The organism is Natronocella acetinitrilica, assembly GCF_024170285.1.
GTDB lineage: Bacteria > Pseudomonadota > Gammaproteobacteria > Nitrococcales > Aquisalimonadaceae > Natronocella > Natronocella acetinitrilica.
Window position 1 is genome coordinate 1 of the sequence record NZ_JALJXV010000014.1, and the last position, 48,937, is coordinate 48,937.

Annotated in this window: 39 protein-coding genes and 3 tRNA genes; 21 read left to right on the plus strand and 21 right to left on the minus strand. The window is 58.6% G+C overall.

Annotated elements, in window-relative coordinates:
• From J2T57_RS21225 to J2T57_RS21240, 4 genes are all read right to left on the minus strand, one after another.
• A partial coding sequence (locus tag J2T57_RS21225) for a GTP-binding protein (protein ID WP_253485263.1) occupies positions 1 to 422 on the minus strand: 422 nt, incomplete at its 3' end.
• Positions 423 to 505: 83 nt separating this feature from the next.
• A tRNA-Thr gene (locus J2T57_RS21230) sits at positions 506 to 580 on the minus strand.
• 47 nt (positions 581 to 627) lie between these two features.
• Positions 628 to 701: transfer RNA gene (locus J2T57_RS21235), tRNA-Gly, on the minus strand.
• Between the two features lie 45 nt (positions 702 to 746).
• Positions 747 to 831 (minus strand) — tRNA-Tyr (locus tag J2T57_RS21240).
• Between the two features lie 180 nt (positions 832 to 1,011).
• On the opposite strand from J2T57_RS21240, the gene J2T57_RS21245 reads away from it, so the two are divergent.
• From J2T57_RS21245 to J2T57_RS21290, 10 genes are all read left to right on the plus strand, one after another.
• On the plus strand, positions 1,012 to 1,917 hold the full coding sequence (locus tag J2T57_RS21245) for a VanZ family protein (protein WP_253485265.1): 906 nt from the start codon (positions 1,012 to 1,014) through the stop codon (positions 1,915 to 1,917).
• Between the two features lie 325 nt (positions 1,918 to 2,242).
• Complete coding sequence (locus J2T57_RS21250; protein ID WP_253485266.1) at positions 2,243 to 2,812, plus strand: fibronectin type III domain-containing protein; 570 nt, start codon at positions 2,243 to 2,245, stop codon at positions 2,810 to 2,812.
• Between the two features lie 558 nt (positions 2,813 to 3,370).
• Entirely contained in the window at positions 3,371 to 3,751 is a 381-nt protein-coding gene (locus J2T57_RS21255; RefSeq protein WP_253485269.1) for a fibronectin type III domain-containing protein, read from the plus strand.
• A gap of 154 nt (positions 3,752 to 3,905) precedes the next feature.
• Positions 3,906 to 4,523, plus strand: a complete 618-nt coding sequence (locus J2T57_RS21260; protein WP_253485271.1) for an XrtA/PEP-CTERM system exopolysaccharide export protein — start codon at positions 3,906 to 3,908, stop codon at positions 4,521 to 4,523.
• Between the two features lie 71 nt (positions 4,524 to 4,594).
• On the plus strand, positions 4,595 to 6,163 hold the full coding sequence (locus tag J2T57_RS21265) for an XrtA system polysaccharide chain length determinant (RefSeq protein ID WP_253485273.1): 1,569 nt from the start codon (positions 4,595 to 4,597) through the stop codon (positions 6,161 to 6,163).
• Positions 6,160 to 7,062, plus strand: coding sequence for an AAA family ATPase (locus J2T57_RS21270; protein ID WP_253485282.1), 903 nt, complete (start codon positions 6,160 to 6,162; stop codon positions 7,060 to 7,062). Before J2T57_RS21265 ends, J2T57_RS21270 begins: the two co-directional genes overlap by 4 nt.
• 40 nt (positions 7,063 to 7,102) lie before the next feature.
• Positions 7,103 to 8,617 carry a TIGR03016 family PEP-CTERM system-associated outer membrane protein gene (locus J2T57_RS21275; RefSeq protein ID WP_253485284.1) on the plus strand — a complete coding sequence of 505 codons (1,515 nt, stop codon included), beginning with the start codon at positions 7,103 to 7,105 and terminating at the stop codon, positions 8,615 to 8,617.
• Complete coding sequence (xrt, locus tag J2T57_RS21280) at positions 8,618 to 10,120, plus strand: exosortase (RefSeq protein WP_253485291.1); 1,503 nt, start codon at positions 8,618 to 8,620, stop codon at positions 10,118 to 10,120.
• Between the two features lie 21 nt (positions 10,121 to 10,141).
• Positions 10,142 to 11,065: a glycosyltransferase family 2 protein gene (locus J2T57_RS21285; RefSeq protein ID WP_253485298.1), complete on the plus strand. Its 924-nt coding sequence runs from the start codon at positions 10,142 to 10,144 to the stop codon at positions 11,063 to 11,065.
• A gap of 156 nt (positions 11,066 to 11,221) precedes the next feature.
• The gene (locus J2T57_RS21290; protein WP_253485300.1) at positions 11,222 to 12,052 is read left to right on the plus strand and encodes an ATP-grasp fold amidoligase family protein; all 831 of its coding nucleotides are present in this window, start codon (positions 11,222 to 11,224) and stop codon (positions 12,050 to 12,052) included.
• A gap of 14 nt (positions 12,053 to 12,066) precedes the next feature.
• Here the strand turns inward: J2T57_RS21290 and J2T57_RS21295 are convergent, their stop codons facing one another.
• A complete protein-coding gene (locus tag J2T57_RS21295; RefSeq protein ID WP_253485308.1) occupies positions 12,067 to 12,990 on the minus strand; it encodes a glycosyltransferase family 2 protein in 924 nt (307 codons plus the stop codon).
• A gap of 186 nt (positions 12,991 to 13,176) precedes the next feature.
• Here J2T57_RS21295 and J2T57_RS21300 point away from each other — a divergent pair, with 186 nt between their 5' ends.
• Positions 13,177 to 14,358: an acyltransferase family protein gene (locus J2T57_RS21300; RefSeq protein ID WP_253485310.1), complete on the plus strand. Its 1,182-nt coding sequence runs from the start codon at positions 13,177 to 13,179 to the stop codon at positions 14,356 to 14,358.
• Here J2T57_RS21300 and J2T57_RS21305 read toward each other — a convergent pair.
• The gene (locus J2T57_RS21305; protein ID WP_253485312.1) at positions 14,342 to 15,775 is read right to left on the minus strand and encodes a hypothetical protein; all 1,434 of its coding nucleotides are present in this window, start codon (positions 15,773 to 15,775) and stop codon (positions 14,342 to 14,344) included. The genes J2T57_RS21300 and J2T57_RS21305 overlap by 17 nt on opposite strands.
• 205 nt (positions 15,776 to 15,980) lie before the next feature.
• On the opposite strand from J2T57_RS21305, the gene J2T57_RS21310 reads away from it, so the two are divergent.
• Both J2T57_RS21310 and J2T57_RS21315 read left to right on the plus strand, forming a co-directional pair.
• Positions 15,981 to 17,783 carry an ABC transporter ATP-binding protein gene (locus tag J2T57_RS21310; protein WP_253485314.1) on the plus strand — a complete coding sequence of 601 codons (1,803 nt, stop codon included), beginning with the start codon at positions 15,981 to 15,983 and terminating at the stop codon, positions 17,781 to 17,783.
• A gap of 7 nt (positions 17,784 to 17,790) precedes the next feature.
• Positions 17,791 to 18,984: a glycosyltransferase family 4 protein gene (locus J2T57_RS21315; RefSeq protein ID WP_253485316.1), complete on the plus strand. Its 1,194-nt coding sequence runs from the start codon at positions 17,791 to 17,793 to the stop codon at positions 18,982 to 18,984.
• Positions 18,985 to 19,011: 27 nt separating this feature from the next.
• Here the strand turns inward: J2T57_RS21315 and J2T57_RS21320 are convergent, their stop codons facing one another.
• The 8 genes from J2T57_RS21320 to J2T57_RS21355 are packed head-to-tail and all read right to left on the minus strand — an operon-like array spanning position 19,012 to position 29,494.
• Complete coding sequence (locus J2T57_RS21320) at positions 19,012 to 19,899, minus strand: glycosyltransferase (RefSeq protein ID WP_253485324.1); 888 nt, start codon at positions 19,897 to 19,899, stop codon at positions 19,012 to 19,014.
• Positions 19,896 to 22,067, minus strand: coding sequence for a GNAT family N-acetyltransferase (locus J2T57_RS22520; RefSeq protein WP_253485326.1), 2,172 nt, complete (start codon positions 22,065 to 22,067; stop codon positions 19,896 to 19,898). The genes J2T57_RS21320 and J2T57_RS22520 overlap by 4 nt, the downstream gene beginning before the upstream one ends.
• A complete protein-coding gene (gene asnB / locus J2T57_RS21330; protein ID WP_253485328.1) occupies positions 22,064 to 24,007 on the minus strand; it encodes an asparagine synthase (glutamine-hydrolyzing) in 1,944 nt (647 codons plus the stop codon). The genes J2T57_RS22520 and asnB overlap by 4 nt, the downstream gene beginning before the upstream one ends.
• Before the next feature lie 9 nt (positions 24,008 to 24,016).
• Complete coding sequence (locus J2T57_RS21335; RefSeq protein ID WP_253485330.1) at positions 24,017 to 25,138, minus strand: glycosyltransferase family 4 protein; 1,122 nt, start codon at positions 25,136 to 25,138, stop codon at positions 24,017 to 24,019.
• Entirely contained in the window at positions 25,135 to 26,514 is a 1,380-nt protein-coding gene (locus J2T57_RS22525) for an O-antigen ligase family protein (RefSeq protein ID WP_253485332.1), read from the minus strand. The genes J2T57_RS21335 and J2T57_RS22525 overlap by 4 nt, the downstream gene beginning before the upstream one ends.
• The gene (locus J2T57_RS21345) at positions 26,511 to 27,497 is read right to left on the minus strand and encodes a polysaccharide deacetylase family protein (protein ID WP_253485335.1); all 987 of its coding nucleotides are present in this window, start codon (positions 27,495 to 27,497) and stop codon (positions 26,511 to 26,513) included. Before J2T57_RS21345 ends, J2T57_RS22525 begins: the two co-directional genes overlap by 4 nt.
• A gap of 6 nt (positions 27,498 to 27,503) precedes the next feature.
• Positions 27,504 to 28,628 carry a glycosyltransferase gene (locus J2T57_RS21350; RefSeq protein ID WP_253485336.1) on the minus strand — a complete coding sequence of 375 codons (1,125 nt, stop codon included), beginning with the start codon at positions 28,626 to 28,628 and terminating at the stop codon, positions 27,504 to 27,506.
• Positions 28,629 to 28,630: 2 nt separating this feature from the next.
• A complete protein-coding gene (locus J2T57_RS21355) occupies positions 28,631 to 29,494 on the minus strand; it encodes a glycosyltransferase (RefSeq protein ID WP_253485337.1) in 864 nt (287 codons plus the stop codon).
• A gap of 150 nt (positions 29,495 to 29,644) precedes the next feature.
• On the opposite strand from J2T57_RS21355, the gene J2T57_RS21360 reads away from it, so the two are divergent.
• Complete coding sequence (locus tag J2T57_RS21360) at positions 29,645 to 30,592, plus strand: glycosyltransferase family A protein (RefSeq protein WP_253485387.1); 948 nt, start codon at positions 29,645 to 29,647, stop codon at positions 30,590 to 30,592.
• A 389-nt stretch (positions 30,593 to 30,981) separates the two neighbouring features.
• The gene (locus J2T57_RS21365; RefSeq protein WP_253485338.1) at positions 30,982 to 31,866 is read left to right on the plus strand and encodes a polysaccharide lyase; all 885 of its coding nucleotides are present in this window, start codon (positions 30,982 to 30,984) and stop codon (positions 31,864 to 31,866) included.
• Between the two features lie 127 nt (positions 31,867 to 31,993).
• Here J2T57_RS21365 and J2T57_RS21370 read toward each other — a convergent pair whose 3' ends face one another.
• The 6 genes from J2T57_RS21370 to J2T57_RS21395 form a co-directional block, all read right to left on the minus strand.
• Positions 31,994 to 32,614 (minus strand): glycosyltransferase, encoded by a 621-nt coding sequence (locus J2T57_RS21370; RefSeq protein ID WP_253485347.1) that lies wholly within the window; start codon positions 32,612 to 32,614, stop codon positions 31,994 to 31,996.
• Positions 32,615 to 33,031: 417 nt separating this feature from the next.
• A complete protein-coding gene (locus J2T57_RS21375; protein ID WP_253485349.1) occupies positions 33,032 to 34,372 on the minus strand; it encodes a phenylacetate--CoA ligase family protein in 1,341 nt (446 codons plus the stop codon).
• Positions 34,369 to 35,547 carry a glycosyltransferase gene (locus tag J2T57_RS21380; protein ID WP_253485358.1) on the minus strand — a complete coding sequence of 393 codons (1,179 nt, stop codon included), beginning with the start codon at positions 35,545 to 35,547 and terminating at the stop codon, positions 34,369 to 34,371. The genes J2T57_RS21375 and J2T57_RS21380 overlap by 4 nt, the downstream gene beginning before the upstream one ends.
• Positions 35,548 to 35,579: 32 nt before the next feature.
• Positions 35,580 to 36,365, minus strand: coding sequence for a class I SAM-dependent methyltransferase (locus J2T57_RS21385; RefSeq protein WP_253485359.1), 786 nt, complete (start codon positions 36,363 to 36,365; stop codon positions 35,580 to 35,582).
• Positions 36,366 to 36,437: 72 nt separating this feature from the next.
• Positions 36,438 to 37,592 (minus strand): glycosyltransferase family 2 protein, encoded by a 1,155-nt coding sequence (locus J2T57_RS21390; protein ID WP_253485361.1) that lies wholly within the window; start codon positions 37,590 to 37,592, stop codon positions 36,438 to 36,440.
• A 214-nt stretch (positions 37,593 to 37,806) separates the two neighbouring features.
• Entirely contained in the window at positions 37,807 to 38,448 is a 642-nt protein-coding gene (locus J2T57_RS21395) for an Npun_F0296 family exosortase-dependent surface protein (RefSeq protein ID WP_253485363.1), read from the minus strand.
• A gap of 255 nt (positions 38,449 to 38,703) precedes the next feature.
• Here J2T57_RS21395 and prsK point away from each other — a divergent pair, with 255 nt between their 5' ends.
• The 6 genes from prsK to J2T57_RS21425 all read left to right on the plus strand — a co-directional run bounded on the left by prsK (position 38,704) and on the right by J2T57_RS21425 (position 47,733).
• A complete protein-coding gene (prsK, locus tag J2T57_RS21400; RefSeq protein WP_253485365.1) occupies positions 38,704 to 40,821 on the plus strand; it encodes an XrtA/PEP-CTERM system histidine kinase PrsK in 2,118 nt (705 codons plus the stop codon).
• Positions 40,822 to 40,838: 17 nt separating this feature from the next.
• Positions 40,839 to 42,188, plus strand: a complete 1,350-nt coding sequence (gene prsR, locus J2T57_RS21405) for a PEP-CTERM-box response regulator transcription factor (protein ID WP_253485368.1) — start codon at positions 40,839 to 40,841, stop codon at positions 42,186 to 42,188.
• Between the two features lie 64 nt (positions 42,189 to 42,252).
• Positions 42,253 to 45,024 carry an XrtA/PEP-CTERM system TPR-repeat protein PrsT gene (gene prsT, locus J2T57_RS21410; RefSeq protein ID WP_253485370.1) on the plus strand — a complete coding sequence of 924 codons (2,772 nt, stop codon included), beginning with the start codon at positions 42,253 to 42,255 and terminating at the stop codon, positions 45,022 to 45,024.
• 183 nt (positions 45,025 to 45,207) lie between these two features.
• Complete coding sequence (locus J2T57_RS21415; RefSeq protein WP_253485372.1) at positions 45,208 to 45,963, plus strand: PEP-CTERM sorting domain-containing protein; 756 nt, start codon at positions 45,208 to 45,210, stop codon at positions 45,961 to 45,963.
• Between the two features lie 280 nt (positions 45,964 to 46,243).
• On the plus strand, positions 46,244 to 46,957 hold the full coding sequence (locus tag J2T57_RS21420; RefSeq protein ID WP_253485374.1) for a PEP-CTERM sorting domain-containing protein: 714 nt from the start codon (positions 46,244 to 46,246) through the stop codon (positions 46,955 to 46,957).
• 215 nt (positions 46,958 to 47,172) lie between these two features.
• On the plus strand, positions 47,173 to 47,733 hold the full coding sequence (locus J2T57_RS21425) for a PEP-CTERM sorting domain-containing protein (RefSeq protein ID WP_253485383.1): 561 nt from the start codon (positions 47,173 to 47,175) through the stop codon (positions 47,731 to 47,733).
• Positions 47,734 to 47,982: 249 nt separating this feature from the next.
• Here the strand turns inward: J2T57_RS21425 and J2T57_RS21430 are convergent, their stop codons facing one another.
• The gene (locus J2T57_RS21430) at positions 47,983 to 48,612 is read right to left on the minus strand and encodes an Npun_F0296 family exosortase-dependent surface protein (RefSeq protein ID WP_253485385.1); all 630 of its coding nucleotides are present in this window, start codon (positions 48,610 to 48,612) and stop codon (positions 47,983 to 47,985) included.
• Positions 48,613 to 48,937: the final 325 nt, after the last annotated feature.

Sequence of the window (48,937 nt, forward strand, 5' to 3'; positions counted from 1 at the left end):
ACCATGTCCGCCTTGTTCAGGTAGACAACGATGTACGGCACACCAACCTGACGGGCCAGCAGGATGTGCTCGCGGGTCTGCGGCATGGGGCCGTCAGCGGCAGAGCACACCAGGATCGCGCCGTCCATCTGCGCCGCACCCGTGATCATGTTTTTCACGTAGTCGGCGTGGCCGGGGCAGTCCACATGGGCGTAGTGGCGGTTCTCGCTCTCGTACTCCACGTGCGCCGTGGCAATCGTGATGCCACGTGCCCGCTCTTCCGGCGCGTTGTCGATCTGATCGTACGCGCGGAAATCACCACCGTACTGCTCACCCATGACTTTCGTCAGCGCCGCAGTCAGTGTCGTCTTGCCATGGTCAACGTGACCAATGGTGCCCACGTTGCAGTGCGGCTTGCTACGCTGAAACTTCGCCTTGGACATGGAGCCGTCTCCCGTCTCTATCCATTAACCCCAGGGCCGGACCATTACTGATGACAGCCCCAACCCCGCGACACTTACTAATATGGAGCCCGCGCCCGGATTTGAACCGGGGACCTCATCCTTACCAAGGATGCGCTCTACCCCTGAGCTACGCGGGCCTTCAAAACACACTAACAGGGCGCGCCTGCCGGCCACGCCCTGGAACTGGAGCGGGTGATGGGAATCGAACCCACATCATCAGCTTGGAAGGCTGAGGTTCTACCATTGAACTACACCCGCCTGACCATCCCGCAGGTGCGGGCGAGCTAGCCGCTCACTGTTATCTGGTGGAGGGGGGAGGATTCGAACCTCCGAAGGCTTTGCCAGCAGATTTACAGTCTGCCCCCTTTGGCCGCTCGGGAACCCCTCCAAATTCAGAGCGCGATACTTTGCTGAAACGGGCTGCGGATGTCAACCGGAAATGGCGACAGACCGTGCCCCACAAGGCGAAACCGGCGTTGCGGCAGAGCCAGTATCTCCCAAACGCACACGGCTCATATAAACTGCCCCAACGTTCAATGGCCACGCAGCCGGGGAAAGCGCCCATCCGATGAGACTGATTCTCGTACTCGGCACAGCCACCCTGCTGTCAATCTTCCCGTTCTTCTTCGTCAGCCTGGAGGGCTATCGAAGGCATGTCCCGGATGAAATCTATGCCTTCGGCCATGTGGGCTTCTTCGGGCTGCTGACCCTGTTATTGATGATCGCACCACAACTGCGACGCATCAGGTATCCCGTACGCGCCGCCGCCGTGCTGCTGTTTATCCTGTTTATCGGCGGCTGCATCGAACTGATACAGGGCCAGATAGGCCGCTCCGCCGGCCTGCGCGACCTGTGGCAGAACATGCTTGGCGCCGCCGCGGCCGTGGCGCTCACGGCACCAACGCGCCTGCTGCGACTGGTGTTGATTGGCGTCGCTGGCGCGGCCCTGGTGGCGGAACTCTTCAACCCCACGCTCACCCTTGTGGATCGGGGCATCGCCCGCAGCCAGTTCCCCGTAATCAGCGATTTCAGCACACCACTTGAGGCGCGGCGCTGGTCATCCGGCACGCTGGACACGAGCATCACGCGGACGGGCGGGCGTTCACTGCGTGTAACCCTGCAGAGCGGCCGGCTCTACACCGGCACGACACTGCGCAGGTCGTTCGGCGACTGGTCAGATTACGAGACCGCAGAACTTGCCATCTACGTCCCCGACAATGCCGCCATCACCGTGACCATCTCGATCCGCGACCGGGAACACTTCGCCCGGGGCGGCGCCTATGCAGACCGCTTCAACCGCAACGTGACCCTGCAACAGGGCTGGAATGACATCCGCATCCCCATCGACGACATCCGCAACGCTCCCCGAAACCGCACCCTGGATGTCTCCGACCTGACCGAACTGGCCATCTTCGCCTCCCGGCCGGAGCAAACCCGCGAGATCCACCTGGACGCCCTGCGACTGACCCGCTGAATGGCACCCCCAGGCCCGCCCGGCAGGCCTGCATACGGGGCGGGCCTGCGCTTACTTCCAAAAAATAAAAACCGTTTTCATTTTTTTCGAGAACACGCCCCGCCAAGGAAAATAAAATATTTTTCATAAATTACATGAGCCTATAAAGCCATGTAATGGTGACATCGCACTTGTCGTCAAATTGATACGATTTCGGATTATTCGACGTGTGAACCAGTTCACACCACAAATGCCAAGCACGCCACAGCCCGTTTCCCCGCCCCTCCATACGCTAACCCCACAACAAGCAAAACCCTTTAACCCCATTTTCAGAAACGGGGTCATCATGCAAACCACCAAAACGGATCACTCGAAGCACCCCCTGAACCGCTCCTTTCTTCTCGCATTCACCATGGCCGCAACCATCGGCCTGAGCGCCTGCGTGTCGGACAGCGGCGGCTCCCCTCGTTCCAGCAGCGATGACACTTCCGAGGCAACGCGAAACAACCCCAACCGGGGGCCTGGCAACAACAGCGGCGGCGGCGGCGGAAACCCGCACAACCAGCCCTCCGACGAGAGCCCGAGCACTGACAGCGGGACGAGCGAGGAAATTGCAGCACCTGAGGAAACCGAAGAGGCAGATCCGGCGGTCGAAACCCTGACGCTATCCTGGACAGCGCCGGCCACCCGGGAAAATGGCGACGCTATCGCGCTGAGTCAAATCGACCGCTACGCGCTCTACATTGGCACCAGTAGCGGATCGTACGGCGACCCCATCGAAATCGCGGACACGGGCAGCAACAGCTACGCTCTGGATTTCCTTGACGCCGGTACCTACTACGTGGCCATGAAAGTGGCGGACACCGACGGGCTGTGGAGCAGGCATTCCGAGGAAGTGCAGATCGTTATTCAATAACGTAATTCAGGCACCTAGAGTGCCGTCCCCGAATGGGGACAGTCTGCAACATTCGATACAACAATGGGTTACGCGAAAATCTCCGACAGTGTGACGCAGTTCGTCGCCTGTCGGAGACATTCTTTTGCTCCCATGCCGGTCAGACGTCGATCAAATCCCCGCGAAACCCAGTTATGTGCGCCACCCCACATAGCTGGCACGTTGTTTGCCTACGCATGAGCAGCGCTGACGCGCGAGACCGTAATCAAGAGGATGACACAGGGAAGAGCAACGCCTCGCAGTTGCGGACACATCAATCGTCATGACAAGCAGGGCACCTTTAATGACATCGCAAGCGACGGTTACCGCTGCCTCGACATCCTCACCACCGTACTGGCCGATTCCTGGCGAACCGCACAAGCCTCCCGAAGCGTGAACAGCGTCACAAACGCTGCGCCGTGCGAGTAATAGCCTTAGTTCCTCGCACATCCGAACACCCGATCCGAATCAAGCATTCGTGAGGACACGCTTGTGCCAAAGAACATCCATTCCCAATGGCGGCACTCCGCCAGAACCCTGATGATCACAGCGCTGGCCGCTACCATGCTCGCCCTTGGCGGCTGCATATCCGGCGGTGGCGGAGGCTCTTCCGGGAGCAGATCGAGTGACAACAACACGGTCGACTTCGGCGGGAACGAATCCGTCACACTGTCCTGGTCCGCACCCAGCGCTCGCGAAAATGGCGACCCAATAAGCCTCTCAGAGATCGAGGCCTACGAACTGTACGTTGGCCAACAGAGCGGAAACTATTCCGACGTGATCCGCATCGGCGACAATGGCAACAATAGCTACACCCTGAGAAACCTGGCAGTCGGCACTTATTATGTGGCCATGCGTACCGCCGACATCAACGGGCTGTGGAGCCGCTTGTCCACGGAAATCGAGCTGAACATTCAGTAACATTGACCGGGCACACCCCATAGCCCCAAACTGTGAACTTCGACACGGCGGAACCCACGGTTGTGCCGTGTAGTCGAAGGAACAACAGCACTAGCCTCGACCGCGTAATAACAGAACGGTCAACGTCTGCGAGGCGGGGCATGGAGAGCAAAACATGGGGTGGGCAGCTTTTTCCAGACTGGCTCTAGTGGGGCTTGTGGCCTTGGCCGTGAGCGCCTGCGGGGGCTTTCGTTCCAGCGATATCCCGAGCCCCGGCCCGGTGGAAACACCGGACTACGTGATCGGCGCCGGCGATCAGCTGCAGATCTACGTTCGCAATAACCCGGATCTCTCGGTCAGCCTGCCCGTGCGGCCGGACGGCAAGATCTCCGTCCCCATGGTGCAAGACGTCCAGGCCGCGGGCAAAACGCCAACCCGCCTCGGCCGAGACCTCGAAACCGAACTCGCCCAGTTCATTCGTGAGCCCACGGTGACCGTCATGGTGATGGGTTTCGTGGGTGAGTATGCCGATCAGGTACGCGTTATCGGCCAGGCCGCGCAACCGCAATCACTGGCGTACAGAAATGGCATGACCGTGCTCGACGCGCTCATCCAGGTGGGCGGTCTCACGCCGTTCGCAGCCGGCAACCGGGCGACCCTGGTGCGTCAGCGCAACGGTGACAGCAGCAGCTACCGGCTGCGGCTGAATGATCTCCTGAACGATGGCGACGTACGCCACAATCACGCGTTACGACCCGGCGATATCATCATCATTCCAGAGGCGTATTTCTGAGCGCCCCAATACGCCGGGCTGGGCACCGAACGGCTACGCAGTCTGTCGCGAGCTGAGGGACGGGACTTCCCATGCACGAGTTATACACATTCATTCTGGGCGAGCTGCGCGGGACCTGGCGGTTTCGCTGGTTTGCGCTGATCGTCGCCTGGCTGGTGGCGATGGCCGGCGCCTTCGTGGTGCTCACCATGCCCGACGAATACCGCGTCAGCGCGCGGGTCAACGTGGATACCGAATCACTGCTGGGGCCGCTGCTCGGCGGGCTCGCCGTGGCACCGGACATGAACCAGCGCGTCAGCATGCTCACCAACACGATACTGAACCGCGAGAATCTTGAGCGCATCGCCCGTGAGGCAGACCTCATGGTCCGCGCCCGCACCCCGGCCGACGAAGAGCGCATCATCGAAAACCTCGGGCGCAGCATCCGCATCTCCGGCGGCGGCCGGGGCAGCACCATCTACCGCATCTCCTATGCCTCGGATAATCCGCAGGTGGCCTACCGCGTGGTGCAGACCGTGGTCGAACTCTTCAGCGAAGAAGCTCTGGGCATGACCCGCGCTGACTCCGCCTCCGCCACCGGCTTCCTCGAGCGGCAGGTAGAGGAGTACGAAAACCGGCTGCGCTCGGCAGAACAGCGCCTCGCCCAGTTCAAGCGCGACAATGTTGGCCTGCTGCCCGAGCAGGGCGGGCGGGACTTCTACGGCCGCCTGCGCGCCACTGAAGACGAAATCCAGCGGCTGCAGAACGCCCAGCGCCAGGCCGAGCGACGGGTGGGTTCCCTGCGTGAGGAAATCGCCGCCATCGAAAGCGGGCAGCGTGTTGAAACCTCAAGCAACCCACAACTCATCGCCGTGCAGGAACAACTGCGGGAGGCCCGCAGCCGGCTCGACGAGCTGCTGCTGCGTTTCACCGAATCCCACCCCGATGTACGCGCCCTGCAGGCGCAGATCGAACGGCACGAGGAACGCCGGGCCGAACTGGAAGACGCACCCGCCATTACCGAGACCGCGGACCTGAGCGCCAACCCCCTGTATCAGGAGTTGCGCATCCGTCTCAACGAATGGTCTGCGGAAATCGGCGCGATCGAAGAGCAGATCAGCGACCAGGAAGACCGCCGCGAGCAACTGCTGGCCCAGGTGGACGAAATCACCGACGTCGAAACCCGTCTGCAGGACCTCAACCGAAACTACGACACCACCCGCGAGCGCTACCAGGCACTGGTGGCGCGGCTCAGCACCGCGCAACTCTCCGGCGAGGTGGATGCCTCTGGCGGGCAGCTTTCCCTGCGCCTCATCGACCCACCGGTGCGCCCGCTGGAGCCGGACGGCCCGCCGCGGGACTTCTACCTGCTGGCGCTGATCCCCGTTGCTTTCGCCGTGGGTGGCGGTTTCGGTTTCTTCCTGCACCAGATCCGGCCCGTGTTCCAGAGCCGTACCTCCCTGGCGGAACTCACCGGCAGACCGGTGCTGGGCTCCGTCAGCCTGGTGATGACCCGCAATCAGCGGCGGCGCAAGGTGGTCGCATTCCTGATATTTGCCCTGGCGGCCATGATGCTGGCGGGAGCCATTGTTGCCGCTTCGCTCTATGCGGAGCTGGGGGCGGAATACATCCGCCTGATCATGCGGAGGCTGCCGATTTGAGCGTCATCGAGAAAGCAATCAATCGCCTGCGGGAAAGCGGCGACGGCACCACCGGCCGCAAAGACAAGCCCGCAGAGACCAGGCACCCCGAGCCGCCCCGCGAGCCAGAGCCAGCCGTCGAGGCGGCATCCGTGGGTGCCGTTCCGGCCCCGGTGGCCGACCGGGAGCCGGTGCGCGTCGATTACGCTCGGCTACGCGCTCAGGGCATCTACCCACCCATCGATGCTGAACGGGCAATCAAGGATCAATACCGCCGTATCAAGCGGCCGCTGATCGCTGGCGCCATCGGCAAGGGCACCGCCGCCATTCCCAACGGCAATCTCATCATGGTCACCAGCGCCCAACCGGGCGAAGGCAAGACCTTCACCTCAATCAATCTGGCACTCAGCATCGCGCAGGATCCCGACTTCTCCGTCACCCTGGTGGATGGCGATGTCTCCCGCGCCCATACGAGCAAGATATTCGGCATTCGCGATGAACCGGGCCTGCTCGACCTGCTGGCCGACGAGAGCCTGTCCGCCAGCGAGGTCATCCTGCCCACCACGGTGGACTCGCTCACCGTGCTGCCCGCCGGTCGTGCGCACTCGCTCAGCGAAGAGCTGCTGTCCAGCGCCCGCATGGAGCGCGTTGTTTCCGCCCTTGCGGATCGCAGCACCCGGCACATCATTCTGTTCGATTCGCCACCCCTGCTGGTCAGCGCCGAGGCCATCACGTTGTCGGCCAACGTCGGGCAGATCCTCGTGGTAGTGAAATCGGCCGCTACACCTCGCCATTACGTGGTTGCCGCCGTCGAGCTGCTGGACCCGAACAAGGCCGTCAGCCTGGTGCTCAATCAAAGCCTTGGCGGGCTCGGGGGAGACGACTACGGGAGCTATTATGGCGAGTCCACTCCGGGGTAGGGCATGGCGCCTCACCGCGGGGCTTGGGGCTTTACTCGTCATGTCGCTAGCGCCGGCAGCGCAGGCGCAGGCCCAGCAGACCGGGGCTGAAGCACCCAGCGGCCCGCCCGTGCGCCCCACCCTGAGCGGCTGCCGTGTCGCCCTGCCCGGCGGCGCGGACATGGACAGTGGCCTCGCCGGCCAGTACCTGGAAGACAGCCAGGGGGCACCGTTTCTTGTGGCCCCCAGCCTGACGTTGCGCCAGACCTATACCGATAACGTCACCCTTGCGCCGGACAGCGACAAGGAATCCGATTTTGTCACCCAGTTGATCCCGTCCCTCAGCCTGTGCCGGGTGGGCCCCCGGCTGCGCACCCAGGTGGACTACCAGGCCACCGCCAACTACTACTGGAATGATCAGGACCGCAACGACATCTACCACACGCTGAACGCCGACAGCACCGCAACCCTGGTGCGCAACCGGCTATTCGTCGACCTGGGCGCGCTCTACGAGCAGCAGACCATTTCAAACCGCGGCGCTTTCGCCGACGACCTGGCGCTGGATACCGGTAATCGCAGCGACGCCATCACCTTGCGGGCCAGTCCCTACCTGGTGCAGGACCTCGGCCCCCTGGGCAATTCCGTCACCCGGGTGGGCGTGCGCCGCACTGTCTATGATGAGGACATCCCCAATATCACGCGGCAAAGCGGCAGCTTTCAGCTCGTGAGCCCGGAGGCCGCCGACCCCGTATCCTGGCTGGCCAGCGTGCAAAGCGAGCGCGTCGAACGTAGCAACATAGACCGAAGCCAGTATTTCGACAACGCCTTTCTGGAACTCGGCTATCGCCTCACCGGCCGGCTGCAACTCATCGGCCGCGGCGGCGCCGAGACGGAATCCCGCGCCGACGGCACGCAGGACCGCTTCGGCGCGGAATACTGGGAGGCAGGCTTTCGCTGGACCGACGTGCGCACCAGCATCGAGGCCCGCTACGGCCGGCGCTTCTTCGGCGACACCTACTTCGCCGCCATCACCCGCCGCGGCAGTCGGCTGACCAGCAGCCTGAGCTATCGCGAAACCCAGCAGATCTCCGACCGCTTCGTGGTGCTGTCACCGGAAGACCTGGGGCTGCCCAGCCAGATCGTGGACCCGGACACCGGCGAGGTCTTCGACCTCCCCGGCTTCATCGTCGAAGACAACGAAGTGTTCGTGAGCAAGCGCGCCACCGCCAACACCACCTACCGCACCGGGCGCTCCACCATCCGCCTCACCGCCTTTCACGACCGGCGTGAGTTCCAGGTAGCGGAAGACGAAGAGGAGCGCTACGGCGCCGACGCCTACTGGCGCTGGCAATGGCTGCCGCGCACCGCCGTCATCCCCCGTGTGAGCTGGGAGCGCATCGATTTTCGCGACGATCGCAGCGACACCATACGTGGCGCGCGAATCAGCCTCGCCCACCTGATCGGCCGCAAAACTCAGGCCGGCGCCACTATCCGCCGCCAGGAGCGCACATCGAACGAAAGCGGCAATGACTACACCGAAAACGCCATCATTCTCGAAGCAACGAGGATGTTCTGAATGAGCGCCGTGGCAAGCACAGTGCAGCGGAACCTGCTGAGACCAGACCTAACGGTCCTGATTGGCGGTTTCCTGCTTGTGCTCGCACTGCACTGGGCCCCGCTGGAGCGGCTCTTCCAGCGCTGGCTGCGCTTTGACGAGGCCTACTCCCACGGCCTGTTCGTGTTCGGCGCCAGTCTGTTCCTGCTCTACCGCGTGCTAAAGCACCGCCAGTTCGGTCTGCAGCCCAGCGTGCTGGGCATCGCACTTGCAGCCTTTACTGCGTTGGCGATTAGCCTGGCGGACGTGGTGAACATCCAGATCCTGCAGCAAATGGGCGCCGTCTTCCTGTGGTGGGCGATTGCCGTGGCAATGCTCGGCTGGCGCGCGGGCTGGAACCTCGCCATTCCCATCGGCTTCCTCTACTACGCCGTGCCCATGTGGGACTACCTCACCAAGCCCCTGGTGGGGGCCGCCGTGGTGGTCAACGACATTTTGCTCGGCTTCATGGGCATCCACTTCCGGGTGGAAGGTGTCTACATCTACCTCCTGGACGTAGGCGCGTTTGAAGTGGCGGATGGATGCTCCGGCCTCCGCTACCTGGTTGTGGCCCTGACGCTGTCAACACTGTTCAGCGCGCTGAACTTCAGCCGCGCCCGGGAGTGGATCATCCTGCACCTGGTGGCTATAGCCATGGCGCTGCTGGTGAACTGGGTGCGGATTTTCTGGATCATCCTTGCCGGCTACCAGACGGATATGCAAACCAGCCTGATTGACGATCATGAAATGTTTGGCTGGATATTGTTCGCGGTGTGCCTGGTGCCGTTCTTCTTCATCGCCAACCGCCTCGCCAACGGTAGCCCGGAGCCGAGCTTGGGGGTACCCGCCCCCCAGCCCGCGCACGCCATGGCCAAAAAGAGCATTACCGCCACCGCCTTGCTGGCCGGCCTGGTTGCCCTGCCGGTGTGGTTGATCGGCGGCGCCAGCGCCGCGGCGGAGCAACGCACCCTCGTCGCCCCAGAACGGCTGGGCGACTACGTGCTGGCCCCCCACATTGAAGACACCCTCTGGAACCCCATCATGCAGCGCACCGACCAAGTGCTGCGTGCGAGCTACGTCCACCCGGACAGCTCTGACCAACGAATGCACCTCGGTATCTGGTACTACAACCCGCAGCGCCAGAACCATGAGCTGGTGCAGTTTGGGAACCGGCCGATCAACACCGACGACTGGCGCGTGGTGGATCAAGAAACAGATCGAAACGGCTGGCGATACGTCGTCGTGCACCACCGCTACATACAAGAACATCGCATAGTGGCCCTCGGCTATCTGGTTAACGGGGATTGGACGCAGGGGGGCTTGCAAGTGAAGCTGCAGATGTTACGCACAGCCTTCAGCCGACACAATTTCGGGGCACTGGTCTCACTGTCGATGGTGTGTGACACAGATGCGTGCCGGGCAGAGCGAGAACTCCTCGTCGCCGAACTAAGGCATATTCAGGAACAACCATTTGCCGGCAAGTGAATCAGCAGTAAAGGGCTTAAAATGCAGGATGTAGTTCTTGCCACCTACAACGGTGAACGGACGTTACCCCTGACGCTTGAAAGGATGGCTTCCCTCGAGGGCCCTAAAGGCGGTTGGCGACTCATTGTTGTTGACAACAACAGCCGGGATAACACGAAAGATATCGTTAACAGGCACCAAGCCCGACTAAACATTCTTTACCTTTTTTGCCCAACCCAGGGAAAAAACAACGCCTTGAATATGGCGCTCGAACATGTGCAGTCTGATTTGATCATATTCACAGACGACGACGTACTCCCCGCTCCACGCTGGCTTCACCATTACCAGAAGAATGCGTCCGCCCACGAACAATATGACGTGTTTGGTGGTCCGATCCTCCCGTTCTGGATGTCTGCACCCGACATTGATTACGAAAGGGCCATACCCATTGGGCCGGCCTACGCACTCACCCCCCCTGACCTCGCTACAGGGCCAGTGCAACCAGACAAAATCTGGGGGGCAAACATGGCCGTGCGTCGGCATCTGTTCGACCATGGACTACGCTTCAATCCGAATGTGGGGCCAGCACCTGGGCAATACATGATGGGTAGCGAGACTGAACTCCTCCGCCGCCTCGCGGCAACAGGAACACGAGCCTGGTTCGATACCGAGGCTCATCTTCAGCACATCATTCGCCCCGAGCAAATGACGCGGCGCTGGCTGATTGGCAGAGCACTCCGCTTTGGGCGCTCACTTGAAGCCATAAAGCGGCAACGGGGTGAGCCTCCCGCCTCCCGCAAACTGCCCCGATGGATGTTGCGCAAGATTATTACAGAGCGACTTCTTTCCGACGGGAACTTCCTGCTGCGCAACAAGGAGCGGGCGTTAAGCCATGCTTGGCAGCACGGCTTGCTCCTTGGCCAAGCAAAAGAGCGCATGCGCGATATCGCCCCAATAAAAAGATAAGGGAACAATTGTGGCCCGCTTTATAAAAGTAAAGAAATCAGCATATTACCGGATCGCAAAACTTGGAGATCGAATCGCCCGATTAACGCGCACGCGGGTGATTCGCAGTACAGGCGCCGGACGAATGTTGTATGACAGCATGGCACCTCCGTCAGTTTGCTCCAGCCAACCACATTCACGGAGTGGATACAGCGACAAAAGATTCTGCATCGAGACAAACTTCACACCCTGTGCGCCGATAAGATACGTGTACGGGACCATATTCGCGCCGTGCTCGGCGAAGATATCGGCCCTAAAATCCTCTGGTCCGGCGAGCGGCTCCCAACCGATGACGCGTTTTTCTCATCCCTCCCGACCAGTTTCGTGATTAAGGCGAACCACGGATCAGGAACAAACTATGTGGTAAAGAACAAGGAAGACGTCGAATGGGACAAGATCGTCGATTTAGCGAACAGCTGGCTCAAGCGCGATTATTCAGCGCTATCAGCCGAGTGGCAATATCGCTGGATCCCGCGAAGACTCATGATCGAAGAACATATCGATCCCGACGCACAGCAAACTCCAGCAAACTATAAGTTCTACTGTTTCAATGGCGAGGTGCAACTCCTCCTTATTGTGGAAGAGTCGGGAGATGAAAGAGTAGTCTGTTACTTCGACCGGGAATGCAATCCGTTAAAAATAAGCAAGAGCAACGCGACCGTCTCTGCGATGCCGACCGGAATCCGGACGCCAGACAAAATCACCTTTCACAAGATGAGAAGTATCGCCGACAAACTTTCTCAAGGCTTTCAATTCTGTCGAGTCGACTTGTACCACACCGACCGCCCCTATTTTGGTGAAATGACTTTTTCTCCCAACGCCGGCGTTGAGCGATACAGTCCGTCGTACGTAGACGGCATACTTTATCGGTTGCTTGAGAAGCCGTGCCACACTCAAGCAGTTGCAGAGTTACAAGCCCTACGTCACGCATCACCCCAGAGAACTTAAGGCGAATCGGCCGCTTATGCCGCGCGCTTACCAATATTGCGCCGAATCGTCCGATCCGCCATGCGGCTGACAACAGCGCCTGTCCTCCACAGGCCAACATGGCGAGAACACCACGCCAGCTCGCGCAAAAGGGAGAATAAGCCATGCTCGCGGGCGTGACGCAACCCTGTCGAAATCTCCCCCAGGAGGCCATCCAGTGCGTACGGAGTTAGATCCACTCCGTTGACACCCTGTTCGATCCAGCGAAGGACTGACGCTCGCGCCCGTATATGATCTCTTAGCTGCGGCCTGCGATCCTGCTTTGTGAGGCTACCCGGCGTATCGTGGCAAATCACCCGTGGGACAGGGTCGTACGCTATTTTTTTCGCACGCGCCACGAGGCGCCAGAAGAACTCATAGTCTTCACAGGTGCGCAGACGTTCATCGAACCAGACATCCATTTCCTCCAGGCAGCGTCGTCTCACCAGCACTGTGGATGTCTTGATTCGCATCGACTTGAGCAACCATCCGACATCTGCCCCTTCCACATCGGTCATCGTGCGTCGCTGGGCAAGGTCTTCACTGCCGTCCGGCCTGAGCACCAGGCGATCTCCATGTACGAAATCAAGCTCGGGGCGCTCTTCAATTAATCGACGAACGTGCAACAACCTATCCGGCGCCCACTCGTCATCCGAATCAAGCAACGCAACCCAGTCTCCACGCGCTTCCCGTAAGCCGCTGTTTCTGGCGCTCGAAACGCCCTGATTGGACTGGTTGAGCACCTTCACCCGGGGGTCACTGGAAGCGTAGTCCTGAGCTATAGCCAAGGAGCCATCTGACGAGCCGTCATCAACAACGAGAAGCTCAATGTCGCCAGCCGGCTGCGTCAATACCGATCGTATCGCACGAGGAAGGAGCCGCTCCCTGTTGTAGACGGGAATGATGACACTGACATTCATGTGCTTTATCAACCGCGCTGCTTGATCAAGGTCGCATCGAAAACCATGTTGCTCCGGCGCGCTACTGATGAGTAACTATACTCGCCAAAGATGAAGGTATGTTGTCAGGTAGGGCGCCTCGACCCGCAGGCGTGGCGCCGATGGCACTCGATTCGCCCGGCATTATGATTATGGGTGACCTCAGAGATGGCGGCTGGCGCAGAGAACGGGCACATCTCCCAGCGCGTAACCCAACTGGACGCGCTCCGCGCCTGCTTGATGCTGCTCGGCATCATAATACATGCAAGCTTTGTCTTCATTTCCGAACAGCGCTGGCTCGTCGCATCTGACGACGTCAGTTATTTCTTCGACTACCTCACTCTTTCCATCCACTCCTTTCGAATGCCCGCATTCTTTCTTATTAGCGGCTTCCTGTACGCGCTGGTTTTATGCCGATCCCGCATCCTGCCCTTTTTCGCTTCTCGATCAACGCGAGTGCTTATCCCGCTCTTCGCTGCCGGCGTTCTGCTGAATGGCGCCCAATTATACCTCTTTCAGATAATAGGTACCGAGGCCGGTCTTGCCACAATCAACGGGCAAGCGTGTGAATCAGTTGCAGACGTACTCAGAGGAGCTTGCTGGGAAATACATCTCTGGTTTCTTATCGTTTTATTTTACTTCTTTATATTATGCTTTCCCATTGCAATCATATTAACGCGCGTCACAAAAATTACGATACCGACGCCATCATCGTGGCTATGGCCGGCAACAGTTGTCTTCTTCATTGCTATCGTGCAAGCAGTATACTCTGCGGCATACAGGGGCTACTTCGGCTTTGTCGACTATCTTCCCTTTCTATCAGATCCTAAATTCTATTATTACCTGCCCTACTTTGTTTTCGGCGTACTGCTCAGCCGCGCCAAGATTCAGCCGCATGCCTGGACGGGACTTGGGCTGCCCGCCATCGCACTACTTCTGGCAAGCTGGATATACTTCCTCTATTCTTTTTCCCCGGCTGACACGTCCATTTCTCAGCATGTGCGCGGTGGCCGCCATCAGCTCTGGACATCAACCGCCGTTGCATTTCAGACGACATCGGCACTTATTGTGCTTTTTTTACGGCTTCCGGCTTTCAAACCAGAAATATCACGTTATTTGAGTGATTGCTCTTACACAATATATCTGTTCCATCACATTCTGGTGTTTCTGCTTGCGGTGCTCCTGATAAACACCGGGTTGCCGATCGCCATACAGTTTATTGCGCTGGTGATCGCTGTAGTGCTGCTTTCTTGGGCTATTCACCACTATGTGGTATCGCGGAGCCGTTTGGGCACCATCATATTCAATGGACGACTGGATAACACGGCACGCCCTAGGCGAAGCGCCTGACCACACGCCGCAAGGCGCGACTGGCACGGCGAATATGACGCAAAGCAGCAATTGAGCCGGCCACATAGAGGGAGGCCCGCTTCGAGATACCGGCATACCACGGATTCACGATCACCTTCTCCACACGCCGACCCCGCTTTAGCGCGATCATTTCGCGCAACCCCAACTGCGGGGCCAACTCCAGACACCTGAAGCAATCACCGGCGCCAACCTCATACGGAAACTGACCCCAGTAGTTTGCTTCGGCTTCGGTGGGGTCATACCAGAACTGCCTGAATGCCTCCATTATTCCGCTGCACGGTGCTTTCGCGTTGCGAATATTCCAACTAGTCAAAGAAAGTGTCTGAGCAAATGTCATCAAGGGCCTTCGCATGTAATCGGAGGTCCACATTTCACTTCGTTCCGGCACGGGTTCCTGAAAGACGGGAACCACCTCTCCGTCATTGTCGGCGTAGCCGATAACTGTTCCGTAATCGGTGACGGTGAAGATTTCCAGCATATGGTTCATCCCGTCCATATCGCGAAAGCCAGTGCCGGTACAGTGGTCACTAAGATAGGAGTGAATCGGCGGAAAACCTTGCTCGTCCAAATGGGGCCGCCACATGCGCCGAACCAGAAAGCCCTCTGTCCCCTCTGCCGTGAGCTCCTGGCGCAGCCGGTGCACGGTACGCACCTGGCTTCCTGTTCCCGCCGTGTCGACCAAGCCAACCTTTACGTCGTCAAACACACCGGCCGACGCGAGATAACGGGCGACGCGCTCTCGCCGCTGACGAGAGCGCTCCTTAATAAGCTGCCCAACACCAGCGTGGGACAGACTCGCCAGCAGATCCACCAATGCGGAAAACTCGTCGTCGGTTATTCGTGTGTTCCAACGGTCACGGCCCAGGCCGATACCTTCAAGGTGGTCCTGCACTTCGGACGCCTGTAGGCAGACTCTCTCGAGAATCGAGGCCAGGGACATGCTGCCCGTGTGCGTGAGTGCCCAGGCAAGATCTGCCCGCCTAAAATCTGACAGCAACGCAACGTTGATCGCGGGGCGGCTCACGTACAACTGCCGAAGCTCAATAGCGAGCTCTAGCCTTGGGGCGAGGATCGTCGCAAGCTCAAAAAGTACGTCGCCTTCCCGCGACAGGAAATATAGTCGCCGAAGGCCACGGGCCTGCGCTGCCAGTAACGCCCACACCGTGTAGCTGGTAAGCAAGGGGCCGGCGACTCCGGCGACAACATCCAGAAACGCCGGGGGCAGGCTCTCCCTAGCGTGCTGCTGGCGCGTCCAGTACGAGGCATCAGCCAAGGCACCACACGAACCTCCCGAGCTCGCGTGCGCCTTGCGCAGACTGGCCTCAAAACGCGAATGCTGTTCCCAGTTAATGGGTCCGGCAAGTTCTACTTGCGGACGATCGCCGAAGAATTGCATGTCGATTCCCACCCATGCCTGTCGTAGACGGTCCGGGTTCGGCATGCTTATAGAACTACGATGCCTCAATCACCCGGATCAGATACTAATTCGCCATCGATGCTAACCTCCCGCCAAATGCGCGCCCCTCTGTCGTGACCTACCGGGGGCTACATGGCATGATGAGCTTCTTTAATGTCACTATAATCCAAGTGGAAAAGATTTCATGCTGAGCACCCTGCGGTCCCTCAACGCCATTCTGACGCGAGGAGAACGCCGCCGTGCCGCGCTTGTGTTTGTCGTGATGCTGATGACCGCCCTGTTGGAGACGGCGGGCGTGGCTTCCGTGATGCCCTTCATCGCCGTCCTATCCAACCCCGAAGTAATTCAAACCAACGCAGTGCTCCGTGCGGCCTATGAATGGTCTGGGGCGGAGACCACCAATGGTTTTCTCATTCTGCTAGGCGTAGCAGTGTTGTTGTTGCTTGTCTTTTCGCTGGCATTCAAGGCATTTTCTCAGTGGGTGCAGCTAACATTCTCCAAAATGCGCGTACATGCACTTGGCTGCCGATTGATGGAACGCTACCTGGGTCAGCCCTACGAGTGGTTTTTATCACGGCACAGTTCCAGAATCTCCACCACTATTCTGTCTGAGATTAACAAGGTTATTAGCGGGTCGCTGTTTCCCGCTCTCCAACTGATTGCCCACAGCCTTATTGTGCTGTCTTTGTTCGCATTCCTGATATACGTGGATCCGTTGTTGGCCCTTTCCATTGCCGGGATTATTTCGGGTGCCTACATCGTGCTTTACTTGTCCGTTCGTCGCTACCTGGGGCGGATGGGTGCAATCCAGCTGCAATCCAACCGAGAGCGCTTCAAGGTTGTGAACGAGGCGTTCAGCGGCATCAAAGATGTGAAAATCGCGGGCCTCGAGCGGCCCATGCTCGAGAGGTTTCGGCCACCATCGAAGCGGGTGGTCCGCGTCGACATCATGGGCCAGATCGTTCGCGAAATCCCCTCGCTGGCTATGCAGGCGTTGGTGTTTGGCGGCATGATGATAGTCCTGCTCTACCTCATGACGGTGCACGGATCCATTCAAGGTGCCCTGCCCATATTCGCGACATTCGCATTTGCGGGCTATCGGCTCATGCCCGCTCTGCAAAATATTTATCGCCAGCTTGCGATGATTCGTGTGACTGGCGCCTCATTGGAGTCGCTAGTCCTCGACCTCCGGCAATTGCGCCCACTTGAATCGTCCCTTACGGAGGCAGAGCAGGCCAGGCGTAAAGCCCCCGAGACTGAGATCACACTTAACGATGTTACCTACGCCTACCCTGGCACCGATCGACCTGCACTTGATCACATCAACTTGACCATCAAGGCGAATACTACGGTGGGCTTGGTAGGCTCAACCGGGTCGGGGAAAACAACCACGGTGGACGTTTTGCTTGGCCTTCTGGAGCCCCATTCCGGCGCCCTGCGCATTGATGGCGACGCAATCACTCCACGCAACGTGCGCGGTTGGCAGCGCAGCATTGGCTATGTGCCGCAGACGATTTATCTCTCGGATGACACGGTGGCGGGCAACATCGCATTTGGCATCCCCCCCGATGAGGTCATCAGAGACGACGTCATCCGCGCAGCGAAGATCGCAAGCCTGCATGATTTTGTCATGAGCGATCTCCCCCAAGGTTTTGACACCCATATCGGCGAGCGGGGCGTGCGGCTGTCAGGCGGGCAACGGCAGCGCATCGGCATTGCCAGAGCCCTGTATCACAACCCGGATGTACTTATCCTTGATGAGGCAACCAGTGCGCTGGACAACGTCACGGAGAGGCACGTGATGGAGGCCGTGAACAAGCTCGGCAAGCAGAAAACCATCATCATGATCGCTCACCGCCTCTCCACGGTTCGGCACTGCGATCGCATCTACCTGCTCGATCAGGGGCGCGTTCAGGACTTCGGAACTTACGATCAGCTGAGAGCAAGTAGCGAACTGTTCCAGGCCATGGCAGCGTCGGACACCTGAGGCAGCTATGAGTACGGCCGCGATTTATTGTGACTGCAACTCTCAGGGCGGAGTGTTTTCCTACACCATCCGTATGCTGGCGCTATTTCGCTCATGGGGCTGGAAGACACTACTCATTTCGCACACGCCCAGAGCCAACGGCGAGCGGGAAACATCCGCCATTCTCTGCAGCCACGCCGACCAGCATGTTCTCGTTGACTCCGCGCTCTCAAACGATAGTCAGGTGAATCGGATAGAGAACATCCTCAAGCGCACCCGGCCGGATGTCTTCATACCGAACTACCGCAAACTGCCATGGGCTGCGGCGGCGCGGGCATCCCGCCGCCAGGCAATCTCCGTGATGGGGGTTTGCCATAGCGATCACGAGAGCTACTACACCGGCGGGCTCATGCGCTATGCGCCGATTATTTCTCTGTATGCCTGCCCCTCCAGAAAAACGGAACGCGAGTTGCGCGCTCGCCTGCCGGCACGGCACCACGCCAAGATTCGCTATATCCCGCACTACGTCGAGCGGACTACAGATGGCTATGCGGCGTTTGACCCGGACCGATTCACAGTGGTGTATCACGGGCGGTTGCGCGAAGAGCAGAAGCATGTCTCTGAAATTATCGAGATTGCCAATAGAGTTTGCGCAGAATCAGAGAGCATTCACTTCAAGCTCATCGGCGACAGCCAGGAAGGCTCGCTCTACTCCGACCTGATCGCACGCAATGGGCTCACGGACCGAGTGTCACTACTCCCCCCAACGGACTGGGCAGGAATCCAACAAGAGCTCGCGAACAGTCAGCTCTCCATCCTCACATCCGAGTACGAAGGGTTTTGTTACACAGCGGCAGAAGCACTGTCAGTGGGCTTGCCGGTATTTGCTTACAACTGCGGCGACGTTATCTCGGACTTTGTGAAAACCAAGGTCAATGGCTTTGTCGCACCTTGGGGTGATCGCGAGCTGATCGCAGACAACATCCGGACACTCGCCAACGAGCCCGAACACTGGCGCTCGTTGTCGGCCGAGGCCCTGAATACTGCACAGACGGTTTTCGACTTTCACACCGTATCTCAGCTGTACAAAGAAGGTATCGAGAACGTCAATTCAGCCATCCAGCCCTGGCCGCGACTTCGGCCGACTTATATCCCTGATCGGGGCAAGTCGCTGAGGTCGTTTATCGACAAATCAGGACGACGGTTGAGTTTTTGGGAATGAATCTTCCCGGGTGAAGCCGTTTGGCGTTCACCCTGTTCGCTTCAAGACCAGCTTTGCAAGCGCACGCCACGGCTTGACGGAGACAGGATCACACACGATGGCTTTACCGTAACTCCTTAATGCCACCCCGACCGCACCATTCGATGCAAAATAGCGACCCCGGCGCGTATAAAAGGCGCACAATCCCGATTGAATGTCCTTTTTCGACAACGTGTGACCATTTCGACTGACAAAGTCCTGAAGTATCCTTTCGTTTGCTTGGAAACGACGCGTTTTGTCTGACGATATTTGGTCGTTCATAACACGATAGTGCGCAAAAAACTCTGGAACATAGAGAAACTCATAGTGCGCAGACAACCGAAGCCACAGCTCATAGTCGTCCGCAACTCTATAGCTTTCTGAAAACCCACCTTGCTCTTCAAAGCATCGACGGCGCGCGATAGTTGTGTTCATGCTCACGCAGTTGTCACGCAGCATCTGTGGCGCAATGCGGCCACTGAAGCGCCGCATGTTCTTGCGAGAAATCTCTTTTCCATCCTCGTCGACGGTAATCACATCCGCATAGAGCACCCCGACGTTCTGATGCTGCTCCATCAACTCCACGGAACGACGAAGCTTGTCCGGCAACCAGGCATTGTCCGAATCCAGAAAACAGATGTACTCGCCCTTGCTCTCCCTTATGCCCACGTTGCGGGCAACACTCTGGCCCTGATTCTCTTGCCTGAAGTAGCGGATGCGAGAGTCCTTCAGGTAGGGCTCCATGATCTCGGGAGTGTTATCCGTGGAGCCATCATCCACGATGACGAGCTCCCAGTTCTCATAGGTCTGGGCCAGCACACTGTCGATGGCAATGCCGAGAAAACGCGCCCGGTTATAGGTGGGCGTGATGATGCTAACCAGTGGTTCGTTGCTCATGCCTGGGCCTCGTGACTATCCCTGCCTGGGCGGAGGAGTCGCACAACAACTCGCTGCAGCACTCCCGGCAATAGCCGATAGGCACCGTAGCCCATCCGCAGTAACGGATGTCGGGCAAGCTGCCAGGTGTCAAATTCAATCACCTGCCCGCGGAAGTGTCGCTTGTAAAAGGTGTTCTTGCCGGAGCCTGCCAGCAGATCGTACTTTGTGACGGCGGTATTTGCGAATGCGTCTTCCAGGGTGTACCCCAGGTGCAGCGTGCCGAGAGACACCTTGCTGTCAAACTGCTCGTTGAAGCCCGCTTGCAGGTTATACGCGCAGCTACCCGCGATCACATCGTAGAGCAAGGATTCCGCCTGTCCGTCCACCTCCAGCACGGTGCAGTGCGCCTTGCCGGTCCCGCCCAGCCGCTCTAGCAACCGCTGGTGAAAACGCAGGCTGGCACCCTCAAAGGCGGGTTTGCCCCAGCGCTGCATGTGGAAGTGGTTGAGCAACTCTAGCGCCTGCCCTGCATTGCTCTCTTCCCGATACACCGCATGTCGGCCTGTTTGCTCAAGGTAGTTTCGCCGGTTGTAAACCTTGAGCCGCGTGTTGGGGCCAAGTGCTTGCAGCCACTGAGTAAACTCGCCATCCACAGTTACGACCACGCCCTGCTCACGCTTGCGTCGCAGGTAGGTGGTTTGCGGTACACACTCCCAAGGCGCCTCTCCTATCTCCGCCACTGTGTCACAGACGGTGAAGATGTCCCACCGTAGGCGGGTCATGGCCTCGGTGAGCGCCCGGTTGCCTTGCTCGCGGTATTTGGCGTCGACAATGGCGCTTACGTATTCCGTGCGCACGGTCGGGGCAATGCTCCAGGCATGACCGATCACGTGCAGTTCGCGCCACAGCGTGCCTGTGCGGGAGCGCCGCCAGCGGCGAAATAGCGGTAAGAGGCCAATCAGCTCTTCGCCGCGAAACACGGCCACCACACAAGCCTCAAGCCGCAGCGCCTGCCCCCAGGTTTGCCACCAGGCGCTCTGCCAGGCCCAGCCCATGAAAAGCGGGTTGGCGCTGGACTGCTCGATCAAGTTCTGCCATGCAGCCGGCGAGCCCAGCCACTCGTCATCCAATAGGCATCGAGTAGTGATGAGGTCAGGTGATTGCTGCAAGGTCACGGCGTCTTTCGCTGCCTGCAGAAAGTCTCCATCCGAATCGCCGGGCATGATGAACCAGCCTCGCTCCGGCGCGCTATCCCCAAGGCTTGAGCGCACGAAAAACCCGGGCTGCTCTCGCACCCGGAAAAAGCCCTGCTTCAGCAAAACCTTGCCTAGCAAGCGGTCACTGGTGGTCGTGGAGACAGTGTTTGCCACTTCGACCAAGCGCAGCCAGGCTGCCACCAGATTACGGCGGGCCGATACATCATTCGCGGCAGCCACCAGGTCCACCAGGCGGGCGCTATCCATGGCATGGCGAAACACGGCCAGGGCGCGCAAGCGGCCACCGGAATCACGCAGCGCGAGAAAACCGTACTGCGCAACTGGGCAACGCCCGTAACGCCAATACAAATACGCGGCGTCCCGGCAGACGATCTTGGAGTAGCCCGGTGCCACTGTCCGCCACAGGGCATCCAGCTCGTCACTATCCGGCAGTTGGCTCGAGGCAGTAACGTCATCGGGCCTGGGCGAAGTCGTACCTGAAAGAACACCACCTCGAACAATGCGGTTTACCCACTGCATACACTGGCGCAGCCTGTCCTGCCAACGGCGGGCGACCTGCACCCGGCGGTATTGCACAACCTCCTCACTCCGCTGCCAGCCAAGCCGGGGGAGCACGCGGGCTGCAACCGGGCTTACGCCAAACGTCATCAACAGGGAGTGATCAGCATGGAGTTCTTCTTTCACCTTACGACCAGCACCAGAGCCACGCCACTCGGGCTGAACATGAAAGTCGCAACTCCAGCAGGCCGAGCGCTCCTCGCCGTTGTAGCGCGCGGTAACGGGCATGACGCCGTTAAAGCCGACCAAAGGCCCATCAACTTCCGTGCAGACCATCACTGGGTTGAAGGCGACGTCCCGGGGGTTGCTCTCATACTGCCAGCGCCAGAGTGCCTCGGGCACGTCACTACGGCCCACCAGACGCAGAATCTCACTGCGATAGGCCGGCGTGTAGGGCACGCGCACTGTCACTCGCCAGCCGCCTCATCCAGCCAGGCCTGAAACATCAACACGCCCCACAGCTGGAAGCTGAAATCGGCTTTTCCGCTCACGTGATCATGCCAAACGGCACGCACGATCTCCGCATTCCAATAGCCCTCGTGCCGCAGGCGTTGGGCATTGAGCAGGCTCTCGGCCCAGTCCCGCAATTCACTACGAAGCCAATGCTCTATTGGAATGGCAAAGCCCTGTTTGGGGCGCTCAAGCAGTTCTCTGGGCACATGGCGCTCCACCACCCGGCGAAGCAACTGCTTGCCCGTAGCGCCTTGCATGTTCCAGGCAGGTGGCAACCCGAGTGCAAATTCCACAAAGCGGTGATCCAGCATGGGCACACGGGTTTCCAGGCTCACCGCCATGGCGGCGCGATCCACCTTGGTGAGGATGTCATCCGGCAGGTAGCTGTGCAGGTCCAGCCACTGGAGCTGCTGTTGGGGGCTAAGCGCCGCTATGCCCTCTGGCAGATCGGTGTTGAGCGCGTAGGCTGGCTCCCTGCCGCCCTGCACCAACAGCGATGGCTCCGCCCAATAGCTGATGCGTCGCTGATAGAAAGCGCGCAACGAGGTTGCGGCGCGCAGCCCCCGCTCGCGCCGCACCTTCTCTGCGACGGCTGCAGCTGACAAATGACGCTGTTCGCCGTTGAGCAGGCGCACGGCACCCCGGGCGAGCCCGCCCGGCAAATTGAGTAGGGCCCGCTCCGCCTGGACCCGTGCCCCTGGAGCCTCGCACAAGCGCTGCCAGGCCCGAACAGTTTGCGGATAGCGCGTGTAGCCGGCGAACAGCTCATCCCCCCCATCACCGGAGAGCGCCACGGTCACGTGCTGGCGAGTCATGCGGCTGACCAAACAGGTGGGGATCTGCGAGGAATCCGCAAAGGGCTCATCAAACATTCGCGGAAGTTGGGGGATAACCTCCCGCGCATCCTGGGGGGCCACGTACAACTCTGTGTGATCGGTTTGCAGATGGCGGGCCACCGCAGCGGCATGCTCGGCCTCGTTGTAGCCCGCCTCCCTAAAGCCGATGGTAAAGGTGCGCACAGGCCGCGTGGCCTGCTGCTGCATCAGCGCCACCACGGTGGAGGAGTCAATGCCCCCGGAGAGAAACGCCCCCAGGGGCACGTCGGCAATCATCTGCTCGCCTATCACTTGCGAGAGCAATGCCTCCAGCGCAGACACGGCCTCGCTTTCGTCCTGCCAGGCACCCTGTGCAAATGCGGAATCTGCCCGCCAATACGGCAGCGGTGTGAGATCACCCACTGAGCCAGTCAACGGTACCCGCAGCGTGTGCGCCGGCAAGAGCTTGTGCACACCTTCATAAATACTGTGCGGCGCCGGAATGTAGTTGTGTCGCAGAAGCAGCGTGAGGGCGTCTCGATTCACCGCCGGGGCAAAGCCCGGGTAGGCCCGCAGAGCCTTTAGCTCCGAGCCAAACAGCAGAACGCCATTTGCCATGCCGTAATAGAGCGGCTTTTCGCCCATGCGGTCCCGCGCCAGCCAGAGCACGCGTTCTTCCCTATCCACTACTGCAAAGGCAAACATGCCGGCAAAGCGGGTCAGCGCGGCCTCCACACCCCAAGCCTCGAAGGCAGCCAGCATTACCTCGGTGTCGGAATGGCCACGAAACCCATGGCCAAGGGCGGTAAGCTCTGCCCGCAGGGAGAGAAAATTGTAGATCTCCCCATTAAACACAATGGTGAACCGCTCACTAGCGGACGCCATGGGCTGCGCACCGTGTTCGGAGAGATCCTGTATGGACAGACGACGGTGCGAGAAACCAACCCCCAGCTCCAGATCAAAGCACTCGCCCGCGCCATCCGGCCCCCGGTGGGCGATAGCGCTGCCCATAGCCACAAGAACAGATTCAGGATCAACCGTGCTGGCATTCCCATTGAGCCAGAAGCCAGCTATGCCGCACATGGCCCGCCTCTATTCATGCCGCCCCTCCACCAGCTCGCTGTAGAGCGCGCGAAGTGCGCGCGCGGGGCGGTCCACGGAAAACCGCTCCACTGCTGTTGCCTGGTAGGCTTGGAACGCCTCTCGGGCATTGGGATCAGCCATGGTTGCCAGAGCATCTGCCAAGGCCCGCGCATCTCTTGGTGGCACCATGGGAGCCGGCGATCCCTGCAACACCTCACGCAGCCCAATACAATGCGTACCTACGATTGGGGCACCGGCGCACAGAGCCTCCATCCCCAGTAGGCCACAAGCCTCCCACCGGGATGGCATGGCGACCACGTCAACCGCTTTCATCCAGCCGGCAGGGTCGTTCGTGGCGGGCATCTGCACAAAGTGATCCGCCAGACCGAGGGATTCCACATAGGCGTAGTCTTCACGGATGAAGCCACCCCAGCCGAACGTGAGCACCTTGATAGGGCGGGAAATCCGCCGCTCATCCACCAACAGGCGAACAGCATCCGCCAGAGTACGAAACCCCTTTTGCGCCATAAATCGGCCAAAAAACCCAATAACGAAGCTATCCGACGGCAACGCGACCTCTGCTTCAACATTGCGCCGCGCGGCTGCAGCAAAGTAGTCGGCATCCACTCCATGGAGGATGGGACGCACCTTGTCTCCCACGAGACCAGATACGTATTCATGCACGTTGGCCGCGCCATCGTCAGTGACCGCGTGAATCATATCCATGCGGCGGAAGAGGTAACCGAGCCCGGCCTGCTTAACAGCGCCTTTCACCCCCGAGAACATAGTCGGCAAAAATACATCGTGCGCCGTCATCAGGTGGGGAACGCGCTTGCCAAACCGCGCCACCTCCGACACGGCACCAGCCGAAAACCCGTGGGAATGCAGCAAATCAAATTCCCCGGCGATTAGCGCTTGACGGGTAGCCTTTAGCAGGTCGCCAGCGGACTGCTCACATGCCTGCACCGTAATCCGTGTTTCGGGAGCATTGTATTTCAAGAAATGAGACAGGCCGACATCTGGCCCCACCAGGGTGACATCAACATCCGCAAAATGAGGGGACCCATACACGTAGCGGAAAAACGTGCGAATACCTCCCACCGGCCACAATGCGGAAAGCAGTACCTTCATGCAGAGAGTGGGCGCTTTGTGCCGGCGCCGCCAGCGCCCTGCAGCGGCGCACTCTCAGTGCCGAAATACACCTCGCGGTTCCGCTTGATGGACCGCGCAAAGGCAATGCAGAGGCCACCAAAGATGTACCAATAATCCTGCGACAAGCCAAAGTAGTTGATGCTATATACCGCGTACACCCAAAACACCACGAGCAGCGCTTTGTTCAGGTTTAACATGAAGCCATCCACCGGTACGCCTTGCCGCACCGCTCGTTTGAAGGCCAGCAGGTTATCCTTCACGGCACTCCGCAACTTGAACAGGTAAGCAAGGAATATAATCGCACCGATCGCGCCAATCTCGATCAACAGCTCAGCATAGAGGTTGTGCGCTGCCTGGCGACGACCACCCAGCTGGTTAACCTTTGCCTCCGGCGTAGTGCCCAGGCCATGGCCGAATATAGGGCGCTTCAAGCCAAGCCGGAACTCTGTGGTCATCCCCCGGATGCGCCCGTCCGCAGTCGCCCCAGATGCAGTGCTGGTATCGGAACTGATCAAGGACAGGTACCTGTCTTTGTGGAAATCCGAGAGGCCGGACCAAGCGAGCACCGAAGCGACTGCAAGCAAGCCTACGAACAGCACTTTCCGTTTGCTGTCCCAAATCATGAAGGCTACCAGAACGATTAGCGTGACAAACGCCCCTCGAGAGCTGGTAAGCATCAAAGCATAGAGGAACGTGCCCGCCAGTCCATAGTAGGCAAAACGGATCATGAAACTCTTGCTCCCACCCATCAAAAAGTGCATAAACGCTAGGGTGGTCACAATGACAAAGCCAAGCCCGTTGGCGTTGATCACATCTGCCCGGGCGCCGTTAAGGCGACCCGCAAACTCGCCCCCGCCGATATGCGTGCGTCCGCCCAGCTCGCCGGTCAGCAAATAGTTGCCGAAGGGCTCGATCACCCGCCAAGCCTGCAAGACAACAAACAACAGGACAAAGAGCTTTAGCCGCCTGTCGGTATCCACCACCATTGCGGTAAAGAAAAGAAAACACACAGCAAGGATGAATGGCTGCACATGTTGACGAATAACACTGCCTGGCCATTCCACAAGCGGGAACGAAACAAACAGGTACATAAAGAGCACCAAAATGATCTGGACTGGCGGCTCCTTGAGTTTATCCCGCACCTTATCGGCTTGCATGAATAGGGCGATGGTAAGCAACAGGAACAAAACCATTGTGGGCCGTAACTGGCCCATGCCGGGGATTCTGGCGGACAAGCGGAAGAAGTATTCAAAAACGAATATACAGTAGAGAAAGAACACCGCGCTTGGCACGGTGGCGTCTTTCACCTTTTCTTTCGCCTTTGCAATGGCAAGTTGGTGCGCAGGCGCGCTCACGCGGCCGCACCCCTATTCTTGATGCGTCGCCCCAGCCACTCTATGCCCGATGCAGCCTTCATAAACTGAAAGGGGTTAGCGGAACTGCTGTGGCGGCGCAGCTGGTAGACATCCGCGTGGGATGCATGGTCCGCATGAGCCACTACGGCCCCAATAAAGCCAGCCTGCTCCACGGCATCGCGCACGGTTTGACTGTAATCACTCGGCTGGCCGTTGGGGTAGCAGAACGGTCGGGGGCGCTCGCCCAGCTCTTCATTGATGCGCGCCAGGCAGGCATCCAGCTCTTTCGGTAGTTCGCTTGTCTGCACCTTGGGCAAGGTGGGATGGGTGCAGGTGTGCCCACCGACTTCGATACCGGCCTGCTCCAACTCCCGAAGTTGGTCCCAGCTTACGCTTGCAAACTCCGTCGGGGCCGCCTTGGGTAATACGAGCCCAAGCTGTTCTGCCATAGCTGCAATGGCAAGGTGCTTTTCTGCGTCTGGCAGGGTGAGCAGAACATCAATAAGGCGCTGCCAGGCAGTTCCATCTACCGTGATGCGTTGCTCAGCGACGGTGACTGCATCACTGCTCTCAGGCGTTCGATCCAGCAGCCACGCCACCTGGTCGGGCCACAGCCAGAGCTCACCGTCTACGAAGCCTGTGGTGGCAAACAGCGTGGCAGGTACCCCGTGCCGCTTCAAAATTGGCCAGGCCACACGATGGAAATCCTCATAGCCGTCGTCCACCGTCACCACTAAAGTGTGTGGGGGCAAGCGGGTGCCGTCGCGCAAAGCAGTTATTAGCGCTCCGGCAGTTATCGCGTGATGGTGTCGAGCGATGTAACGCACTTGCTGCTCAAAGGCAGCGGCGGACACAAAACCTGACTGCTCCGCTTCCGAGAAGCGGTGATACATCAATATGCGGGGATGGTTGCGCGTAAATTGGCGCGCAAGGCTATACAGGCCAGCTGGTCCGGCGAGTTTCACCAGCCGAGAGGTATTCATTGTTCCTCACCCTTGCACTAGCAACTGCCGGTACAGCGACAAATGCACATCAACCATGGTGCCTACCGAATACCGGGTAGTGGCCTCTTGGCGGGCCTTGGCGCCCATGGCGTGCCTGCGTGCTTCATCCCTCGCCAGCGTTAACAACGATTGCGATAACGCATCAATATCACCCACAGGATACAGAAATCCAGTGCGGCCGTCCGTAACCGCCTCCGGGTTGCCACCGGTACGGGTGCACACCACCGGCAAGCCTGCCTGCATGTACTCCACTATGGCGTTGGAAAAGCCCTCAGACTCGCTGCACAACACCCCGACATCCAGTTGCGGAAGCAGCCCCGCCACATCGCTGCGGGAGCCGAGAAAATGGACTCTTTCTCCTACACCCAACTCTGCGGCGACCTCGCGCAACCGCCCGACATCGCCGCCGCCGACAATCACCACATCTAATGCAGGGACGTCATCCCTGATGAGCGCCAGCGCATTAACAAGGTCCGCAATCCGCTTTATCGGACGAATGTTGGCCACAATGCCCGCCAGCACATGACCACGCCCGCGCAACTCCGCCAGCAACTGATCACCATCCGCAGACGACACGGGTTCCCTCACGCCATTGGGAATCACATGAATACGCTCAGGCGGAATGCGCTCAACCTCAGCCGTTATCTCCTTGACCGCCTGGCTGTTCACCACACAGGCAGTCACAAACCGACCCGTTTGCCGCAGCAACGCCTTGTAGGTCGGTGTGTACCAATAACCCATGTCCCGTCGGGAGATAATGGTGCGGACACCTGCTAATCGGAACATGGGTGGCGCAAGCAGGGAGCTATCGTTAAAGAAGGTGTGGGCCAGACGATAACCCTGCTTGCGCTTCTGCCGACCCAGGCGGTACATGGCTCGCCACGTGGCGAACGAACGAACGCTGGAATGGCCGAGCACCGTGACTGGGCAAGGGAAAGCTCCACTCTCCAGATAGGCCGACGGCTGCAATGCCACCAGCTCGCACCGCACACCATAGGACACCAACCCCTGCGCCAAGGAATAAAGCTGCCCTTCGGTGCCGGCATGGGGATTTTGGTAGTGATCGATCAGCAGCAGCACGCCCAGAGGGTGTTCACTTTCTTCACTCATGACTAGCGCACCTGCTCCCGTCCGGTTAGCACCGAGAACCCCCGCAGCGGGTCCAACGCACCGGCCATGAGAAAATGCGGCAGCGCCTTGCCCCGCTCACCGGCCCGCCAGTGCACCTGCCCCATGCGAAAGTGCAGCACGGCACGGCGCTTGCGAATGGTGGAACGGCGGTAGGGGTAGCGCTTCGCTGCGCGACGCAGAATCTCGAACCCTGTCTTCCAGCGCAGATCTTGGCGCTTGGCGCTGATAGAATCACCATGGCGGCGGTAGTAAAACAAGTGCTCCGGCACATAAGCGATCTTGGTTTTTTCCACGATGCGCAGCAGCATGTCGTGATCCTGAGCGGAGCGGAACGATTCCTCGAACCGCCCAGCGGCATCAAACACACTTTGGCGCACCACCGCATTTTGCGGCAGCAGAAAGTAGCAATCCATCAACAGGCGGTTGGGGTCGTTTTCTTCCTGATGATCCGGCGGATGCATCTCGTAGAGGACGTTGTCGTTCTCGTCCACCGCATAGCCATTCGAGTACGCTAGGCCGACATCCGGATGCCTCTCCAGATAGTCCACCAGAATCTCGAGCTTACGGGGGTGAAACATATCGTCGCTGTCGAGGATGGCGATGTATTCGCCCCTCGCAACGGAGAGTGCGAGATTGAGGGAGGCGGACTGGCCGCGGTTCTCTCCGTTAGGATGCTGCAATAGACTTATTGTCCCGTGACCTTCATACGACTGGAGAAGTTGGAGCGTGCCGTCCGTCGAACCATCGTCCACGATGATATATTCAACAGACCCATACGTTTGCGACAACACGCCCTTTACCGTACGGTCGATAAACGCGGCGCGATTGTGTGCAGGTGTCAACACGCTAACCAAGGGAGACCGCTCAGGATCGCTGCGCCTCATGAATTGACTTTTGCCCCTCAGCACGTTGCCGGAGGGCAGTATGCCTGAAGGGCGGCCTTACATCACCTCCCACCGAGGTGGGTTTATTCCGACTTAGCCCGGCGAGTGACAATGCATAATAGTTCGCCCGTTCCGTTGAGTATCTATATTTTTTCCTTCAACAGGGGGCAGTTCCTCGAAAACTGTATTTCTTCAGTCAAAAGGAATACAGAGAACTGCCGTATAACCGTGGTAGACGACGACAGTTATGATCCGGAGACACTGAATGTTATTCAAAAGCATCAACGCCAAATTGACGTCGTAAGTCCGTCAACAAGCCCAAGCAGTATTCGGCTCGGTGGTCTGTACACGAACATGAACTTCGCGATCAACCACTGCAAGGACGCGGGCACAAAATATGCCTTATTTATTCAGGACGATATGCAGGTTGTCCGAAGTATCGCCGCCAGGGATCTTGCTGAAGTTGAGAATTTCTTCGACGCGAACGAGCAAGCCATACAACTCCAAACTTGCTTTCTCAAAAAGGAGTTCCAACACCGAGACGCCACCATGATGACTCTGTTGGCCACAGGGAGTGCCTATGTGCGAGAGGACGATTACCCAGAGGGCGGACATGCTTATTTTTCGGCCGTTGGAGTCTTTCATGTAGAAAGACTGATTAACAGGCTTGAAACGTTGCGCGATACGGAAGATAAGAACAACGAACTCTGCAAGAAACTCGGGATCAAGATTGGTTGGAGCGCGACGCCGTTCATGATGTACTTACCGAATCCAATATCTTACCGGGGCAGGCAGCGCACTCTCGCCCTGCGAGCATCGGAATGGCTGGCAGGGAGCGGGTTCTACCCTTACCAACCCATGTCTGCAGATATCACCAACCGCTTTTTGACCAGAGACTATTCGGAGATCCCATACGCGGAGGACTGGCTGACAGCCTCAGGGTTTCGGAGAGGTGTGCCATGGAACTATGCCGGTGGTCTCTCCAGTTTGGTAGCCCAAGGAGGCTGGCGAGGTACGATTGGAAGGTCCCTTCAGAGAATTCGACGATGGACGACTTGATCCTAGACAGTGATGCAACGACTGCCAAACGCGATGAGACATCAGTTAGCACGGTCAAGATCACGGCTCCAAATTTTGAGAACTGGTTTACCGCAAAGGCTCGTCCAACTAGATATCGTAGGCATACGGTTCCACTCAAACATACTATGTATGCCACCCTCCGCGTATGCGCCTTCACAAGCAAGGCCTGGAGACAACCGATGTCACATACAAGCTGTACGATCATATCCCGATCCATCTTATCTGCCGCCATCCTTGCATTGTTCCTACCGGTCTCTGCAACGAATGCTGGGCCGACTATACAAAGCGTTACCGGCGGCACCCAACCCGGGCAGGCTATCGTTATTACGGGCACCGGCTTCGGTCAGAAGCCGGAAGCGTCCCCAATCATGTTTGACCAAGTACATACGCTGTGGACAGAAGGGACGCCCTCTTCGCCTTATCAGGGACTGTCTGCGGGAGACACAGTCCCAACCACGTCAGATCACCCATGGAGGGGGAATTCAAATGATTTCTTCAAACTTAGTGACATCGACGGCCTGATTCGGAACTATAGGGCGCAAATCGGGCCGAACCGATGGAACAACTACCACGATGCTATTTTATCAACACCGCGTGCTGTTCCAGACCCATCGGACGGTACGATGCGTAGGATGTACATGAGCTGGGACCTGAATTTGAGCTTCGTCTCAAACTCACAGTCCGGTTCTCACAAATTTATCCGCGTGTGGGATACGATTGGTGGAAGCGAAGAAGAAATCCGCATTTCTTGGACACAAATGCACTTAACGTATCAAGGAGGCTCGTCAAGCTGGGGATCCGTAAGCACAACTCCAAACCAGTGGCATCGCATGGAATTATTCATAGATGTAGACGCAGGCCAGATTAAAGCTTGGTTCGACGGTCGAAAGATTCACGATATTACAAACTTCTCTGTTACAACCACAAGAGGATTACAACCTCGACTTCTCGGCTGGGACGCAAGTGGTGACGCTGATTTTAGAGATGAAATTGTTCAACTGTCCAATATTTATATTGACAACACGCTAGCCCGCGTCGAAATATGTGACGCCGCACTTTGGACTGATTGCCAAAGCAGAGCGGTTCAGATACCCACCCAGTGGAAGGAAAACGAAATTCAAGCACAACTCGCCTTCGGAAATTTCGATAATACCGAAAGAATGTACTTGTATGTTGTGGACCATGACGGCAATGTCAACAGAGAAGGCGTGCCCCTGTGCTCACGTTGCCCGACGCCCCCAAAAATCAACTAAATTCAGAGCAAAGAATACAGCCACATTGTTTGACCGTCCTGCGCGGGCCTGTGCTCACTAGACTGGCCCGCCCAATATTTTTTTAGAAAAGCAATGGAAACGAGATATTCCAATAACTGGTGACACATCACTTACACCGGGTCTCTTCGAGTCGAAAACAGGCCTTATGGAAAAAAATCAACCAAGTATCATTTATCTCTCTCTTCCAATCGATACTGCCATCTGATTCAATTTTCTTCTTTTCGAGCAACTCCGTTATTCCCTCACCAATAGAACTTGCAGTTGGCTTCACATATGTGGCCGCGCCTCTAAAGTAAGATCTCAGTGCATGAGTATCTGACAACACCAACGGTTTTTCTAAAGAAATTGCCTCGTAGGCACCACACGTTAATAAATCTTCATGTATCGTGAGAACCACAACCACGTCAACAGAGGCCATCAGGTCGACATAATCTATCTCGCTTATGTAACCAGTCAGTACGACACCATCTTCTTTGAATGAAGCCAATTCATTAGCGTAGCGCGTCTTAGAATAATTTCCCGTCAAGTAGGATGTGACGCCTTCGATGGACCTCAAGGCCTCAATCAACTCATCAATTGGTTCGTCATCAGAGTATGTGGTTACACACATCACAGACGGACCGTTCTTCTCTTCCATAAAGCCCGGTCTACGCGGCGGGGTTGATGGAACAAGTTTAGGAAGCTTATCTTGAAGAACGACGCCGTTGCCTCCCCACTCTTCAACCACGGAGCATAGCCCCGGGTTCGTCACGATGGTGGCATCCGCTTTCTTGACTGTCCATTTACTGAGAAAATGGAATGACTTCCACTTTATCGACTTAGACGCTCGAGTATGGAACTTGAAGTTTGAGTGTCGATCGACTACTAAACGATAACCAAGGATAGGCTTAAAAAGACAAAGTATCGTTGCGAGCGCGATAGAAGGATTTTGGCAGAAAACCAATCTCCTTCGTTTTCGCATAACAAAAACGACTGTCTTCGCGCCAAGAACAACATACCTCAAAAACCTAGGGCCCTTGAGACTAAAACAAACATACTCAGCTTCGAACGCGGCCGAAAGCTCTCTTGAGCGACGATGGTCCTCCCAGGTTATCCAGACTGGTACGTCAACCTCGGTGAAGCGATTTTTCGAAAAGTTCATCACTTAGTCTTCTTCCCCGAATCCCTTTTCCCGTCTAATGACTCGCAGCTTTCCGGACCTCTCTCGCTCGATGATGTGACGCCGAAACAAGGTAACGTTCACGTCATTTCCGATCTTCTGCTTCAGCTCATCGACAAACCGATGGTATACGTGCCTGGCATCTGCTTCAGACTTCACCACCAGCTCCAAGTCAAAGTCTTCCATTGACATCTGAGTTAAGCGAAATGCGTCAACGGATAGGCCGGACTTTTTCATATCCTCAAAGAGGTACAGAAAAAACTCTCCGTGGAACTTACGACCGTCTCGGCCGAGTAACATATCGTACTCTCGCCCAGTGACATTCCTAAGGACCGGCAGGGTGCGACCACAACCACAAACATGATCGCTCAACATTCCGTAATCCTGGAGCTCATAACGAATTAAAGGTGTTGCGAAGTTGTTCAGGTCAGTCACGACGATCTGGCCTTGCTCACCAGGCGACGCCGGCACCCCATTGGAGGACAATAGCTCGACAATTAAAGCGTCCGCATTGATGTGTAACTCCCCGTGCTCGCACTCATGCGCGATGGTACCTACCTCACCACAACCGTATTCATTAGCGACTTTGGCATGAAGCACTCGCTCAATCACACTTCTGTCACGATCTCTTAATGGTTCCGCGGTGGTCACCACAGCTCGGACCGAGGAGATAGGAGCGAGACCATTTCTCTCGATGAAGCTCGAAAACTCTCTGAGCATCGACGGATAACCGTAACAGTAAGTTGGTCGCGTTTTTTTTAGCGCACGATAGTAGGCGCCCAGATCGGCGTCCGTAAAGGCAAAGGCGGAACACCGCACACGGTTTGTAAGGGAATCCGTCACCTTGGCTCGGAGACGACCGAAGGTTGAATGTGGGACGCCCCAGAACCTTGCTTGTCTATCGCCAGGGTGGACGCCAACCCAACTCATGCCACGCCAAGCAGTGGCGAGTTCAACTGCGATACCATCACGAGATTTGCGCAGGGTTACGGGCGCACCGGTAGAGCCACCAGTGGTTTTGCGTACGGCCGCACGCGCAGCGAATGGCGATGTCAGACTTGCAGCCTTGGTCCGCAAGACATCTTTTGACAAGAGAGGAAGACTGGGCAGATCGGCCAGGGAAGTCAGCGGACTTGCTGGTAGTGATGCATAATTCGATGTAGTTCGACGGGCATGATCAAGCAGCCGGTTGAGCTTATCTAGCTGCCAGCATATGAGTTGATCTCTGTCCCAATACTGCCGTTGAAGCGCGGCGGCCAACTCCGCTCGAAAAGGCGTCCGCTGTGCCTGGGCCGCGATGTCGTACAACCAGTGATAGAATGTCATTCGGACCGACCCTGGATCGAGTTTACTGGTTCATTCGCGGAGCGCACTTTACCTTTTTTGGAGGACAGCATGCAGTCGTATAGGCGGCAATAGCGATCAGCCATGATGCGAGACGTGTAGTGCTGATGAAAAAGGGCCTTCCCCGTTTCAACGTCAATCGCACCAGGCCTTCTAGATGCCATGTTGACGAGCTCGCGTCCAAGGTCGTGCAAGTTGCCAGGCCGAATCAAGCTAGCGGAAGGAACATGATCAAGCACCGCCGGTATTCCTCCAACCGCAGACGCGATCATTGGCACGCCAGCCCGTAGCGCCTCCAAGATGGTGATGGGAAGCCCTTCCGTATGCGACGGCATTACAAGCGCATGAAAATGGGGTAGCAACTGGCCCGCGTTCGGAAGATACCCGGGAAAGTGGAAGTTTTCTTTCAAGCCGAGTTGTTCGGTAAGCTCTTCTAGACTCAGACGTGAGGGGCCCTCTCCGATGATCACAAAACCGATACTTTCCAACTCATTACGCCGGACGGCGGCAACACGAATTAGCTGATCAAGGCCTTTTTCTTGGGACAAACGTCCAATCGCAGTAAAAACAATACGGTGACGTTGAGTGAAATCCCGAATATCACTTGGGAGAACGCCTACTTCTGGCAGCTCGGATGCGATTCCATTCGGAATATGAACACACGTGGAAGATCGGACAACCTCCTTGGGAAGGCGCTCGCGCATGCGCTCGTTCACTACAACAATGCCATCCAACCTCCTGAGTATCTGACGATCTAGGATTTCATAGAGGGACATTCGTGAACCAAAATACGCATTCACGTAGCCGTGTAGCGTGGTAGCGAGGGGCATGGTTCCTCGGAGTCTCTTCGGCAGCACACCGAGAAGGATGTTGAATTTGTAGCCATGAGAATGAAGCAGGTCGAACCCCTCGCTGCGCGCCCAACTCAAGATGCGTTTTGCCTCCCCTACGTTTAAGCCAGGCCGCATACGCGCAACTATCACATTCAACCCTATTCGGCGCGCTTCGATTTCGATGGCTTTTTCGGTCTCGCTCGGCTCCCCTGCACTAAGGATCGTCGGTTTCAATCCTTGCTTGACTTGTTCCTGAGCAAGCGTAAGGAGCATATGCTCCGCTCCGTACAGGCCTCCACTATCGATTAAGTGCAGCACCTTCATCTTTTTTAACTCATGACTTAGGCACACCGAGCTCATCCAGGGTTCGTCAAAGTCGAAGTAACTCCATTAACTAGCATCTCCTTAAAAAGAGGCAACTTTCCGAAAGCGTCTATACCCTTCACCCGTCGCAGCACCGTGCACTCCTCCAAAAAGCCTGACTCTCGAACTATTTTTTTAAATTTTTCTACTGACATTTTATTCAAACCAGACTCAACGTCTTCGTACTTCATTGCTCCATCTGACCGATAATTCTTTCTCACATTCATCACAGTTTTTTCTGGAAAAAGAACATTTACCCACGGAAGCTTACAGAAGTAATGCATATGACTGCCATATGGAGCAAACCAAGGTGGACCGAAAGTTATGAAAGCCTTTCCGCCAGGCCGGAGCAGCTCTCGCATTGACCTCAACGCTCCCAATGGATCTGGGTAGTGTTCCATAGCGTTCTGGGATATCACGACATCAAAGCTGGAAAGAAACTCCTTTTCAACCTTGGCGGAGAAAACCAACTTGCTATCGGAGCCCACCACTTTGTCTTTTAGTTTGTTGGCGAGGGCAATTGCTTTTTCGTTGGTATCAAGTCCGAGCACATATGCATCTGCGTCCACCCTCAAGGCAACAGACTGAGCGCCATGCCCACAACCGAAATCGACCACCCTCATGCCGCGCAAGGCATCAATTAAATTCGGAGATTCTTTTTTCAGCAGAGACAACTCATTTCCGGCCAGCTTTAAGTCGGTTGTCTCGATATTGTGGTCTTGCTTCGCGACCTTATTAGGATGCAGACAGAACAATTCAAGCAGCTTCTCGGATAGCATATCCACCTCTCGTACGTCGCCGTGACGCTTGCCATCGCGGCCATGCAACGGCCTTTGGTCTGCGACGCGACTTCAACCCTTCCGTGGCGTCCATGTGACCATCCTGTCGCCGCGCCAGTAGGCAATCGCAGCCTTGGCGCAGGCAAGGTTAAGCAGCACGAAGTAGTAGGGCACGGTTATCCATGCCGATGCATTATCAGTGCGTTCAGGTTCGTAATGGCCTAGGGCGGCGCATGTGTAGAAGGCGAGCTGTCCGATGGCGGCCAATGCGTAAATCACGCCATCGTTCAGCAGCACGATGCTGACGAATACGAGGATGACCAGCGGGATAAAGGCCAAGTAGCGTAACAGTTTGTGGGAGACAAGCTGGATGGCGTACCGGCCGTGGTTCATGGGATTCATCAAGTGCGCCATGTCCCTCAGTGCCCAGAGGGCGCGCAGGGTCACGCGTACGCGCATGGCGAACTCGCTGTCGGCGTCGGCAAGGGCGGGCTCCTTTAGCAGGGCCTTGGGCTCGTAGACCACGCGGTAGCCCTGCTCCACTACTCCCATGGGTTGGACGAAGTCGGGCAACTGGTCGGGGCGCAGGGGTTGGTAGATGCTCTTTCGCATGGCGTCGATGCCGCCGTCCACCCCCACGATGGAGCCGATTGCGGTTTCCTTTTCGCGCAACCAGTTTTCAAAGCGCATGTAGGCGCTGCAGCCGTCGCCCACCAGCGTGCCGTCTTCCTGGGTGTACACCATTTTGCCGGTCACGTAGCCCACGCTGGCGTCGGCGAAGTTCGCCGCGAGTTCGGCGAGGGCATCCGGCGCCCAGTGGGAGTTGGCGTCGGCAAAGGCCAGGATCTCGCCATTGGCCTGTTCCACCAGGGTGTTGATGCCGGCGGTCTTGCCCTGCCGGGGTTCCTGACGGTGCAGGTGGATGGGTATGGCGCTCTCGGCGGCCAGCCTTTGGATGATGTCGTCGGTGCCGTCGTCGGAGGCGTCCGACACCACACGGATCTCGAGTTTGTCCTTGGGGTAGTTAAGCGCGAGTTTGTTGCGCAGGGTGGCCTCGATGACCTCCGCCTCGTTGTGGGCGGGGATGAGGATGCTCACCCGGGGCTGGTGGTCAGTGCGCTTGTTCACGGGTTTGGGGCGCAGCGCAATGAATGCTGCCAGCAGCGGGTAGCCCACGTACACGTAGGCCACTGTGATGGCGCAGACCCAGAAGAGAAATTCGAACACCGCGAGACGTCCTGTTCAGCCGTGCCGGCTTGGCCGGTCGTTGTTTGTCCACCCTGCCCCAGATTGGAGCGTGTGTTGGTAATTTAGCATTGATGGGGGGTATAGGGGAGTTGGGGGACGAATAGTCTTAGGGAAATGAAAACGGCGCTCTTGTTGAGCGCCGTTTTTTGTTTCGGTGCGTTACGCGCTTTGCGCTAACACACCCTACGTTAGCCTACTTGCGGCGGCGGGCGGCGAAGCCCAGTCCGGCAAGGCCAAGGCCCAGCAGGCCGAGGGTGGCCGGCTCGGGCACGCGGGCAACTGCGTGGTTCGCGGACTCAAAAGCGTACTGCGTGCTATCGAACACGATGGTGTCGAAGGTCACGCCGCCACCAAAGAAGAAGTTGATATAGAAGTTAGTGCCAGGCGCAGTCTGGTTACCGTCAGCGGCATCAGGATTCGTGATCTGATCGCCGGTGAAGGAGCCCACCTCGTCGCCACCGCTCAGGAAGCTAATGGTGTTGTAATCGTCGACTGAACCCCAGAACATTCCGAAATAGTTACTCTGGTAACCAAGCCCAAAGGTGGCAGTGCCGCTGCTGTTGTCAATCGGCACCGTCAGGAACCAATCGTCGGCATCCAGACCTGCGGGCTTCGCCGAGACATTATTGATGCTGTCCTGCAGGAAGGCGTAATCGCCCACGCAAGACGCATAGCCAGCCGGGCAAGTGCTACCGTCAAACACGATGGTTTCCGCGTTGGCTTCTGAAGTGGTCGTGCCCCCACTAATTGTCCAGGAAATGCTGGCACCGCTGACACTGGGAAGCGCGAGCATCAGGCCTGCGGCGACTGCTGGAAAGAGCGTTTTGATTTTCATGGTTTGTGTCCCGTTTTTTATTCCCCGATCGACCGTGTGGGCCGACCCGCCGCATCCCACCGATGCGTCTTGGGCAGACTACTAAGCAGTATGTGTGCCAGTTTTTGGAATTCCCTTATCGCATAAGGGATGCAGCCAATTGCAGCGTTGTCGATGCCTATGTGCGCAAGCGTACATGTCAGGTTTGCCGACACTCCCATGTCATTGCCCTGGGTTGCGGTGTAATCTGCTGCCATCTGGCTTTCTGGAGTGGGCATGGCGGCCATCGGCGTTGTCAGTTACGGGCTTTGCGCGCTCGCCTTCGGCTTTCTCGCGCTGTTGCTGCTGGTGAGTTGGCGCGGGGGGTCCCATGGGGCCCTGCTGGGGGCTGCGTGCGCTGCCACTGCCCTGTGGGCTGCGCTGCTTGCCGCCGCCTCATGGACGGGCATGGTGCCTGCTGTTGCGGTGGAAACCCTGGAACTCACCCGTACCGCGTTGTGGTTGGGTTTCATTGCCTGGCTGCTCGCGCCCATGCGCCGGGGCAATCTGCTGATTCGGGTGCTGTCGATACTGGCCGTGTTGGCGCCGGTAGCGGCCTTGCTGGCCATCCCGGGCATGCGCCTGTTGGGGGGCGCAGAATTGGCGCCGCTAATTGCCGGGGTTCACGGCGGCTTCATTATGATCGGGCTCGCCCTGGCCTTGCTGGGCGTCATCCTCCTGGAGCAGCTTTACCGCAACCTGCCCAGCGACCGGCGCTGGGCCATGAAGTTTCTCTGCCTGGGCGTGGCGCTGATCTTCGGCTTTGATCTCTATCTGTATTCCGACGCCCTGCTCTTCAGGCAACTGGATGCACTGGCCTGGCAGTCCCGCGGGGCAGTGCAGGCGCTGGCCGTGCCGTTGATCGCCGTTGCCGCCCGCCGCAATCAGAGTTGGGCTCTGCCGGTATTCGTGTCCCGCCATGTGGCCTTTCACACCGCAACCATCGTGGGCGCCGGCGGGTATCTGATTCTCATTTCCCTTGGCGGCTACTACATTCGCGATTTCGGCGGCAGCTGGGGCGCCTTCGCGCAGATTCTCATGGTCTCTGCGGCTGCCGTGGGGCTGGTGGTGGTGATTACCTCGGGGGATGCGCGGGCCAAACTCCGGGTTTTTCTCAGCAAGCACTTCTTTAGCAACAAGTATGACTATCGCGAGGAATGGCTGCGGCTCGCCCACCGCCTGAGCGAGACCGGCGGCGACGAGACGGCCTACGAACGGGCCGTTCACGTGGTTGCCGACATTCTTAACAGCCCGGCCGGGGCCGTGTGGCTGCGCCGCGACGACACGGGCTTTGCCCCCATGGGCGGCTGGCGGCTCGACGTGCCGGCCGACGCAACGGTGCCGGAAGACGCTGCCCTGGTGGCCTTTTTGCGCGAACGGCAATGGGTGATCGACATGGCCGAATATCGCGCCGAACCCGGTGTCTATGGCGACATGCAGATGCCTGCCCTGATTGGCGGGATGGAGCGGGCCTGGGCCATCGTGCCGCTGATGCAGCAGGAGCGCCTGACAGGTTTCATGGTGCTGTGTCGGCCGGATGTGAACGCCGAGATCACTTGGGAAGACCGGGACCTCATGAAGGTGCTGGGGCGGCAGGTGGCAAGCTACCTGGGGCAGCACGACGATGCCATGGCGCTGTCGCAGGCCCGGCAGTTCGAGGCCTTCAACCAGCTGACGGCGTTTCTCATGCACGACCTGAAGAACCTGATTGCGCAGCAGTCGCTGATTGTGAAGAACGCCGAGAAGCACAAGCACAACCCGGAGTTCATCGACGATGCCCTGGAAACCATCGGTAACTCCGTGCGGCGTATGGAGCGCTTGCTGGAGCACCTGCAGCGCAGGCAGCGCAGCGGTCTGATCGAGCGCGTGGATATCCATCAACTCATTACAGAGACCACCAGGCGCTGCGCCGATCGCGCGCCGGTGCCGGAAATCGATCTGCAGGCCTCCGGGATGATGGTGGAGGCAGACCGCGAGGAGTTCGCCATGGTGCTGCTACACCTGATCCGCAACGCCCAGGACGCCACACCGGAGGATGGCAGTGTGTCGGTGCAGGCGCTTGCTGGAGGCAACCAGGTAGAGATCACCGTGGCGGACACGGGCAGCGGCATGACGGCGGAGTTTATCCGCGATGAGCTGTTTCGCCCCTTTCATACCACCAAGAGCAGCAAGGGTATGGGCATCGGTGCCCACCAGGCCCGAGAATTCGTGCATCGCGCAGGCGGGCGCGTTAATGTCACTAGTGTTCCCGGTGGGGGGACGCAGTTTCGCATGACACTGCCCGCAGAATTGCTTGATGGGCAGGGTGCAATGGCGCATGGCGCGCCGCGCACCGGCACTAGACATAACGATTAGAACAGGGAGCATCGGGAGTGAGCGCCGAGAAGCTTCTCATTGTGGAAGACGACCCAGGGCTGCAAAAGCAGCTCAAATGGTGTTTTGAAAACTACGAAGTGATCACCGCGGAAGACCGTGAAAGCGCCCTGGCCCAGGTGCGCCGCCACGAGCCCATGGTGGTGCTACAGGACCTCGGCCTGCCGCCCGACCCGGATGGCATCGACGAGGGCATGGCGACCCTGAGCGAGATCCTCTCCGCCGCACCCGGCACCAAGGTGATCGTGGTCACGGGTAATGGCGACGAGACCAGCGCCGTGAAGGCCGTGGGGCTCGGCGCCTACGACTTCTACCAGAAGCCGGTGGATACCGACGTTCTCAACCTCATCGTGTCCCGCGCGTTTCATGTGGCGCACCTGGAGCGGCAGAACCGGGAGTTGAATCGCGCCCAGCAATCGCCCATGGACGGCCTGATCACCGGCAGCCAGCGCATGCTGAAAGTCACCCGGCTGATCGGCAAGGTGGCGCCCACCAACGCCACCGTGCTGTTGCTGGGGGAAACCGGTACCGGTAAGGAGGTACTTGCGCAGGCGTTGCATCGGTTAAGTGACCGCGCCAATGGCAAGTTCGTCGCCATCAACTGCGCCGCCATTCCCGAAAACCTGCTTGAGAGCGAACTCTTCGGTTACGAGCGGGGTGCGTTTACCGGGGCCCACAAGCAGACGGTGGGCAAGGTGGAGCTGGCCGACGGCGGCACGCTGTTTCTCGATGAGATCGGCGATATGCCCATGCCCTTGCAGAGCAAAATGCTGCGCTTTCTGCAGGAGCGGGTGATGGAGCGCGTGGGTGGGCGCAAGGAAATTGCCGTTGATGCCCGGGTGATCTGCGCCACCCACCAGAACCTCACCGACTTGATCCGGGACAACGGCTTTCGTGAAGACCTTTATTACCGTGTGAGCGAAGTCGCCGTTGAGATCCCGCCGCTGCGCGATCGCGATGGCGATGCGGTGTTGCTGGCGCGGTTCTTTCTCGCCAAGGCGGCGGAGCGCCACGGCAGCCAGGTGCGGGGCTTTACCGACAAGGCGCTGGCCGCGATTGCCGCGCACACTTGGCCGGGCAATGTTCGACAGATGGAAAACGTGATCAACCGCGCCGTGATCATTGCCGACGAAAAGCTGCTGGATGTCGACGATATCGGGCTGGATGTGGAAGACACCGGGTTGCCCACGTTGAACCTGCGCCAGGTGCGGGACGAGGCCGAGCGGCGCGCCGTGGATGCGGCCATGAGCCATGCCGACGGCAACATCTCGAAGGCGGCGGAACTCCTGGGGGTTTCACGCCCGACTTTGTATGACCTGATGAAAAAGCACGGGCTATCCGGTTCGTGAGGTAACAGTGCGCTCTTGGCGGATCACAACAAACCCGCCGACGCGAGAGGGAGTGGAGAGCATCATGAAGGGGTGGATTCAGACATTGACCGTGGGCCTGCTGGCACTGCTGCTGGCGGGCTGTGGCGACAGCATCGACGACCTGATGGAGCGTGCCCAGGGCCTGCAGGCCGAGGGACGCTACGAGTCGGCCATTGCCGATTACCGCGCGGTGCTGCAAGAAGACGCCGACCATGCCGAGGCGCGCTTCGGCCTTGGCGAGGTGGGCGTGCTGGCTGGTGACTATGCAGGTGCCGAGGATGCGCTGCGCCGCGCCGCCCGGCTGGGCATTGCCTCGGATCGTGTGCAGCCCCTGCTGGCGACAGCGCTGCTGCGCCAGGGCAAGCACGAAGAGGTTCTGCGCGACATCAACCCCGATATCGCTGGCAATGACAGCCTGCGGGCCGAACTGCTGGCCGCTCACGCCGAGGCACACATTCAGGCCGAGAACCCTGCGGAGGCTGCACCACTGGTTGAACAGGCGCTTGCGCTGGACGAGCGCTCACTCCCCGCCCTGGTTGCGGCGGCTCGCCTGGCACAGACCACCAACGACGCCACTGCCGCCAACAGTTATGCGGATCGGGCGCTGGAAGTCGAACCGAACTCCTCTGCTGCCCTGCTGGTCAAGGCGCAGGTTGCCCGTGGTGGTGGCCAACTCGACGACGCCATTGCCGCTTACAGTCAGCTGCTTGAGCTGCCACCGCTCGGGATATCGCGGGGTGAGCAGTTCAACGCCCACGGGCAGTACATCGAGACGCTGCTTATTGCCGAGCGCATCGACGATGCTCGCAGCCAGGCCGAGCGCATGCACCGCCGGGCCCAGCGCCACCCCTACCCCAACTTTCTCGTTGGGCTGATCGCATTGCAGGATGGCGACGTGGACCGTGCCAACGAGCACCTGCAGCGCACCCTGTCGGCGGCACCGGACAGCATCCCTGGTCAGCGGCTGATGGCCGCTGTTCGCATGGAGCAGGAGCAATACGCCCAGGCCATCACCATGCTGCAACGCGTGATCTCGGCAACGCCAAACGACGTGCAGGCGCGCATCATGCTTGTTGCGGCATTGCGCATGAATAACGAAGAGCGACAGGCCAACCGCGTGCTGGCCGAGGGCATTCGCGCCGCCGGTGACGACCGGCAGGCCATGTCGCTGTTAAGCCGTGCCGCCGGCGACGATATCGAGGCCGTCATTGCCGACCTCAACCAGATGGCGCAGACCAACCCCAGCGTGCAGCGCGCAAGCCTTGGGCTTGCGCAGACGTTGGTCACCGAGGGTGCCACCGACCCGGCGCGCGCCATGCTCGAGCAGATCGAATCCGATGACGAATCGGAAGATTTCACCCGTCGGCAGTATCTGGTGATCGCAGCCCTTCAGGGCGGTGACAGCGATCGCGCCATGAGCGAAGCAAGACGCCTGGTTGAGGATTACCCCGACAACAGCTCTGCCCACAATCTGCTGGGTGGCGTGCACCTTAACCTGCAGGATCTCGAATCCGCCCGCAGCGCCTTCGAAGAGGCACGGCGACTGGACCAGGACAGCGTTCAGCCGCTGATGAACCTGGGGCTGGTGGCCGCCGCCAGTGGCGACCGGCAGCAGGCCATTCGCTACCTGCGAGAAGGGCTTGAGCGGCAGCCCGATAACGTGCCCGCCATGTTGCAGCTGGCCGACCTGCACCGCCGTGGCGGCGAGAACTCCGAAGCCGAACGGTGGCTCAACGAAGCCAACCGCCTGGCACCAAACAATTTGCAGGCAGCGCTCGCCATGGCGCGGCTGCAATTGAGCCGCGGCAATCCGGAAGCCGCCATGGAGGCCGCCGACCGCGCCGTTGCCGCAGCACCCGATAACGCGGTTGCCCTGGGCTTGCAGGGTGTGGCAAGGCTAGAGGCCGGACAACCAGACGCCGCGCTGGAGAGCCTGACAGCCGCCCAGCAGATTGTGCCGGAAGAGCCTGATCTACTCTTCCAGCTTGCCCGTGCCCAGGGCATGGCTGGTGATAACGCTGCCGCTCGCAATACGCTGGAAGGGCTGGTGCGGGACCACCCCGGGCGACTCGATGCCCGCTCGGCGCTGGCACGCCTGCAGTTGCAGCAGGGTGATCCCGACGCTGCCCTGCAGACTGCCCGGGGGCTTCAGGGCGTGGAAGGCGGAGAAGCCGAGGGCGCCTTGCTGGAGGGCCACGCGCACTCCGCACTGGATGACGTGGATTCCGCCATTACCGCCTACGCCCGCGCCGTGGAACTGGGGCGTACCGAAGCCTTGGGCCCACTGGTCGCCAACCGCGAAGAAGCGGGTGTGGAACGCCCGGCCGACCCGCTGGAGCAGTGGATCGACCGCAACCCGGACAACCCACAGGCGCGGTTCTCGCTGGGTAACTGGTATCTGGAGCGCGAGCAGTATGAAGACGCTGCGCGCCACTATGGCGTGTTGGCGGACCTGACCGATCGCGAGAATGCCGTGGTGCTCAACAACCTGGCCTGGCTCTATCAGCAGCTTGGCGATGGTCGGGCTCTGGAAACCGCCCGCGCTGCGTACAGCCTGGCACCGGAGAGCGCCGCAGTCATGGATACCCTGGGATGGATCTACTTCCAGACCGGCGACGTGGACAACGCCGTCGAACTGCTGGGGCGTGCGGCCGCGGCAGCGCCGGACAACGCCGAAATCCAGTATCACCACGGCGTTGCGCTGGCGGAAGACAGCCAGACGGACGCAGCCCGGGATGCCCTTAATCGCGCGCTGGAGTTGGAAGAAACCGCCGCCTGGAGCGACGAAGCCCGCGCCATTCTGAACACGCTCTAACCCCCGTCACACCCGCCGACGACCCCATTCGGGTCGTCGGCCTTCCTTACATTGTCCGCTTGCGCACCAAAGTGGAACTACGCATGCGGCTGTTTTATAGGACGTTTCCTTGTTGGCACAGGTCTCGCATGCACAAGTGTGCGTACAGGTGGGCAACGCCCAAACAGGGAAAGGAAGGACATCATGTGGAATAAAGCAATCACGGCAGGTGTTTTGACGGCAGGGCTGCTGTTTGCCGGACAGGCAAGTGCGACTCTGACCTGGTCGATCAGCGGTGAGGGTGAGACTGCGGCCAAAGAAGCCGAAGCAGCCTTCAAGGCCGGGCTCGCACCGGGTTACATCACCGAGGACTTCGAGAGCTTCACTGTCAATACGACGGCCGACACTGATCTGCCGACGTCGATCAACACCTCGGTCGGAGACTTCACGCAGGTCCAGGCTGGTTCAGGTGGCATCTGCGAGCAGTACAATAGCTGCAGTGGACTGCTGATCCTGGATAATGCCTCCAGTGAGTACGGCGGCCGCTTTAACACTACCGATAAGCCGGGCAGCCAGTGGCTGGACAGCAACGATTCCAGAGAATTGTTGTTCGAGCCGATTGGCGGCGTGAACTCTGTCGGCTTCTTCATCACCGACCCGAATGACGCCGGTGGGCTCTTCGACTTCACGTTGACAGATGGCACCAGCACAAGCCTGTTTATCAAGGATCTGTTCGAGGGATCCATGGGCAACGGCAAGGTGTTTTACCTGACCTTCTTTGCCAGCTCAGACATCAGCAGCATCAAGATCGCAACCAACAACCGGGATGACGGCTTCGGTATCGACGACGTGACCGTCGGCCGCGTGCCGGAACCCGCAACGCTGGGCATGCTGGGACTTGGCCTGATCGGCCTGGCCGCAGCAGCACGCCGCCGTCGGAAGTCTTCCGACCTAACTTGATCCTCAGCGAGTTTGCAGTATCAAAAACGGGGCCTCAGGGCCCCGTTTCTTTCTTATGAACCCGTTCTTGTCCCCGGGTCCCGTAGGGTGTGTTAGCGCAAAGCGCGTAACGCACCGTCACCCAGCCTTGCCCCCCCTCCCTCGACACAAGCCATAGACGGAATTCTTTACAGCTCACTCCGACACACGCGATGCACCAAAACACAAGCACCTGATTTTTATAAAAAAATAATACATATTGCAGGTGGCACGGGACATGCTTACTTAACCGTACGAATAGATGGATCCGTGCCAAGCGGAACTTGGTATGCGCGAGGTGCATGAGATGAACAGTAAACGGTCGGTCTGGACAGGATGGAAGCTCGGCTCAATCGGGCTGGGCACTTTGGGGCTCCTGGGGCTCCCAGCGGCAGCATTCGGCGGCGTGCTCATCACGGCCACCATCGACGGCAATGATTGTTCTGGTTTCTTCGGCCAAGGGTTTCGAAGTTGCCAGATCTTCAACGCAGGCGATGAAGGTGACGTGAAGATTTCACCGGTCATCGCCAAATACGACGTCGAAGAGGACGAATGGGAGACAAACTCAGCTCTGTATCCCAATATCGATGGCTCGGAATTCAGCTTCGGAACTGGTTCTGAAGGGACTTGGAACTACACCCCTGGTGACGGTGACCCGGGCGTTCGGTTCTGGGCTGCCAAGGGTGGCAACTTCTTCAACCTGTTCTGGGTAGTTGGTGAGGATGAAGCTGGCCTCTGTGACGGTAGCGGCGTGAGCCTGCTCACCCTTGACTGCCTGAATGCCGCCCAAGTGGTGACCAGCGGGTCGTGGATTACTCCGACCAACCCGAATAACGGTAACCTCACCGGCCTGTCTCACCTGACCTTCTACAACGAGAAGGCGGCTACAAAGGTTCCGGAACCCGCCACACTCGGCATGCTCGGACTCGGCCTGCTTGGTCTTGCAGCCGCCACACGGCGCCGCCGCAGCAAGTAGACCTTGCCTACAGCATTCTTCTAGGGGCACCTGCGCGGTGCCCCTTTTTTGTGTTGTCGAAGTTCCTTACAACCTGATCCACCAAACTCGATATCTCCAGCCTGACCCACCTGAACTCAGTGACTTACGCCATTGGCAGTATTCCTGCGTTGATGTTCATGCACTGACATTATGAACGCAACAAAAGGGTGGGATTTATGCGACTTGGATTTACGATGAAGACAACCGCACAGACGGTCGCCCTAGCAGGGCTCTTGGGTGGGATGGCCTTTGCGGTATCGGCCGCGCCGATCACAGGGGATCCGATCGGCAACGACTTCGGCTGGGAGCCGAATAGCACCAACCAGCAAAACTTCGATCAGGAAGTTCCGGGCCGTGAAGGGCAAGAGGTGCCTTATGTCCTCTTCAGTGACAGTGGGCCTGGCTTCGTCACTCTCGATTTCTTCAATGAAACGAATTCTCAAGCGTTCTTCGAAACCCGCATCGACGGCGTACAAACCGGCACGAGCCCCCATCCGATTGTAATTGGCGACACCATCCATAGCGGCGTCAATGTCGACAACCGGGGCGCAGACGGCGTGAGCTTCATTCAGCAAACGTTTGGCGCCGAGCAATTTGTCGACGTACGGCTCGCCCTCGGCGGCGAACGGGATTGGGACTTTGACTGGGTACGCTTCGAAGTGGGCTCTACTGCCTCAGTGCCTGAGCCTGGCATCCTAGCGCTGCTCGGTCTGGGCCTGCTTGGTCTCGTCATTGCGCGTCGCCGGAGCGTTTGAGTCGACGCGCCTAGGGAGCTTAATTGGTCGGTAGCGATGGAGCCCCGCTGATGCGGGGCTTTTTTTGTCGGTGCGTTACGGCCTTCGGCCTAACGACACCCTACAGTAGGCCGTGCTCGATCGAGTGTATGGTGGGCGCCATTAGGCTGGAGGCCTCAACGCACCGATCCCACGCACGAGATACGCAAAAAAAACGGCAGCCCTGGGGCTGCCGTTTCTGATCATCACGCTACTTACTACGAGTGCTTCTTATCGCTCGGAGCGGCGACGGCGGGCCGCGAAGCCCATGCCAAGCAGACCGAGACCGAGCATGCCCAGGGTGGCGGGCTCAGGGACGGCAGCCGTGGCAACTTCGAAGGCGTTGTTGCCGCTGGTCAGCTGAACGCTATCGAAGTCACCCGAAAACGACACATATTGGTCGAATTCATAGTTGTCGTTCGTTGCTGAGAAGTTCTCGCCGTACTCTTCGTTGACGGCGGCCGTGAGATCACTGCCACCGTATTCGGAGATCAATCTGTCACCGGTGAAGAACTGAATCAGGTTGAACTCGTCGACGGAGCCCCAGTAGAAGGAGAACACACCATCAAGCCCGGTTACATCGATCGCCGTGCTGGGATCACCGTCAACGTCTTCTATCGACGAAGACAGCTGCTCACTGGTCATGTTGAATGACGTGGTGTTATCCGGATCGCTGCTATCAGATCCAGGCGTCAGGAATTCGTTGCTTGAGTCGAATGACGGATCCGCCACGCCACCGCCGCTCACGTCATAGCCGCCGGACGCCAAATCGACGCATTCGGCTGAAATGCACTCGAAACCGAGCAACTCGGGATCATCAGCTGTCGGCACCTCCAGCGCGGAATTCGCGGTGCCAGACATCAGCAGAGCGGCGGACGCCGTTCCCGCTGCCCACCCGATCCATCTGTTTTTCTGTCGCATAAAACGCTCCATAGCTTTTCCATACATTGCACGCGTGAGGGTGCAGGAGTAGTGCCAGACGCTGCACAAGGCGGCATGAGCGCTTCTCCACAGAGCACATGACATTAGTTGGTGCGAGTTGTAAGAACGACCGACAGTGGCGGTGGTGACGGGATGCGGGCTGGATCGGGCTATGCGACGACAATTGCTCTGGCCGGTTAACGACAACTACTTTGGCCGGTTGCCACTAAGCTTGACCGCTTTTCCACGGGACCCAGAAAGGGGC

Coding starts and splice junctions, on each gene's coding strand:
- J2T57_RS21245 (WP_253485265.1), top strand. CDS start 1,012: ATGAGACTGATTCTCGTACTCGGCACAGCCACCCTGCTGTCAATCTTC.
- J2T57_RS21250 (WP_253485266.1), top strand. CDS start 2,243: ATGCAAACCACCAAAACGGATCACTCGAAGCACCCCCTGAACCGCTCC.
- J2T57_RS21255 (WP_253485269.1), top strand. CDS start 3,371: ATGATCACAGCGCTGGCCGCTACCATGCTCGCCCTTGGCGGCTGCATA.
- J2T57_RS21260 (WP_253485271.1), top strand. CDS start 3,906: ATGGGGTGGGCAGCTTTTTCCAGACTGGCTCTAGTGGGGCTTGTGGCC.
- J2T57_RS21265 (WP_253485273.1), top strand. CDS start 4,595: ATGCACGAGTTATACACATTCATTCTGGGCGAGCTGCGCGGGACCTGG.
- J2T57_RS21275 (WP_253485284.1), top strand. CDS start 7,103: ATGTCGCTAGCGCCGGCAGCGCAGGCGCAGGCCCAGCAGACCGGGGCT.
- xrt (WP_253485291.1), top strand. CDS start 8,618: ATGAGCGCCGTGGCAAGCACAGTGCAGCGGAACCTGCTGAGACCAGAC.
- J2T57_RS21285 (WP_253485298.1), top strand. CDS start 10,142: ATGCAGGATGTAGTTCTTGCCACCTACAACGGTGAACGGACGTTACCC.
- J2T57_RS21295 (WP_253485308.1), bottom strand. CDS start 12,990: ATGAATGTCAGTGTCATCATTCCCGTCTACAACAGGGAGCGGCTCCTT.
- J2T57_RS21300 (WP_253485310.1), top strand. CDS start 13,177: ATGGCGGCTGGCGCAGAGAACGGGCACATCTCCCAGCGCGTAACCCAA.
- J2T57_RS21305 (WP_253485312.1), bottom strand. CDS start 15,775: ATGCAATTCTTCGGCGATCGTCCGCAAGTAGAACTTGCCGGACCCATT.
- J2T57_RS21310 (WP_253485314.1), top strand. CDS start 15,981: ATGCTGAGCACCCTGCGGTCCCTCAACGCCATTCTGACGCGAGGAGAA.
- J2T57_RS21315 (WP_253485316.1), top strand. CDS start 17,791: ATGAGTACGGCCGCGATTTATTGTGACTGCAACTCTCAGGGCGGAGTG.
- J2T57_RS21320 (WP_253485324.1), bottom strand. CDS start 19,899: ATGAGCAACGAACCACTGGTTAGCATCATCACGCCCACCTATAACCGG.
- asnB (WP_253485328.1), bottom strand. CDS start 24,007: ATGTGCGGCATAGCTGGCTTCTGGCTCAATGGGAATGCCAGCACGGTT.
- J2T57_RS21335 (WP_253485330.1), bottom strand. CDS start 25,138: ATGAAGGTACTGCTTTCCGCATTGTGGCCGGTGGGAGGTATTCGCACG.
- J2T57_RS21345 (WP_253485335.1), bottom strand. CDS start 27,497: ATGAATACCTCTCGGCTGGTGAAACTCGCCGGACCAGCTGGCCTGTAT.
- J2T57_RS21350 (WP_253485336.1), bottom strand. CDS start 28,628: ATGAGTGAAGAAAGTGAACACCCTCTGGGCGTGCTGCTGCTGATCGAT.
- J2T57_RS21360 (WP_253485387.1), top strand. CDS start 29,645: ATGCATAATAGTTCGCCCGTTCCGTTGAGTATCTATATTTTTTCCTTC.
- J2T57_RS21365 (WP_253485338.1), top strand. CDS start 30,982: ATGTTTGACCAAGTACATACGCTGTGGACAGAAGGGACGCCCTCTTCG.
- J2T57_RS21375 (WP_253485349.1), bottom strand. CDS start 34,372: ATGACATTCTATCACTGGTTGTACGACATCGCGGCCCAGGCACAGCGG.
- J2T57_RS21380 (WP_253485358.1), bottom strand. CDS start 35,547: ATGAAGGTGCTGCACTTAATCGATAGTGGAGGCCTGTACGGAGCGGAG.
- J2T57_RS21385 (WP_253485359.1), bottom strand. CDS start 36,365: ATGCTATCCGAGAAGCTGCTTGAATTGTTCTGTCTGCATCCTAATAAG.
- J2T57_RS21395 (WP_253485363.1), bottom strand. CDS start 38,448: ATGAAAATCAAAACGCTCTTTCCAGCAGTCGCCGCAGGCCTGATGCTC.
- prsK (WP_253485365.1), top strand. CDS start 38,704: ATGGCGGCCATCGGCGTTGTCAGTTACGGGCTTTGCGCGCTCGCCTTC.
- prsT (WP_253485370.1), top strand. CDS start 42,253: ATGAAGGGGTGGATTCAGACATTGACCGTGGGCCTGCTGGCACTGCTG.
- J2T57_RS21415 (WP_253485372.1), top strand. CDS start 45,208: ATGTGGAATAAAGCAATCACGGCAGGTGTTTTGACGGCAGGGCTGCTG.
- J2T57_RS21420 (WP_253485374.1), top strand. CDS start 46,244: ATGGATCCGTGCCAAGCGGAACTTGGTATGCGCGAGGTGCATGAGATG.
- J2T57_RS21425 (WP_253485383.1), top strand. CDS start 47,173: ATGAAGACAACCGCACAGACGGTCGCCCTAGCAGGGCTCTTGGGTGGG.
- J2T57_RS21430 (WP_253485385.1), bottom strand. CDS start 48,612: ATGTCTGGCACCGCGAATTCCGCGCTGGAGGTGCCGACAGCTGATGAT.